This is a genomic window from Paenibacillus jilunlii (assembly GCF_900102965.1).
Classification (GTDB): domain Bacteria; phylum Bacillota; class Bacilli; order Paenibacillales; family Paenibacillaceae; genus Paenibacillus_AQ; species Paenibacillus_AQ jilunlii.
The window spans coordinates 217,686-275,356 of record NZ_FNGM01000004.1 but is presented as its reverse complement, the minus strand read 5'-3'; the positions used below and the strand labels follow the sequence as shown (position 1 = coordinate 275,356).

The following is a 57,671-nucleotide window of genomic DNA, read 5'->3' as shown; positions in this document are numbered from 1 at the left end:
AATTTACTCTGATACGTGAAGGGGACCTGAATCCGGCGGCTAAAGGCGTGATTCCCGCTGCTCCATTCCGCGGCGTCGCCGATCCGCTCATCGTCAAATTCAAACTCCCAGGTTCCATTCAGATGCTGCCATTCTGTTCTTACAAATTGAGGCCGTGGATACTCCGTCCGCAGGGCGGTTTGTGTCATGGTTGACATCCCTTTCAATTAGATAATGTACAGATTAACTTCATCACATTTCAGTTAATATAATAAGCACAGTTTTCCATTATGTCAACATTCAAGTTGATTTGTTAACTTTTAAGTTATATAATCAAAACAGTCAGGAGAGTGGAAATAATGAAGGTGGATGTAACAACAGCCAATATGCGGATTTTGGAGTGTTTTTCATCGGATACCCGGGTGCGCATGATCGAGCTAATGAATGAGAAACCCTATAATATCGGGGAATTGGCGGAAGCCCTTGGGCTCTCCTCAGCCATTATCACCAAGCATATTCTGAAGCTGGAGGAAGCCGGCATTGTGGCCACAGAGAATTTGGCGGGCAAACGGGGCACCCAAAAGCGCTGCACACTGAAGCTTGACCAGCTGACATTGGTGCTGCGGTCAAGCACTGCGGAGGAGCAGCCGGACCAAAACCAATTAACCGTGGATTTGCCCGTCGGGCAGTATTCTGCATACGAAGTCCGCCCAACGTGCGGATTAGCTTCGCCGGAGAAGCTGATCGGCATGTTGGACGATCCTCGTTACTTCGATGACCCCGGGCATACGAAGGCTGAGCTTCTGTGGTTCGCCAGCGGCTTTGTGGAATACCGGATTCCCAACTATCTGGTGGGGAACCAGAGCGCTTCGGCCCTGTCAATATCCCTGGAAATATGCTCAGAAGCCCCTAAGTATAACGACAATTGGCCGTCGGACATCACATTCTCCGTCAACGGCATGGACCTGGCCACCTGGACCTGCCCGGGAGACTTTGGGAGCAGGCGGGGTCAGTATACCCCGTCCTGGTGGGTGGATACCCAATACGGATTGCACAAAACCTTGTCCATCACCGACAACGGCACCTTTATCGATGGCGTCCAGTTCTCCGGCACCCGCATCGGCCAATTGAATATCCGGGCGGGGCAGGAGCTGCGCTTCCGCATTTCCTGTCCGGAAACCGCGGCCCACTGTGGAGGTGTCAGCCTTTTCGGCAAAGGGTTCGGCAACTATCCGCAGGATATCCGGGTAACCATTACGTTGTAGTGGTCTGCCGGCTGCTCCGTTTATATTAACTTTTTCTGAATTTGGTGGGCGTAATTCCGCAATGCTTCTTGAACACTTTATTGAAGTAATAATAATCCACATAGCCGGCCTTAATGGCAATTTGCTCAATAGACAGATCAGTATGTTTCAGCAGCTCACGGGCTTTCTTGATTCTGAGCTCCGACACATATTCAGAGAAGGTTTTGCCCAGATTTTTTTTGAATAATTGACAGCAATACACCTGATTGATGAAGAATTGGGCGGATAAATCCTTCAAGTACAATTTCTGCTCAAAGTGCTGGTTGATATAGGCTATCATCCTGTTGAAGCAGGACAGGATGTCCCCTTCCTGCAAAGAGCGGCTGTTCTCCTGCCTGATAGAGGCCAGGACCTCATGCAGAAAGCTGCACAGAGACTCAAAGTGTTCAAAACGCTCCTTGATCTCGGAATAATTCAGGAATTCCAGTTCCATATCCTTCAATTCCCCGGGATAAGCGTTTATAAGGATTCCGGCTGCCTGATTCCACAAGTAGACAACTTCAGACATACCCAGATGATGATCCCTGAAGTATTCCTGCAGCCCTATAATGAACACATCCATGTCATCAGATTGATTTCCCTGGATGATACGGTAGATCTCATCGATGCATGGCTTCACCAGATGAAGCTTCGGCTCGTAGTGAACGACGCCCCCGGCTTCCTCCAGAAATACCTGGGAAGCGGACATGTCCGCTTCTTTAATCAGCTTGCTCATATGCTTAAGCTGGCTGGAGATGCTGCTGATGCCCACAGCATTTATGCCAGTATTCTCCAAATCCCATTCATCCCAATATCCCTCTAAGCAAGCCCTATGCTCCGACATCAGAACAACCAGCATTTTTCTGGTTCCGGCTTCAACCTCCACAGCATGAATGGGCTTTCCCTTGAAAGACAGCAGGGTATTGAAATCCTTGTTCTCGCCCTCGAAATCGACCGCAAGCACCCGGTAATAACATACAGCCGCGCAATCGGAATACGGCAATAAGCGTTTTATCTCGTCCTGATCTGCCGAGGTCAGCGCATCCAGAAGGATTTGATTGCGTGCTTCGCTTCTCCGGGAGAAGTGCATGGCCAACTTCATAATGAACTGATCAGCCATATCAATATCCAAAGGCTTCAGGAAATAATCCAGCGCGCCGTAGCGCAGCGCTTCCTGAGCATATTCAAATTCCGCATATCCGCTTACGATGACAAACTCAGTGTCCAGCCCATGTGTCTTGGCCCTCTTCATCAGATCCAGCCCGGAAATGTCCGGCATACGGATATCTGTAAATACCAGATCTGGTTTATCCGCTCTTATGGCATCCCAGGCATTGTAAGCGCTTTTAAATTGACCGACGATTTCAAACCCATACTTATCCCAATCAAAGGCGTTGCAGATTCCTTTAATTGCCCACGCTTCATCATCTACAATCATGACCTTATACACGGGTATCCTCCTGAATATATGGAATCTCCGAATAATAGCAAAACTATCATGGAATAGCAATGAAATACGGATAAACCACGGTGAAGAATAATCAATGGTTTATCCGTATATTACGATGGGTTACTTATTCTTGGCTTGGACTTCTCTGTAGTTCTTCACATTCTCATCTTGAACAGCCTGGCCGCCGGCGTCCATATATTCTTTCACCAGCTTGTCGTATAAGGCGTCGAACTCTGCCGGCTTGGCAACGATCAATCTGTCAATCATTTGCTTGTTCATGTCGCCCAGGGTTTTGCCGTACTTGATATTGGCTTCGTTCGGTACGCCATAGTTGAAGCTGGAATAGCCGTCCGTTGTATTGATTTTATAGGAATCGGTAGCCAGCTTCTCGTAACTCTTGTCCCCGGCTGCCAGCGCTGCGGCATATGTTCTGACATTCTTTTCGGTATCGCCCAGCTCAGCGCCATTTACAATCGGCGTATAATCCATATTCAAATTGCTCGTTTGCATTTTTTCGCCGGTCTGTGCAATCCCGTGCGGGATGCCGTCTACCAGCTTGTGGTTAACGCCTTCTTCACCGAACTGCAGGAAGAACATCACTTCCGGGTCAGCCATCCAGTTCAGATATTTCATCGCCAGCTCCGCGTTCTTGCTGCTTTTGGGAATGAAGGAGAATATTCCATTCTCATTATATACCTCTTTGAGGTATTTGCCTTCGTCATTTTTGAAGGTATCAACCGGAACATAGTTGGCATCCGGCACATTTTGCTTCAGCGGCTCACGGATTTTTTGCGACAGCGGATAATCCCAGTTGGCAGCGTAGAAGCCTACCTTGCCGTTGGTCACATCGGCATCCGCTTGCTTGGTTGTTTTGTCCAGCGCAAAGTCGGGGCTGATCAGCTTTTCATTATACAGTTTGTTCAGCCATTTGAATGCATCCTTGTGGCCGGGCTTCAGCCAGTTGGTGGTGGTAACGAATTCCTCCTCCGTCATCGGACCCCAGAAGGATTGAACAAGATTACCAAAGGTGTAGTTCATGCCGGCAGCAGCTGTTGCCCACGGAATGACATTATCCACATTGCCGGGGTTCTTGTCACGGAAGGCAACAAGCGTATCGTACAATTCGTCCTTATTAGTTGGAACAGGCATTCCCAGCTTATCCAGCCAATCCTTGCGGATAAACATACCATTCCAGGCAAGCAGAGTCCGCTTGCCCGGGATTGAGACTTGTTTGCCCTCATATTTCCCGTAGGAAAGCACTTTTTCGCCCAGATAAGACTTCAATTGCTGCCCATGCTCCTCCAGCAGTTCATCAAGAGTATAAATGCCCTTGCTTTTGGCATAGCGGGTTACTGTAGTACCGTCATAGGTGAAGGAAATATCCGGTGCTTCGCCGGCAGCCATCAACACATTCAGCTTGTCGATTTCCTGCGAACGGGGTACAGAAACATATTCTACAATGGCGTTATTGGGCTTTCCGAATTTTTCATTGACATATTTGGTCCACATGTTGTTGTTCAAATCCGGCTGTCCCTGGACACCTCTGTCAAACACTTCCACAGTCAAGGTAACAGGCGGACCGGAAGCAGCTGCTGATTCAGTTGCCGCAGTCTGAGATGCCCCCTCGCCGCTATTCTTGCCAGAATTCCCACAACCTGCTGCTGCAATAGCCAGAAGCGCTGTACTGCACAGAATTGCTATTCTCTTCTTTTTACCTGTATTCATTGTATGCCTCCCTTTCAAGTCGAATATCTTGCCAATCATCCGCGCTGCAAATCCCTTGTAGCTATACATCCATCATCCACCGGAACGGGTATGCTCCACCCCCTTTAGCTTGATCTGTTTGCCCATCAGCCCTTGATCGCTCCGGTCATTACACCATCTACGAAATACTTCTGCAGCTTAGGATAGATCAACAAAATCGGGAGGGTCGTAAACATAACGCTGGCCGCTTTCAGAGACTCAGGCACAATGTAGGAGCCGATACTTCCTTCTCCCCCTTGCTGGCTATCCAGCTGCTGATTGGCCGATATGATCTGGTACAGCTTCATCTGCATAGGATACAGCTCTTTTTTCGTAATGTAGAACAGCGCATCCTGGAATCCGTTCCATCTGTCCACCGCATAGAAGAGGCTTAATGTGGCGATCGAAGGCAACGAGAGTGGCAGCACAATCTTAAGGAGAATGCCCAGATCCGAACATCCGTCAATGGCAGCCGATTCCTCCAGGCTCTCCGGAAGATTGGTGAAAAAGGTCTTCAGGATGATCATATTAAACACGCTCATGGCACCCGGCAAAACCAGGCTCCACACCGTATTCATCATTCCCAGGTTTTTAACCAGAATATAGGAGGGAATCAAACCGCCGCTGAAATACATGGTGAAGACCAACGCTGTCAAAATAAAGCTTCTTCCCATCAGCCGCTTCTTCGTTAACGGATACGCTGCACAAATGGTCAGGAACATACATACCCCAGTGTAAAAAATCGTAAGTACAATACTGTATCCAAGCGTATAAAGCATATCCATGTCGCTCAAGATGGTTTTGTACGTTTCTGCTGTGAATTCTACTGGCCATAGCCCTACTTTTTGGGCAATAATCGCTTCGTTGGAGCTAAAAGAAAGCGCAATCATATATAGGAACGGAACAATACATGTAAAGGACAATGCTACAATAAATACGATAATCACAACATCCGCCACATTCATTTTTTTCTTTTTGCCCTTCTGGTTCACCATCCTCACCATATCCCATCCTCACCTAATTTTTTGGCGATAAAGTTGGCAGAGAGCAGCAGGACCAGGCCAACCACGGATTGGAATAATCCGACTGCTGTTGCCTGGGAGAAATCTCCCGAACTAATACCAACTCTGTACACAAAGGTACTGATAACATCGGAGTATTCGTTAACCAGTGAATTCCCCATCACGAACGGGCGGTCGAACCCGATGGATACCATTCGGCCAATTTGGAGAATCAGCAAAATATTAATCGTCGACTTGATACCGGGCAGTGTAATATGCCACATTTGGCGAAGCCTGCTGCAGCCGTCAATATCGGAGGCCTCATACAATTCCTTATTGATTCCGGTAATGGCCGCCAGATAGATGATAGTGCCCCATCCGATATTTTGCCATACGCCAACGGAGATATAGGTAATCAACCAAGGTGTTTTCTGTGACAGAAACTCAATCTTATCAAGTCCGAAACCCGCCAGGAAATTGTTGATCATGCCGCTGTTAGAAAACATCAAATAGACCATACCGCCGATGATCACCCAGGACAAAAAGTGGGGCAGATACAACACGGTCTGGGTCACTTTCTTGAATGCTGCCTGCCTCACTTCGTTGAGCAGAATTGCCAGCAGAATGGGCGCCGGGAATCCCGCGATCAAATCCAGAACATTCAGGACCAGCGTATTCTTCAATGCCCGGTAGAAGCTGTCCTGCTCGAAAATAAACCGGAACACATCCAGTCCAACCCATTCGCTTCCCTTAATGCCTTCAAAAATGTTGTAATCCTGGAATGCCATAACCAGACCATAGATGGGGGCATACTTGAATATCAGGATATACCCGATTGGCAGCAGCAAAAGAAAATATAACAGACTGTCTCTTTTGATATTGTGCAGAAAATGATTTTTCTTTTTTGTTGCGGCGTACTCTCGGGAGCTGTCTAAAACCGCTTTCATAATTCTCATCCCTCCGACTGTATTAAGGAGCTCTCATATTTTTCATTTTACCTTCAGGAGAAAATAAAAAAATGTACTCCCTTAAATTAATTTTGTAATAACTTAAAAAAGTAGAAACTAAGGTACAAAAAAGCCCAGTGTCCAGACCGAAACGGCAGACTACGCCCCCTTCTCCCGAGTGGAGGATTGCATCAACCAGATTAAGGAATTATTATTTATATCAGGTCTGTTTGCTTCTGGGAGGTAGTCAAATGTCAAAAACGATATTAGTTGTAGACGATGATGAAGAAATCGTAAAACTTATCACCAAGAGTTTAAGGTACGAGCAATTTACAGTAATCCCGGCATGTTCCGGGAAAGAAGCCTTATCTGCTGTGGATGATAACCACATTGATTTCGTCGTTCTGGATATAGTGATGCCTGATATGAATGGGCTTGATGTCTGCAGAAGTATCCGGACATCTTATAATGTTCCCATCCTGTTTTTAAGTGCGCGTGATCAGGACATTGATAAAATCGTCGGTCTCGAAATAGGAGCAGACGATTATATGACCAAACCTTTCAGTATTCAGGAGCTGGCCTCCAGGATCAAGGCCCATTTCCGAAAATTGGACAGGCTGCATAAAGAGTGGGATGAACTTAGTCCCAGTAACGAAAAGGCGGATGCTCCGCTCATTTTGAATGATAAAACGTTTGAGGCCTTCCTGCACAGCCGGAAGCTCGACTTATCCACAAAAGAATTTCAAATTTTGTCTATTCTTATGCGTCACCCCAATCAGGTATTGAGCCGTGAGCAGATCTATGAGAAGGTCTGGGGAGACGAATACGGAGAGATCAATACCGTAACGGTCCATATCAAAAATATCCGCAAGAAGCTGGGTACTGAACATAACTTTATTAAAACCATTTGGGGCATAGGCTATAAATATACGGAAAGAGAGCAATAGGATGAAACTGAAAATAAAACTCCCTCTTTTATTCCTGCTGATGCTTCTAATTCTTATGTTTTCCATTGGAATGTACTTGAAGTTTGTCTTTGCAGTATATTCCCCTATAAGCAGTACCTTGCTGGACTCACGATATATAGCATTGCTGCTGCCCATATTTGCCATCGCTTGTTGTATATTTTTTATTCTGATCATCTATATTTATTTTTTCATAGAGAAGCCCATTCGGCGTCTGAATACCCGGCTGGGAGAAGTAAATGTTGTCCATCCCCTGCCTCCGCTGGCTTTGAGGAGTAATGACGAGATCGGAGAGCTTTATAAGCACTTCAATAAGATGGAGCATAGGCTTCAACTCGCCCACAGAGAACAAACCGATATGATTGCAGCCATCGCCCACGATTTGAAAACACCCCTTACCTCTATTAACGGTTTCACTGAACTGCTGGCTACACACAAGGACTTACCCGAAACTGAAAAGCAGGAATATTATGAATTGATTCAACGGAAATCAGCATATATGGTTGAACTCATCAATGATTTCTCCAGCTTTACCAAAGAAAAACTGGAGCTCGAATCCATGGTGGCCACACCTGTAAAGGCAACAGAATTATTCGAAGAAATTGCTTTTGAATATGAGTACGAGCTGGCTGGACTTGACATCGAACTGACCTGCCGCCATTCATTCACGGACAGTATACGGCTAATGGTCAATGAACCGATGATCCGCCGGGTGTTCGGTAACCTCTTTAGCAATGCTGTAAGATATGGAGGGAAGAATAAGCTGAAGGTGTATATGACCGGATACCTGCGGGAGCATTATGCCTATTTCCAAATTGAGGATAACGGAATTGGCGTGCCGGATAAGGAACTTTCTTCTCTCTTCCTTAAATTTTTCACGGTGGATCAATCGCGGCAGATCCAAAAGGGCGGACTGGGACTGGGGCTGGCAAGCTGTAAATCTATTATTGAACATCACGGGGGAGAAATTGTTGCCTACCCTTCCGAATATGGCGGTTTGGGAATTAGATTCAGCCTTCCCCTGGCGGTACACCGCTGATTAAATATTTGCACTTCTTCTTCAACAACAAAGCTCCAGGCTGCAGCCGGGTGTGAACCCAGGTTACAGCCTTTTTTTGTTTTTTAGCAGTTTATAGTTTTTTATTTTCTCTTTATACATATTTATTTTTCTTTTAAAGAAGCTTCATCTTTGGATGTGAAAATAAGTTGTAGCAAAAAACTACAATCACTGGAACTTGAAAAGGAGGAAGTCGAAATGTCAATTGAGTTCAGCCGCTGGCCTAATAACTACATGATGTCATACCAGGTTACCAAAGCTTTGGGTATGGCAAGCCTTGGTGCTACGGACGTCACTGAAATCTATGAGGCCTGCAAAAAAATCGACCCCGATGACAAGGCTACGTGGCACAGAGAATGGCTCATCACCGCTCAGGCACTGGAAAGACACGGCAAGGAGGCAGAAACGGCCGGAAACTGGTATACCGCACGGAACTGCTACATTCGTGCCTGCAATTACTACAGAATCGCAGAGTATGCAGTGATGGATGATGACAATGAGAAAATCCGTATCTTTAAAAAGGTGAATGAACTTTTCGAGGCTGCCGGAACATACTTCGAGGTCCGTCCGGAGAAGATTGAGGTCGATTACGAGGATGTCAAGCTGGATGGATACTTCTTCTCCCCTTCCTGGATAGAAGGTCCAAAGCCGACCGTATTTGCACTTAACGGTGGTGACGAGTGGTCCATTGAAAACTATTTCTGGCTGGGTCCTGCCTTCATTTCGTGTGGATATAACTTTTTGGTCTATGACCAGCCCGGCACCGGCCTCTCGATGTACGAAAAGGGGAAGGGGAGACGGGCGGACAGCGAGGCCTTTCATTCCCGGGCCATCGACTTCCTTCTAACCCGGCCGGAAGTCGATCCGGATAAGATTATCGTGCACGGGGAGAGCTTTGCGGCTTACGACTCCCTGCGGTTCGCTTCGTTCGATCACCGGATTGCTGCCGTCATCTCCGACGGCGGTACGCATGCCTTTGACTGGAAAGCCATGCTTTCATGGATGCCGCCAAGTCTGGCCGCACACGGCATGAGAATTCTCGGGGCAGAAAGCCTGGAGGATTTTGCGGGGAATCCGCGTTTTGCCTATGATCTTGAGGGTGTACTTCACCAGATCGAATGTCCGCTGCTTGTCATGCATGGAGCGGAAGAGATATTGGTTCAGCCCAATCCGCTGACACAAGCCTTGAAGAATTACGAGCAGGCCGGTTCGCCTAACAAGACATTCTATGCGATAGAGGATAGACGGCTTGGCGGATTAGAACACTGTCAGGTAGATAACATCAACGTGCTGCATGAGGTAGCACTGAATTGGCTCTGCTCCATTGGGCTTGGGCCAGCCGCGCCCCGCCAATCTTAGATTGTCATAACATCATCAAGCAGTAGATTTATTGAAACATTTTCGATGGAGCTTGTTCAGGAATGTTGTCCTTAGATTCCTGTATAAGCTCTCTCTTTATGGAGGAGTTAAAGGTTATGCGAATTTTATCAAAGAAAAAAATCGGCAGCACGCCTGCTATACAAATTGACGGAGTGCATAAAAGGTTTGGCGACTATACCGTATTAAATAATCTTTCGCTGGAGGTGAACCGAGGAGAGATCTTTGGATTCCTGGGACTGAATGGCGCCGGGAAGACAACGACCATCAAGATGCTTCTGGCGATGCTGAGGCCAACCTCCGGTAAGCTCTATATGTTAGGTGAAAAGGTTGATGCCGGAAATTATAAATTATGGAGCAAGGTCGGATATTTGGAGGAGGCTACTTTTTATCCAGATCTGAGTGTAACGGAGAATCTTGACATCGCAAGACGCATGCAAGGGATGCCGGACAAAGATGCCGTACATCAGGTGATCTATAAGCTGGGACTGGAGCCGCACAAAAAGAAAAAAGCAAAGCATCTCTCATTAGGAAACAAACAGCGCCTGGGACTTGCAAAAGCGATGATTCACAATCCGGAAATTCTAATATTGGATGAGCCGATCAATGGCCTTGATCCCGCAGGCGTGGCAGAGATACGGAATATGTTATATAATCTGGCGAAAAATTTCGGCGTAACTGTTTTTATATCCAGCCATCTGTTAGAGGAGCTCTCGAAGGTGTCCACACGCATTGGGATTATTCACGGCGGCCAGCTTGTTCAAGAAGTCGCAATGGACAAGCTGGAGCAATCCTTACAGAAAAGCTTAGTGGTGAATGGCCGGAACAAGCCTGCCTTGAAGAAGGTGCTTGAAGAGCATGGCTATGCCTTTGAGGATACCCTGGACGGCTATATTAAACTAACCGATGAGCACGGGGCAGATCATCCTGAACGGCTGGCCGAACTGCTCGTTCAAAGCAATCAGCCGCCAACATCGCTTCGAGTGGTTACGGAGGATTTGGAAGGATATTTTCTCCGCACCATTGGGATCACCAGGGGGATTAAATAATGAATATTTTATCTGTTTTACATTGTGAGATTCGCAAGATTATCCGCTCCAATGTGTTTTGGATAATGTTTCTTGTTTTAGGCTTCGGGCCCATCATGATGGGCGTCGGAAATGTTTTATCCAGTGACGCCGGCGGTATCCACTGGGAACAGTATTTAACCGGATTGCTTGATACGCTTGCCCCGCTGGGACTTATCGGGTACACCTTTATCGCGGCATGGGTATTCGGACGGGAGTTTTCGGATAGAACCATTAAAGATTTGCTGGCAAAGCCCATTTCCAGAGCAAAAATTGTATTGTCCAAATTCATTGTCATTTTAGCATGGTGCCTGTTACTTTCCATCTATATGTTTGCCGTAGGTTTTGCCGTGGGGGCGATCCTGGGCGCCCAAGGCGGGTCCGCTGCATTCATTTGGAGTTTGTTCTTTAAGTTCCTTATCACCTCGCTATTGTACATTTTCGTTACCGCACCAAGCATTCTTTTGGCTAATGTGACCAAGGGCTACCTGGCACCCCTGGGGCTCATCCTGATCATCGTCATTCTTTCCAATGTGTTGGCCTCTTTTGGATTTGCCCCCTATTTCCCATGGACCATCCCGTCGGTATTTCAAAGCACCGGTTCTCTACAGTTGAGCAGTATAGTCATTCTTGCGTATACGGGGATAATCGGAATAGCCGGAACCTTTGCCTGGTGGAGATATGCGGAGCAGCCATAAACAGGGGAAGTAACACCTGAACTGTGACCCGTAAGATGGAAACTTTGAAAAAAGTGACCCTCTTACGGGTCACAGTTCATGATGGGAGAATGGCTGCTCTTTTGACCTTTTGCGGTTTTGAAAATGAGAAGGGTCTGTCTCTACTTGTAGAAAGGTTGCAGGCTAATGAGACGCAAGCAACCTTTGAAAAAGTGATCATGGAGTATGGGGATACAGATTTCCACCTATCAAATCTTTAGCCTCCCGCCTTCTAATATCTGACTTTCTAAATTTTATTAAAATACTTTTCTGAATACCATTCCACTACCTGCGCCCTTTCCTTCTCATGTATCTTTACGAGTTGATTTAGCACGAATTACTCTCTGATATGGACCTTGATGCTTTTCGTGTTTTTCATACGTATGTAACAATTGAACATGGGATCATATATTTCTTTGTAGCTCATTGTATAAAATTCTCCTTCGTATTGTATTCTTCATGATTTAATCAAACTCATAACCTGCGTATTTAGAATAAAAGCAACTTATCCGCAGACAAGTTGCTTTCAGAAGTTATCGCTTCGCCTTATAAAACTCATGATACAGCTTCATGAGCGCCCTCTTCTCGATCCGCGACACGTAACTCCGCGAGATGCCCAGCTCCTTCGCAATCTCCCGCTGCGTCCGCTCCTCCCCGCCGGTGTCCAGCCCAAAGCGCCCAACCACCACTTCCTTTTCCCGGTCATCCAGAATGTCGAGATTGCGGTAGATTTTGCTCTTCTCGATCTTCAGATCGACTTCTTTAACAATATCATCTGCGTCCGAGCCAAGAATATCGATCAGTGTGATCTCGTTGCCTTCCTTGTCCGTCCCGATTGGATCATGCAGGGATACGTCCTTTTTGGTCTTTTTAAGCGATCTCAAATGCATGAGGATTTCATTCTCGATACAACGGGCAGCAAAAGTGGCGAGCTTCGTCCCTTTGTTCGGGCGGTAGCTCTCGATGGCTTTGATCAGGCCGATGGTGCCGATGGAGATCAGGTCCTCCATGTCTTCGCCGGTGTTATCGAATTTTTTTACTATGTGGGCGACCAAGCGCAAGTTGTGTTCAATTAACAAGTTACGAGCCTTAGCGTCTCCCTCCGCCATCCTCCCTAAGTATTTGCTTTCATCCTGTTCGGAGAGCGGTTGGGGAAAAGCATTGTTCCTTACGTAAGATACCAGCAGTGTCAGTTCTTTGATCAGCAGCGCTATCGTGCTTATTATTCCCGGCAACTTGGCGACACCTCCCGCACATGTACAATGAAACCGATCTGTAGTATGAACTACGGGTTCATGGTCCTTTTATTGTATGTGGGTCATCGCCTAGAAGTGCCTGTACAGGGGAACTTATTTCTTCATCATCTATCCGCTTGTGCATTTTCCTGCTTCCCTCAATCTATCGAGGTAGGCGGTCATTTTATAGGACATATATAATTTAAGAACGTTATCAATATTGTCTAAATCAACATGGATCAATTCACTGATCTGCTGCAGACGGTACCGCAGGGTGTTGCGGTGGATGAACAGCTCGACTGCGGTTTTTTGCAGCTGCCGGTTGTTCTTCAGATAGATAAAAAGGGTATGGTACAGGTCAGCATGGTGCTTCCCGTCATATTCCCGCAAAGTAAGCAGCGCCGGATGGCATACGTCCCTGTAATCACTTTGTGTATAGGCAGACAACATGTCATACAGCTGCACATCGGAGTATACAATCACCGGATCGGCAGGCAGGGCAATCAGGCCGATTTCCAGCGCTTTGACCGCCTGCAGATAATATTTGCGGCAATCCGCAATGTCGCTGAATTCACTGCTGATTCCCAGGCGAATCTGATTCGAGATCAGGAATTCATGCATGTCGGGGCCACATTCTATTCTCGCTCCCCTAGGCTCCCGGTCCCTGATACTGACAATGTGCCCATTATAAAAGATCTGTCGTTCCGCGGTAAAAAGCGTACGGATCCGGTCCCGTAAATACCCGTTGTATTTGCCGGAAGCATCATACCGCGCAATATCCAGCACCAGCACGGACAGCCTGCCGTTCAGCTTGATATTACCGCTCCGGAGCCTCTCTTGGACAAGTTCTTTGCCGCTCAGTTGATTCTCCAGCAGATCGTAGATCAGCTCATCATACACGGCATGCGTAGAATTCCGGTAAAAGCTGTTCTTCTGCAGTTCCGCCGCCACCATCTCACCGGCAAAAGCGGCCAGATCACGGTCCCTTGGACGGATAGGCCGTTCTGTACCCAGCAAAATAAGATTGCCGACAGGCTTGTCCCCGATTTTAATCTTTGCCACCACTTTCGCAGCAGCACTGCCGCTGCAGAACACTTCATACGGTTCCTCGGACTTTGCACCGTTTTGTACGCTTTTCATCTTTTGGACGGTGGCTATAAAATCATAAGAGCAGTAGCCCTTCTGCAGATTATCTCTCCAGACCGGATCGGTTACTTCGCTGTCCGAACAGGCCAGCACTTTATAGCTTATATCAATGACGATTACCGGATTACCCAGTATATCCGCCGCCACCGATACGATATGCTCCATCCCTTTTCCGGCCGCAAAAGCTTTGAGCAGCTTGGCCTTCGCCTGCTCGGTTTCCGCTTGTTCCAGAAACAGCTCCCTGGTCTGATTGTAGATCTCAAAGATATCTGCTCCCGCTGTAAACTCAATCATATTCGGGCTGCTCTCCACATCCTCAACTACAGGAAGCTCTGCGTCATTAATCAGCATCAGGCTGGCATTCTCCATATTAGCGGCATTACCCGGGAGCATGGAGCTCTTGCCCACATAGATAAATCCGGGCGCAAAGGAGGTTAGACTCTTCGTAATCAGTTTGGCATCACAGTAAACTTCATCCTCTGATCTCTTGTTCCGATGAACATGCACCGCTTGCTTCCCAAAATGCCTGCTCAGTTGCTCAAAGCTAATACTCATCGCCCTCACCCTCTGTTTATTATAGTGCGGGCTGCACAATGATTCCAATTATTTTTATATTTTCCATATATATAATCATTAATAGGTCTATGTTACATTGAAGCTGACGATGAATAAGGAGGGTTACCATGAATAATCTGTTTGATTTAAGCGGCAAAGTGGCTGTTGTAACCGGCGCAGCTGGCGGGATTGGCGCAGAATTGGCTAAGGCGTTCGCCGCACAGGGCGCGGATGTGGCCCTTCTGGATCTAAGGCCGGACAAGCTGGCACAAACGGCCAGGGAGATAGAAACCGCAGGCCGCCAGACCCTGTCACTGAGATGCGATGTCATCCGGGAGGATGAGATTGAGGCTGCGGTCCAGGATATTTTACAGCATTGGGGCAAAATCGATATTCTGGTGAACAATGCCGGGGTCGCCTCCGCCGGTTCGGTGGAGGAGCTGGAAGAGCGTGAATGGGACCGGGTGATCGACACCAACCTAAAAAGCATATTTCTTATGTCCAAGCATGTCATTAAGCCCATGAAGGATAGAAGCTATGGCCGGATTATCAACATGGCCTCCATCTGCGGCATGATCGGCAGCAAGTCATTTCCGCTTCATGCCTATAATGCCTCCAAAGGCGCGGTTTTGAGCATGACCCGGGGCATGGGGGCTTCCTTGGCTCCGTATGGCATAACTGTGAATGCCATTGGTCCCAGCCTATTCCGCACGGAAATGACTGAACGCGCCCTGTATCAGGACAGTTTTCTCCAGTTGTACAATGCGCAGTGTCCCCTCGGCCGGCCCGGCAATCCGGAGGAATTGAACGGTGCAGCCATCTATTTTGCCTCGGACGCTTCCAGCTACACGACTGGCCAGACATTGTATGTGGACGGGGGCTGGACTTCGGTTTGATACAGATGAGTAACACGATCAAAAACCCTACAACTCTTGTGGTTGCAGGGTTTGATTGTGTTCTTTCTGCCGAAGTATGGCTTTACATTAAAAGGTCAAAATTCCCGAGGTATGCAGCAGCACCAGGAACACCAGAACCGGGGCGACATACCGGAGCATGAACAGCCAGACGCGGAACCAGCCCGCCTGCAGCCCGGCAGCTTCCGCTGCCCCCTTCCAGAAATACCCGGCAAAAATGGTAATCAGCAGGCCGCCCAGCGGCAGCATAATATTAGAGGTGATGAAATCCATCCAGTCAAACAAGGCTTTGCCGCCGAATGTAAGCTCCGGGAACATCCCCAGCGACATCGCTGAAGGAATGCCGAGCAGGAAACAAATCAGAGACAAGACCCAGACCGCACGCTGGCGGCTCCAGTTCCAGCGCTCCATAGCAAAGGATACAGGCACTTCAAGCAGGGATACGGCCGAGGTCAAAGCGGCAATCGCCAGCAGAATGAAGAACAGGCCGCCGAAGAACGAACCGAAAGGCATGGCCGAGAAAGCTGCCGGCAGCGCGATAAAAATCAGTGAAGGCCCTTGATCCGGGGCAATGCCAAACGAGAATGTCGTCGGAAAAATAATCAATCCGGCGATAAACGCATACACCAAATCTCCGGCGCCAATGGCTAATGCAGCGCTGCCCAGCGACTGTCTTTTATCCACATAAGAACCGTAAGTCAGCAGAATCCCCATCCCGAGCGACAGCGAGAAGAAGGCATGTCCCAAGGCGACCAGCGCGGATTCGGCCGTCAGCACCGAGAAGTCCGGTTTGAGGAAAAAGGATACCCCTTCGCCCGCACCCGGCAATGTTACCGCGCGGATCATCAACACAATGAGGAGAACGACCAGGCCGGGAATCAATACTTTATTAAATTTCTCAATCCCGCCAGAAACCCCAAGGATGACCACGCCCGCTGTAATCAGCATGGCTACACCCTGCCAGACAATGGGCATATACCCTGAGATGAAGGAGCCAAATTGACCCGCGTAATCAGTTGTGCTGAACAACTGTCCATTGAAGGCGATCACCGCGTAGTTCAGCGTCCAGCCTGCAACAATTATATAAAAGGAAAGGATCAGGAACGGCGCCACCACTTGCAGAATTCCAGCTGCCTTCCAGCCTTTCCCGCCTCCGGCCCGTATGAACGAAGTCGCCGCGCTTCCGCGTCCGCTGCGTCCGATGGCCAGTTCAGCCAGCAATACCGGCAAGCCGATCAGCACCAGACAGACGATGAAGAGCAGGAAAAAAGCCGCTCCCCCGTTTTCTCCTGTAATATAAGGGAACTTCCACATATTCCCCAGACCCACTGAGCTGCCAATGGCCGCAAAAATAAAGCCGCTGGAAGAAAAACGCTCCTTTTTCTCCGAAAGCAGGCTTTTTTCACCTTTAAACTGATTCATTCTAACGCCCCGTTTTCTTTTTTAGACCTCATTATAGCCTAAGTAACCCTGAGAGTCATATGAAAAATTTATTAACTCTTACGAGGATGCTAAAAGATAGCCGTCGGCGCTGTCACATTTTCGTTCGGATCTTTAGGAATATCCAACCCGGATATCACCGGAAAATGCTCCTATTCCCAGTAGAACGGGCCGGCTTCCTTAAGCCGGGCCAGCGCCTCGACATAAAAGAAATCGCCATAGATAAGGGAAACGCCAATGTTGCGGTTCTCCGGATAGTTGCTTGTTCCGTGAAGCAGCAGCCCTTCCTCGTCCGGCTGGTCCCAGGTTCCGTAATTCCGGTAAAGGGACTCCATGATCTTCAGCGCACCGCTACGGTATATATGTGACTCCGAATCGTCTACCTGGCGGGCCAACAGCAGCAGGCCGCTCGCTGCGCAGGAGCCGGCAGAGGTATCGCGGATTTTACCGGTTTCCCCTGGCGCCCGGAAGTCCCAATGGGGAACATGATCCTCCGGAAGCCGGGTCAAAAAGAAATGCGCAACCCGCTGGGCAGCATGCAGATACTCCGGTTTGGCCGAATGGTGGTACGCCAGCGTCAGGCCGTAAACAGCCCAGGCTGTGCCGCGCGACCAGGCAGATTCAGGTCCGTAGCCCTGTCCCCCGGGCTTCTCCTTCACCTCACCCGTGTCCGGATTGAAGTTGACGATATGGTATACCGAACCGTCTGCCCGGATGAAATGCTCCAGCACGGTATCCATGTGCGCCTCGGCGATATGACGGTAGCGCGGATCACCTGTCTCTGCGGAAGCCCAGAACAGCAGGCTGGTATTCATGCAGCAGTCAATAATTGCAACACCACTGTTGTCCTCCCCTTCCCGCCAAGGATTCCAGGCCCGGATATAGCGGCCTTTCAGGTTGAAGCGGGCGGACAAGTAATTAGCCGCTTTTAATGCCCGGATACGAGACATTTCGTTTCCGGTCAGCTTGAAGTTCGCCACACTGGTAAGAATCCACATAAAGCCAAGATCATGATCCAGCTTAACGTAGCCGTCCAGCACCTCGTCAAGCCTTTTCTCACAGCGCTCGGCAATCGCTTTCAGGCTTTCGTCACCGCATTCACCGTAGAACTGCCACAGCATACCGGGCCAAAATCCGGCGGTCCACCAATTCGGGGCTTCCAGCACGTATTTGCCGCTCTGACCCGCATGAGGGAATTCAGCGCCGATGCTTTGGCTGTTTATCCCCGTTTTCTCCAGTGCCTTACTCCAGGCTTCTTCTACCCAAGCCGTATTTTCCGTTTGGTTATTCATTCAAACACCGCCATTTATCTATGATAAGAACTGAAATGTGAATACAAATCTGCCTTCAGAGCCGGGCCGGAGCACATGAAAATCCAGCGTATGCCAGACCGTCTCCCGGCCGTAATGATCACGGTACTCACGTGGCGTAATTTCGGGTTCCACCAGCTTATTATCATAATGTACTGCTACTCCGCCGCCATCACTTCCCGGCAGCAGGACGATGCCGGTCCGGAGGAGCTCCGGCTGCCGCCAGGTTACGAACCGCTCGGTCCAGCTCTCCGTTGCCCCTTCATACAGATACTCGTCACACAGCTCCAAGCGGGGAAGTTCCTCCTTGTGCCATACCAGAGAACGGATCAGTGACTTCAGGCCTTCCGTTTCATAAGCCTTAGATAACTCCAGCTTTAGCTCATCCTTGTCCGCCCCAGTGGCGGCATGCAGCACTGCAGCTGTATACTCCGGTCCTGCACTCTGGTACCGGCCGCTGATAATCGGCACCGAATGACCCTGGGAACCATTGCAGTCATACCGGTAACGGCCTTTGCCAAAATAATCCGCCGTGTACTCTCCGCTTCCAAGGTCTGCGGCGTAGACTTCCCCGCCGCCGGCCAGAATGAAATGGCCCAGATCATTATGATTATGCGGTTCATCGTTATGTCCGCCCTTGGCGGCGAAGCCAAAGACCTTCTCCGGAGAACCGTGCCGTACAACGATCCAAGCTGCATCAGGAAGATAAAAGCTGGCAGCACCCCACTCCTGGGCAACCCTGGCCTGCCTTGTCCAGATTAGATTGCGCAGTGCCGGAGCCCAGCGGCTGCAATGATCCTCTGTATAAGGAGCACGAAGCTGCGCCGGAGGAGCCTCGACACAAGAATATTTTGCCGCCAGATAATGGGACAGGCCCATATGTACGCGGACCCGGAGCGTCGAATCAGAGAAATTCGCTACAAGGCTGCCGCCTATGAAGCATTTCTGCTGGAACGCGGCGATGCTGCGGACCTTGTCACATTGGAACCAGTCCAGCTTCCCTCCGCTTCTGGCCCGCAGAAGATCGCTGTAATACGTGAAATATCCGAATCCGTAATTCCAGTAGCCAAGCCCCTCCGCACACGCTCCATCCTCCCCGAAGCCCTCCAGATAGAAGTGCATACTGCGTTCCGTCTTGTGCAGAATCCGGCTCAGCTGAGCCGGGTCATCCAGTGCCAGCATAGCCGCCGCCCCGATCGATCCTGCACAGACAGCAGACCAGTTATGTGTGACGGTCTCCCAGTGATAAGGGCCGTCTTCCAGAAAAGGCCGGAATATCCTGCGTTCCACTTCAGCCGAGATCCGGGCACGCAGCAGCGGCGACAGCCGCCCGCCCAGAAGTAACGATATTTCGCTTAAGGTAAAACCGGTCTCAGACGAAAACAGATCAATAAACCGTCCGATCTCCGTGACCGCAAAATCCGGAGGCAAATGGGCGGGAACACACCAGGTGTACTCCCCGCAGATAGACCACAGGATATCTTCCAGCCCCCTCAGATATCCCGGATTCTCCGGCTCCAGCAAAACAAGCAAAGCATACGTATTCAGCCTTCTTCTCCGTTCGAAATAGACCCGTTCATACTCCAGCCTGGAGCCTGTACGCCCAAAGGCCGTGAACAGGGAATACGTCAGCTCCGGAATGTCCAGAGCTTCCAGCCGCAGACCCTCCGCCCGGATTTCAGAGATACTCTCCTTCCATTCGCCGGACTCCGCTGCCCGCTTCCAGAAAATATCCTGATCCCCCTGCGGATAATAATGGCTCACCTGCAGCGGACCAGCCTCCCGGATGATATCAAGCAATTCCTGTTGATTCATATCTGTTCTCCCCTTCCCAGTAGCGTAAAATTACAAAGCATGATCGCGCATAACATTCCCACCTGCAGCAATTTGCTGTGAAGTCCAATTCTGATTCTCCCCGCTCCAGAATGGATCTTCAGGCAGCAGTCCCAGCGGAAGGAATACGGCTGCACACAAGTACAAGCTGCCTGTATTGATATAGCTCTCTGCCAGCTCTGGCTGATAACCGTATACGCCCGGGCGCAGCCAGCCGTTCTCATCCAGATTGCCCGGGAACTCCATAATCCGCTTGATCACAGCCGTCAGGGCACAGCGTACCTGTGCAGGCTGCAGGGATTCTTCAAGGAAATGCTGAAGCGCCGCCTGCGCGAGCAGCTGAAACGCCCCGAAGCGGTACACGATGGAACGTCCAAGGAACGGATAAGTGCCGTCCGGTGCGATCATCCGCTCCAGCACGGTGGCATACCGCCGGGCCCGCTGCATAATCAGAGGCTTCAATTGGGGGTAATGCGCCGAATCCTGCTCAAAAAGGGTAATCACATCCACGAGCATCGGCTGAATTACAAAGCTGTTGTAATAATCCCAGCGAAAATCTTTGCCGTCCCCGTATACTCCGTCGCCTTTATACCAGTCCATGAACATATGGACTGCATAACCTACCCGCATCCGGTCATATTCCGGGTCGCCGAGAATGTACAGGGCGGCCTCCACCATTGCGCTGAACAGCAGCCAGTTGCTGCCGCAGGGGGCCGTCCGGCGGGTCTTTTTTAATGCCGCAATCACGTTGCGCCTGACGCGTTCATTCAACTGCGAGGCCAGGCGCTTTGGTGCGCGCACCAGCGCATGCGCCAGAAAAGCCGCATCGACCAGCGGCTGCCCCTCCGCCTCAAAATCCATATAATCCGCAGATTCCGGGTCCGTAGCCGCATCAAGCGCTTCCAACATCAGCCTGGCGTAATATCCTCTAAGCTTTTCTTCTTCACCTTCAAGGCCTTCCAGCTCCAGCCAGGGCGCCATCCCGCAGGCCAGCCGGGCAAAAGCTTCCAGCGGCGCGAAGCCGCTCCGGCCGCTGTGGAATTCCACCGGCAGCGTAATCGTAAGTGTCCTCCGCTTCAATGCTTCCAGCACCGGAGCACCGATCAGCAGCATCGTATCCAGCCAATATCTGCGCTGTTCCTTACCGTTCATCTTCAATTCCTCCATGGCTTCGCTCTTCTGGATTGTCTAAACTTCATTTATAGTTTAGTTTTATGTTATCGCAATGTCTTTGCGATAATTAATGATTTGTTGCGTTTATTGCGATAAATTCCGAAGGGGGTCTACGAAATGAAGCATGCCGAATATTATCAGCAGTTCCATGGTGATATCCTGGCGGGAATCGGCAATTCCCCGACCTCTCCCACCAAGGATTTTCACATTCATGACCATTATGAAATCTTTCTGTTCCTGGGCGGGCAGGTGAACTGTTTTGTGGAACAGTACAGCTATCCTCTGAGTCCCGGAAATGTTCTAATCTTCAACAATCATGAAATCCATAAAATCATCAACCTGTCCCCAGAGCCCTATGAACGGATTACAATCCACTTCAAAGCACCTCTGGTTTACCCCTTTTGCACCGCTGACACGAATCTGCTCGCCTGCTTTCAGAACCGTCAGACCGGAGAACATAACCTTTCGCAGATGGATCAGGCACAGCTTGAAGCTTTTACCGGACTGGCATTCCGTCTCATCGGCATCCTGAAGCATCCGCAGTACGGCAGCGACGTTCTGGCGCTCACTTATCTGATTCAGCTGCTGGTGCAGGTCAACGATCTGTACAGCCGCAGCTTTTCAGCAGTTCCCAGTCTGATCTCCACACTGATTCAGTCGGCCATGTCCTATATTGATAACCATCTGCATCTGGCCCTTTCGCTGGAGGGGATTGCTGAGGAACTATCCGTAGATAAGTATTATCTCAGCCATCTGTTCAAGCAGCAGACCGGAGGAACCCTCTACCGTTATGTCCTGTTGAAAAAAATCACCTTAGCCAAGCAGCTCCTCACCGCCGGCAACTCGGTATCTGACACCTGCTATCTGTCCGGCTTCAATGATTACGCCAATTTCATCCGTACCTTCAAGAATTTCACGGGCCACACCCCCGGCCAATACGGAAAAAAAAGCTAGGACCTTCCTACTGATTATTTACATAGTTAATTCTTTAAATTAATACTATCAGCACAGATCAGCTTTATAATAAATTTCACACAAGCAAACCTTACATACGATGTTGTAATGCAGTAGACTATGAATCTTGTAAACGCAGAGGGAGAGAAAACCATGTTCAAGAAACGTATTCGCCGAAGGTATGAATTTATATCCTCCAGAGCAACAATGCTCCTCCTACTCATCACCGTTATCGTAAGCACTCTTCAACCGGCAGGCCTCATTGCCGCTGACCCGCCCCTCCTGAATACCGTTGTCATCGAGGATTTCGAGAATAATCTGAGCGACAACGTGCTGGTTCAAAAAAGGAATTTCTCAGGCGCGATGAGCCTGGAATCCGATCCCCGGCATGTCCGTTCTGGAAATAATTCCGTACGTTTGGATTATGACTACATTGGCGTTAAGGAAAACCCCTCCTATGTGTATGTAGGCCCTGCAGCTCCGTATCCGGTCACCGGCCTTCCCCAAAAAATCGGGATGTGGGTGTATGGCAATAACGATGGACATCTTATCTTCAGCAAGTTCAGGGACGGCAACGGAAAGTCCTTTGAGGTGGAATATTTGGACGAGAATGTTGGCGTGGACTGGACGGGCTGGAAATACATTGAGGGCGAAATCCCCCAAAATAAAGTAGGTCCTATCCAGTTGGAAATCTACATGCGGATTGAACAATCCATTTTGGAGAAGAAAAATAAAGGCACCGTATGGGTCGATGACGTACGCCTGGTCTATGGGCAGGACCCTAATGAAGATATGGGCGTCCCAACGCTGGATGTACTTTCTCCGGCTAATGAAGCAGTCATCCATACGAACTCGCCCCACATTCAGCTTGCGGCCACCGATGCCCAATCAGGCATTGATCCCGGCTCAGTTATGCTGAATCTGGATGGACATCCTGTACAGCCCGAGTATGAAGCGGCCAGCGGCCTTATTTCCTATCAGCCTTCCACTCCGCTGGCAGGGGGATATCATACCGTCCAGTCGGCCGTATATGACAGATCCGGCAATCCCGCCGAGAGCAGCAGCACCTTCTTTATTCAAGACGGGATTCAATATCACCTGGACGCCCCCGCAGAAGTCATCAGCAACACAACGTTCCAATTGAAGCTTCAGGTCAAAAATGCTGTTGATTTACAAGATTCCTATGCCCAGCTTCAATACGACCCCCAAACGTTGGAGATTACCACTGCTGAACCTAAGGTAGCGGGACCGTTCGTTACGCAGAATGAGATTGACCCTGCAAAAGGACAGTATCGGCTGCAGCTTGCCGGGCTGAGTAATGATTCCCTGCCGGCTGACGGGACGATTGCGCTATTGAATGTGGCTGTAAAACCCAGTGCCAAAATGGAGCGCGGCGAGGCCTTCAAATCCATCGTAATGAACGACGGCAGTTTTCGAATGACCGTAGGTGAAGCTGTATATGCACTGGCTGCCCCCCACCAGTATACGATTGGTTTTCCTTACAAGCTTACTGTAAAAGGGAGCTCCCTCCATACGAAAAGCACCATCCGTGTCACGGATGATGCAGGAGTGCCGGTCGAAGGGGTGTCGATCATCCCGTCCGATCCTCTTTTTCCGCAGTATTTCGCTGAGGTGAAGCGGGTAACGGCAGATGTCTACGCGGATGCTGACCCGGCTTCGGCCAAGCTTGCTTCCTTCACCCAAGGTGAACAATTTTTTTCGGATGGAGTGACCCGCGGGGAATATACCGCAATCCGTCTTCCGGACGGCAAAACGACAGGCTGGATATCCACCGCAGCTATCGGTGTGAAGCTTCTGAAGGATGGATGGGGTCTGACCGATGCTCAGGGTGAAATCCAGACCTCCCTGACAACACTGGCCTTAACGAACCTCAATCTTCAGGCAGTAAATGGGGATAAAGTCAGCAAGGTATTCTCTTTGTCCGTAGTGCCGCAGCTTGGCTCGGATAGGCCCGAATATGTAAGAACCTATGTTACAGAGGATATGAAAACCACCCAAAGCATCGTCTGGAAAACGGCCCCCCGTGTGGAGAGCGGTGTGATTCAATATGTGGAGGCCAGTAAGTTCACCGGTTTTGAGCAGCCTAATGTCAAAGAGCAGACGGCGGAACCGCAGCTTCTGCTGGCTCCCGACCGTGTCGGAGAAACGTTGTTCCACAAAGGGATGCTCCAGAGCCTGTCACCGGGCACAGAATACATTTACCGTGTGGGTTCTCCGGGATTGTGGAGTGAGCAGCATAGGTTTACTACAGAGTCAGCAAGCCCGGAAGCCTTTTCCTTCTTGTTTGTCACGGACTCTCACACCAATACCGAAGAAGCCTACCATATTCATCAAAATTTGCTGAGCAGTGCTTTTACCAACTACCCGGATGCCCGGTTTGTGATGCATGGCGGGGATATTGTCGATGATGGCGGCATTATGGATGAATGGGAGCAGGATATGAAGGCCTCACAGCTATACAGCGGCAGCGTGCCTTCTGCCTACACGATGGGAAATCATGATGTGAAGAATGGCGGAAAAGAAGTCTTTAGAACCGCTTTGGGGCTCCCGGGCAATGGAATGGCCGGACAAGAGCAGCTGACCTATTCGTATGATTATGAGGATACTCATTTTATAGTGCTCAATTCAGAAGCCGATGAAGTGGACATGCAGAAACAGGCAGAATGGCTGCGGGGAAACTTGCAGACCAGCTCCAAAAAATGGAATATCGCCATGTTCCACCGGCCTGCTTATCATACAGAGGATGGGCGTGGTCCGGAGCTCGTCACCAAATATCTGGCCCCTGTCCTTGAGGAGCTTGGCGCAGACCTGGTGCTGGTGGGCCACGATCATGCACTCGCTTGGACCTATCCTATGAAGAATGGCCAGCCTATAAAAGATGGCAGCCCAGGCACCGTGTATCTGTCCGGCGGGTCCTCCGGCTGGAAATTCTACGATGCGGTCAAGTTCGATTACCTGGAGTATCTGTATGATGACAATTTCCCGGTATATTCGGCCATCACGGTCGGCAAGGATCAGATTGTGATTGAAGCCAGAAAGGCCGATGGCGAACAGCTGCAAACATTGACCATTGAAAAGGCTAAAACCTCAGAGCCTGAACCTGAGCCTGGCACAAGTCCAACCCAGACACCAAGTCCGTTACCAAGCTCAGATCCAAGTCCGTCACCAAGCCACACGCCAAGTCCGAACCCTAGCCCGACCCCTGGCTCCGGGACAGGCTCAAATCCGGGCACGGTGCCTAGTACAGTGCCAAGCACGGTGCCTACGGCAGCACCCACACCTGTTCCGACAGCCAAACCTGCACCTGTTGAAACGCCGCAATCTTCTATATTTGCTACGGGAGTAAATTCTCAAGCCTTAAAAGAGACACTTAGAAGCGTGATTACCGGGAAAGATGGAAACGTTCCGGCACCTGCTCTTAAGGACATTGCTGACCTGTGGAGCACCCGGACGATATCGGCTTTCCTTAAGCTGAAGGTCATCAACGGTTATGCCGATGGCACCTTCAGACCGGACAAAGCCATCACCAGAGGGGAATTCGCTGCTGTCGTTGCCAAAGCATTTGGGCTGGCGAAACCGGACGCTTCTTCCCTTCAATTAAGTGACGTTAATACCCATTGGGCCCAACCAGCGATTGCCGCCTTAGCCTCTAATGGTATAGTTTCCGGTTATCCGGACGGAACCTTTAGGCCGGACCGGGAAATCAGCCGCGCTGAGATCATTAAGATCTTATCCAAGATCGTGGACTTCAACAGCGCAGCACCGGTAAAAGCCGGCATCTCCTTCAGTGACACAGCTAATTCGTGGAACAAGGACCAAATTGCCAGAGCTGCCCAAATCGGGCTAATTCACGGAAGAGGCAATGGGAATTTCGCTCCCGGCCAGTCATCGACCCGGGCAGAGGCATTAACCATCATCATGAATGCCCTTTGTCTGGACCCGGAGATCAAAGCTTTGATGGATCAACTGTCTAATTAATCGCCTGTAGCTACAATAAAAGACCTTGAACTCCACGGAATGATGGAGTTGAAGGTCTTTTATATTCTGTCTAGGGTTAAGATCTATCGAATCCGGGAAAACTTCCAGGGATCTCCGGTCTATTCATCCGACTCAACTTCCCGGGACCCAAGCTCTTGTACAGGACGGTTATCATGCGGGAAAATAGCACCAAATTGATTAATTTGCTCCCCGGACCATTGAACCGGATTGTCCAGGACGATCCACTGCACACCTTCGGTGCATGGCGGCGTGGTGAGCGATCCCTGGTAGCGGAAGGAATGAAGATCTGCCGGAAGCAGCTTATTCATGTCGAAGTCACCGTCCACCGTAACCTCCTCTTCACTTTCTTCGTTCGGAAGCACGGACCAAAGCTTGTTCAGTTCGGCATTTTCTGTACCTTTAGTAATCAGTACACTCAGCACCGCAAGCCGGCCTTCTTCATTTTTATGTACCAAATGAAGCTCCATGTCCGCATGTTTGCCATCCACCTCATGCTCGCTGGGCAAATGGAAATGGAACTGCTGCAGGGTATATGTTTTGCCTTCAATAATGATCCGGTTGTCCTGGTTCTTCAAGTTCACCTGAATAGTGTGGCCGTTATTAATCATAGCTACCGGAGACGGCGAATACTTCACTACAATAGGCGACAGACTCTTGTCATCCTTCACGTTCTCCTGGAGAATATTAATGGGGGACTGGGTCTTGCCGGTACTGCATGCCAAGAACAGTTCGTCGAGTTCCGCCCAATGCTCCGGTGACGTTTCCCCTTCGTAGGACCAATGGGCCTGATGAGCGCTTGCCGTGGCCGCTGGTTCCTGTGTGCCTTCGGCCTCGCCGTTCTGCTTGTCACCTCCGCAGCCCGCCATCACAGACATGATCATGATGGGGAAGAGTATTTGGGATAGCCTTTTGCTCAGACTCATGTACAATCCTTCTTCCTATATTTTATGGAAAACTATTATTAATAGTAAATAATGGAACCGGATACAACAAGTGAAAAAAGGCTCAAAGTCCCCAAAATGATTCCACCTATTCATTTCCGTTATATACCTGTGAAGCCAGCCGGCGATAGCGATGGATAGCGGATTCCAGGTTCATCATTTAATACAATTGAGCCGACTGAATACGGCGGCAACCTAAGAATACATTGTCTTTTTTCTGGTAAAATAGAACTCAAACTATAAGACAGGTGGGAGTATAGGAATGATTTATTTGAGAAGCTTTAAGCTTTCTAATTATACAGATCGAAATCCCAACATTTACCCAGATTATGTATTTAAGCATGTGGCTGGTGAGGTGCTATTGTTCGATCGGATTACGGTGTTGTATGGCAATAATGGTAGCGGAAAATCCACTTTACTCAATGTAATTTCCAACAAGCTTGAAATCCCGGGAGCTGAAAGGATGACAAGCTACGGGCATAGTGTGTATGCTCAGCGATTCCTTGATTTGAGCAGCTATCAGCTTGGGCATGATGAGCAAGAGCGTGAAATCAGGCAACTTCCAAAAGGATGCCGATATATGAAATCAGAGGATATTTTATATGAGATTAAGAAGATACAGCAATCTTCCGTGCTGCGTGAGGGAATACTAAATGAACAGATTAGCAAAGGGATGAGCGAGGCTCAGGCGGCACAGTATGAGGCTACATATGCGTTCAAAAAGAAAATGGAAGATATTCAATTTTCACAAGAAAAATACTCTAATGGAGAAACGTCCATGCAATTTTTTGAGGAATATCTGCTGCCCGGGCAATTGTATTTATTGGACGAGCCGGAAACGTCACTTTCTCCTGCCAATCAAATACGGATGGCAGAACAAATCAATGAGCTGGCACGATATTTTGATAGCCAATTTATTATTGCCACTCATTCTCCCTTTGTCTTAGGCACGTTACATGCAAAAATTTATAATCTCGATGCCAGGCCACTTCAAACAGCAGAATGGTTTGAGCTAGATAATGTGCAATTTTTTTTCCGATTTTTCAATAAGCATAAGCACTTGTTCGAATGAGAGCAGGACAGACACAGTCTATAGCTTTTTATCTGATTCAAGAGTGGGATAACACCAAGCGGGCAACAGCGTCACTCAACAAAAAATGATGAGGTAGCGCAATAAGTATGTTTTCGAATGAAACGCCCACTCATTTAAGTGAGTAGACGTTTTTGTAATTGTTCCACCTTAAAATTATCAGCTTAAGAATCCCCTTTACGTTCCCGGCCATGTATAGCTTCAGCATACAACTCATATACCGGTCGCATATACAGCTTGCCGATCACAAAATAAAGAATAGCCAGCACGATCAGGAATCCATAGACAACTCCTTGTTCCTGCCCGTACACAAAATACAAGATATCGAAGTTATCCGTCATGTTGAGATTGAACACAACCTTCAGCGAGTCCATCAGCATCATGCCGAACAGCCAATAAAAACCTGTACAGATTAGAACATGTCCTACCGTTCCCATGGCGCGAAAAGAAAAGGGGAGCTTCAGCAGCCCCGTGCCGAGCAGGTAGGTAACAACGCTTAATGCAAAGACCAGCAGCTGCAGGATCAGGCTCTTTTGCGGGTGGAGCGAATAGACAAGGACACTCGTAAGAATTAAAAAGATGAGGACATCGGCTGTAATTTTTTTCACAATTATTCTCAAGCTGTTTCTCTTGAGCCTGTTTGCTGGAGGACTCCACAAAAAATCAAAAATATAGATCACAAGCATCAAAGCGCCGAACCAGGCCAATACACTGGAAACCGGCAATACATCCAAATAAGCCACGACAGCACCACGTCCCAAATTTTTCCTACATTATAACATGTGTGGAGGGTCCTATGCAGTATGATCCAGCGCATAAAAAAAGAAGCGTACCCGGCCATTCCTACAGCGCCAGCGCCTCTTCCGTAATTTGTCTGATATCAATGGAGGATATCGTTTCTTCATTCACCATATCCGGCAGAATTTCCGTCAGGAAATACTCAACACATTTGAGCTCAATGTTCTTGATCTTGATCAGCGCATTGCGGTACATCACCACAAATTCCTTCTCCGTGTTCCCTCTCTGCAGCTCGGCAAAAGCCTCATACACCTGGTCCATCTTGTCGGCGACCTCCAGAATCAGCCCTTCCACCGACTCATCCTTACCTTCGCGAAGCTGCTGGTAGAAGATGTTTTTGAACTCCTCGGGAATGTGCTCCTTAATGAAATTATCGATCATCCCCTCTTCAACCTGCTGGATCAAGGACCGCAGCTGCAGCGATGAATGCTTGACCGGGGTTTTGATATCGCCGATAAAAATCTCACCATAATCGTGGCTGCTCGTAATTTCGTACAGCTTCTTCCAGTCAATGACGGCACCGTTTTGCTCCTCAATGTCGGCCAGTGTTTTGGCATACTGCACGACCTTCCAGGAATGGGCCGCCACGCTGTGCTCCTCGAATTTGAATTTGCCGGGGCAGCGGATAATACGCTCCAGCTCGTTCAGCGAACGGAAATATTTATGAATACCCATGCCAGTCCTCCTTTTGTCCAGATATGGATATGATCCGGTACTGTCCAGTATAGGCAGCAAGTGTTAAATCCAAATAAACAAGCTTACAGGTTATGTAAAAAACGGGGACAACTATGCGTTATCCTGTGTTTGTCCAAGCTTTCCCCGCCCTACTGCCGAGGCCATCCCCGACTAAGGTCGAGATCAAAGAACAGTCTTCAGGCCGTTTTGCAGCAAAGCCAATAGCTTTACAATAAACACATAGACAACGGCTAAGACGAACCGCCACCACGGTTCAACCCATATGAGAGGAAGAGATAAATTATGAAAAAATTGTACCGTTCCGAAAGTGACAAGAGAATCAGCGGCGTCTGCGGAGGATTGGCCCGTTATTTGAACATCGATACCACCCTCATCCGGCTGCTGGCTGTTGCCACTGCCCTGTTCAGCTTAGGCACTGTAGTATTCCTGTACATTCTGGCAAGCATCCTGATGCCTAAAGAGAAGTACAACAGTTACCCTGAAGGTTATGAGTACTACTAATCCCAAGCCGACAATACCAGAATTCACAATACCAAAACCATAATATTAGAGAAAAAGGAGAAATGAACATGAGTATTTTCCAAAGAATCACAACCCTAACCAAGGCAGCAATCCACGAAGGACTGAATAAATTGGAGGACCCGGTACTGCTGACCGGACAATATTTGCGGGACCTGGAGGAAAAAATCTCCACCGCCGAAACCAAACAGCGTGAGTTCCAGGCGGCAGCGAGTGTGCTTGAGCGCCGTATCTACGAAAACCAGGTGCTGGCTGAACGAAGTGAAGAGGAAGCCGTGCAGGCGATGAACGAAGGGAACGAACCTGCGGCCAGAGCAGCGGTCATGGCTAAGCTGCGCTACACCGAAAGTGTTCAGGAGTGCACCGCAGGGCTGGAAGAAACCCGTGAAACGCTCGCAGTCCTGGACAGCAGTCTTCAGAATGCCAGGGAAGAGCATAAACGGCTTAAGGCAAAAAGAGCCGAGCTTGCAGCCCGCGCCCGCAAAGCGGCTGAGATGAAACGCGCCTCCGAAAGCAGCAGCTGTTCTGCCCATCCCGGACACCCTGGACAGATCCTGAATGCCGGTGCGGCCTCACGCGGCTTCGAGCGCATGGAAGACAAAATCAACGAATGGGAAGCCGCCGTCGAAAGCTCTGCACATTATTCGGCAGGCATCCCTGAATCCCCGCTGAACAGCGCCGTTGAAGCCGAGCTGGAACGCCTCCGCAACCGGAAGGCCGGAGACAGCAAGTAAGCGGATAGCGGACAGCTCTAAGATTTGTATACAACCTAAAAGGATACTCTTCCTGATGACAGGAAAAGTATCCTTTGTTTTGTTGCTGCAGAGCAGTTGGCATCAACCGACCTGCTCCTCATGCAGAACCAGCCTTCCGATCCCAGCACTGCTGCTATTCCGGTTAAATCCGGTTTCCGGGTGATACTATCTCCACGCCACCGTCACACCTGCTGCCAAGGCTCCGGGGCCTTCGCATACCGGTTCTCCGGAACCGGAAGGCCGAGATTGCCCCGCAGGGTATCACTTTCGTATTCGGTGCGGAACAATCCCCGTTCCTGCAGGATCGGAACCACACGGTCCACAAATTCCTCCAGGCCGTTCGGCACCGCTGCTGCCAGCATAAATCCATCTGCCGCTCCGGCTTCAAACCAGGCCTGAATCTGATCCGCAACCTGCTCCGGCGTACCGATGAAGCTGCTGCGCGGAGTAGCCGCCTGCAGGGCAACCTCACGCAGGGTCAGGCCTTTTTCCTGGGCATTTTTCTTAATTTTATCCGTGCCGCTCTGAAAGCTGTTCCGGCCCAAGTCTCCCAGCTCCGGAAAAGGCTCATCCAGCGGATATTGCGAGAAATCATGATGCTCAAAGAACCGGCCCAGGTAATTCAGCGCGTTCTCAATCGTTACGAGTCCGGCCACCTCCTGATATTTGCGTTCCGCTTCCTCCGGCGTATCGCCAAGGATGGGACCGATGCCGGGGAAGATCAGCACCTCATCGGGATTTCGCCCAAAAGAAGCTACGCGCGTCTTCACGTCCCGGTAGAATTCCTGCGCTTCCTCCAGCGTGTCATGCCCTGTGAAGACGGCATCCGCCTCCCGGGAAGCAAAATTCTTCCCAACCTCTGAAGAACCCGCCTGGAAAATAACCGGCCCGCCCTGCTTCGAGCGGGCGATGTTCAGCGGGCCTTTCACGGAGAAGAATTCACCTTCATGGTCCAGTGTATGCATTTTTTCCGGATCAAAAAAGACACCTGTCTCCTTATTGCGGACAAACGCATCATCCTCCCAGGAGTCCCACAAGCCACGCGCCACTTGCAAATATTCCGCAGCAATCCGGTAACGTTTGCCATGGTCGGGATGCTCCTTCCGGCCATAATTCAGTGCAGAGCCTTCCAGCGGCGAAGTTACCACATTCCAGCCCGCCCGGCCGCCGCTGATCACATCCAGTGATCCGAATTGCCGCGCCACGGTAAAAGGCTCGCTATAGGAGGTGGACAACGTTCCGACCAGACCAATTTTGCTGCTGACTCCTGCCAGTGCGCTAAGAATGGTCAGCGGCTCAAAACGGTTCAGGAAATGCGGAATGGATTTCTCATTGATATATAAACCGTCTGCTATGAAGATCAGATCCAGCTTGCCTTCCTCAGCCTTCTGCACCCACTGCTTGTATAGCTCAAAGTTCACACTGGCATCCGGCTTGGCATCGGGATGGCGCCACATTGATGCGCTGCCTCCGACCCCGTGCAGCAGCGCACCCAGCTTCAGTTGTTTGGGTTTGGTCATGTCAGTCCTCCTAAAAGTTTTGTGAGCGTATGCTTCTTGAATTGCTTCGTACAAAACTCACTTCGGAAGCATACGCTTAGTTTTATTGAGCTTTACTTCCAGGTATACTTCGCAATAAAACTAGCATCGGAAGCATACGCTTAGTTTTGTGAGCGTATGCTTCTTGAATTGCTTCGTACAAAACTCACTTCGGAAGCATACGCTTAGTTTTTACGTTAATGGAACCGCGGCAGCGCCCTGCTCACAGCGTCCTGCTTAATCCGCTCTATCTGGGCCAGATGCGTCTGCACATGCCCTGTGAAGCTGCGGACGATGTCCGCAATACTGACGGCTTCGCCCTTGTAATTAATCCCGCTTGTCTCCCATTCCCCGTCACCCAGCCGGTTGAACAGGAGACTGTTGTAGTGAAGGAGGCTGCGGAACAGCTCCAGGCTGTCTGCGGCATGGCCTCCATTGGAATGCTGGCCGCTAACCCAGGCGTCCTGGTTAAATACTGGCAGCTGCACCTCAGTCCCGGCCAGAATGTCGCGGATGCGGAAGGAAACCACGATGCTGTGATCGGCCAGATGCGCGAGCACCTCGGTAACACTCCAGCTGGACGGTGCAGCTTTCCATCTTAGCTGTTCCTCACTCAGCCCTTCCAGTGACTGTACCAATTGGTCATACGTATTGAGATAATCCCGGATTTGCACGCTGCTCATTCAATCCCCTCCAAAGTAAGTCCGGACTGTGGCTGGTCCGGTGATAAGCCAAAGCGGGACAAGGAAAATGGCCCGATATTCTGTTTCGAAGCTTCGCCTGCCGCCAGATTCGCCAATATTTCGCCGACCACGCTGGAAAATTTAAAGCCATGCCCCGAGAACCCTCCGGCGAGCAGAACGTGGCGATAAGCCGGATGGCGGTCGATAATGAAGTCCTCATCCGGGGTATGCTCATATTTGCAGACCGACCCTTTGAGCAGCCTTCCGGCAGCGCCGGGAAGATAAGCCTCCAGCACACGGCGGAGATCTCCTTCATCGCTCTCCTCGCTGCCAAAGGGCGCGAGGGGTTCGCCCGGCTTCCACTCCCGGCCAGTATCATGGCGGCCGATCTTCAGTCCTGCCCCGCCAATGCTGGGAAAGCCATAATAGCCGCCTTCCCCGGTACCCAGCGTAAAGCCCGGAAAGCTCCCGGCATCAAAAGCCGGGATGCTCTGAAACCAGCCGACCACCTTCCGGATGGCCCGGATCGGCAAGGCAGCAAACGGCGGCAAGGACCCGAACCACGCTCCGGCGCTGAGAATAGCCGATGCTCCGTGATAATCACCGCGGTGCGTGTGCACGGTGACACTGCCCTCGCGTGCGGTCACATTCAGCACGGGTGTGTTCGCCAGTAACTGCGCTCCGTGGGCCAGGGCCAGCTTCCGGTACGCGGCGATACATTTCTCGCTGTACAGATATCCGGCATCCGGTTCGTACATCGCCCCGAAATGTTCAGGCAGATTCAGGACCGGCCAGCGGCGGCGGAGTTCATCTGCATCAAGCCGCTCTACCCGCACCTGCCGCTTCTCCGCCTCTGCAAGCCGGCCCGCGAAGGAATACACGCTCTGGTCGGCCAGGTTCAGCACGCCTGAAGGGACCAGCAGCTCCGTCCCACTCTCCTGTTCAAGTTCCTTCCACAGCACATGCGCCCGCAATGCCATGTCAATATAGGCTGAATCACCGCTGTAGGCATGCCGGATCAGCCGGGTCTCCCCGTGATGGCTTCCCTCGGTATGCGGGGGATCGAAGGCATCGACCAGCAGCGTTTTCACACCCTGCCTGGCGAGGTAGTATCCGGCACTCATGCCCATAGAGCCGGCACCGACAATAATAACGTCATAACCCGAAGGCTTAGCTATAATGCTGCACCCTCTTCCGCAGAGAAATGCTCCAGCACCCGTACAGCCAGGTCAGCGAAGAATGCCGCTCCCACCGGCAGTGCCGCCTCATCCAGATTGAATGCGGGATGATGCCACTCCCGGCTTCCCGCAGTGCCCACAAAGACGAACAATCCGGGAACCACGTGCTGATAAAAAGCAAAATCCTCTCCCGCCGGCGAAGGCTGCGGCTTCACGTAATCGAAACCAAGCGCCGCGGCGGTTTCTTCGCCCAGCCGGGCCAGTCCGGCGTCATTATTCACCGGCGGCGGTCCGCCGAGCCAGCGCACTGCCGCTTCGGCTCCAAAGGCAGCGGCTACACCGGCCGCTACCTGCCCGAAGCGCTCCAGCACTTTGCTCCGCACCGCTTCTTCGAAAGTGCGGATCGTCCCCTCCAGCACCGCTGTCTCAGGGATAATGTTCCAGGAATTGCCGCCATGCAGCTTCGTAACGCTGACTACCGCACTTTGCAGCGCGCTGACGTTGCGGCTGACGATGCTCTGCAGCGCCGTAACGATATACGAAGCGGCTACAATGGGATCTACTCCCGCCTCCGGCACGGCCGCATGAGATCCCGATCCCTGCACCTCTACCACAAAGCCGTCTGCCGCCGCCATCAAAGGCCCGCCGGTAATGCCAATGGTGCCTACCGGCAGGTCCGGCTTGTTATGCATGCCGATCACTGCACGGACACCTTCTAGCGCTCCGCTGGCTATAATCTGCTGAGCGCCTTTCGCCTTCTCCTCAGCGGGCTGGAACAGAAGCCGGACCTTCCCTTTCAGATCAGGCTCCTGCTGTTTCAATTGATAGGCGGCACCGATCAGCGCCGCCGTATGGAAGTCATGTCCGCAGGCGTGACTTTTGCCGGGATGAAGCGAAGCATAGGGCAGCCCGGTTTCCTCCTGAATCGGCAGCGCATCAATATCGGCGCGCAGGGCCACCACCGGCCCCTCCTGCAATCCGCCGACCTCCGCAATGACGCCTGTCTTCAGGCCATAGTCGATAATCGTCACTCCGGCTTGCTCCAGCAGAGAGATGATATATCTAGTGGTTTCGAACTCCTCATTCGAAAGCTCCGGGTGCCGGTGAAGATGGCGGCGGATGCCGATCATCGTTTCATTTAACGCCTGAATACCATGCTCCGCATTGCGAATGCTCATCATGCTCCCTCCCTTCGGGCAAATACTGTCCTTTCATTGCCTCACATGCAGGTTCCTGTATGCCCCTTCAGATCCGTACCTGCTATGCCTCCGCAGGCACTTCAGCGAATGCCTCATACAGCAGCTCAAAGGAACGGAGCCGTTTGTCAAAGGACTGGACATTCGTCGTCACGATGAACTCCGTGACCCCGGAGGCCTCCGCCAGCGCCAACAGCTGCTGGCGGACCGCTTCCTTGGTTCCCTTCGTGATCTCCGGCTCCCGCTCTTCGAGCGTGTACGCCTCCTTGCTCTGCCGGGTGAACGCCTCGGCCTGCTCGCGGGTGGCCACCGTCAGCGTCCTGCCGCCGGCCAGATGAATCCGGATCAGCTTATGCGCTCCGGCCAGCTCTTTGGCCTCGGCCTCCGTGTCGGCAGCTACCACGGCAAGGGCGATTATGACCTGCGGCTCTCTCCCTTGCGAGGTGTCAAAGCCGCTCCGGTAGGCCCGGATCGCTTCCAGCGCCACCGCCTGATCACCGCTGATGAACAGCGAGAAGACGTAAGGCAGTCCAAGGCTGGCGGCAATTTCTGCACTGGCTACGCTCGCGCCCAGCACATAGAGCTCGGGCGGAATCCCCGGAATCGGCCCCGCTTTTAGTCCGGCCAGCGGATGATCTGCCGCCAGCCGGTTATGGACATATTGCTCAAGCTCCATAATTTTGTCCGTCAGGGAAGGCGCTTCGGCTCCGCCCTGCTGCAGTGCCTGCGTGCTCCGGGGCAGTCCTCCCGGTGCCCGACCGACTCCAAGGTCCACCCGCCCGGGTGCGAGCGAGGCCAGGACATTGAAATTTTCCGCAACCTTATAAGGGCTGTAATGCTGGAGCATGATGCCGCCGGAGCCTACCCGGATGCGCTCTGTTTTGGCAAGCAGATGCGAGACCAGCACCTCCGGAGAAGAGCCCGCCACCTGTTCCGAATCATGGTGCTCTGAAACCCAGAAACGGCGGAAGCCCAGCCGTTCGGACAGCTGAGCCAGCTTGACCGTATGCTGAAAGGCTTCTTCCGGAGTTTCACCGGGATAGATTGGACTTTGATCCAATACGCTGATTGTAATAGCCATGGGCTTGCCTCCTTAAATGGAATAGTTCAGCTCCGGCGTAATCCGCTTAAGGAACTGCTTGGTTCTTTCTTCACGAGGATGATTGAACACCTCCGTTGGTGTCCCCTCTTCAACAATGACCCCGCCGTCCATAAACACCACGTGGTTTGCCACATCGCGGGCAAAGCCCATCTCATGCGTCACCACGATCATCGTGATGCCTTCCTTGGCAATTTTGCGGATGACAGCGAGCACCTCACCCACCAGCTCCGGGTCGAGCGCCGACGTAGGCTCATCGAACAGAATCACTTCCGGCTCCAGCGCAAGCGCCCGGGCAATCCCGACCCGCTGCTGCTGGCCCCCGGACAGCTGGCTCGGATAGGCGTCCAGCTTCGCGCCGAGGCCCACCTTCTCCAGCAGCGCGATGCTTTTCTTCCTCGCTTCCTCCTTCGGAAGCTTCTTCACGATCAGCAGACCCTCCATCACATTTTCCAGCGCTGTTTTGTGCCGGAACAGATTGTACTGCTGGAAGACCATCGCCGTCTTTTGCCGCAGCTGGTGAATATCCTTCTTGCGGGCATGCCTGCAGTCCAGCTTAAAATCACCGATGGCGATTTCTCCGCCGCCGGGCTTCTCCAGATAGTTCACGCAGCGGAGAAGCGTGGTTTTACCTGAACCGCTGGGGCCGAGAATGACCACAACCTCGCCTTTTGCAACCGCCAGATCAATATTCTTCAGCACCTGATGGCGTCCGAAGGACTTCGATATCTGCTTCAGCTTAATCATATGACTCCACCTCGATTGTACAGATTGATCCGCTTTTCGATCAGGGCGGTGGCCCGTTCAATCAGGAACGTAAGCCCCCAGAAGATCAGCGCCGCCGCCAGGTAGGCCTCAAAAAACTTCCAGTTCGTCGAGGCGACGATCTGCGCCTGGGCATTGATATCCACCACGGATACGGTAAAAGCAAGCGTTGATCCATGCAGCATGCCAATCACGGAATTGGAGAGATTCGGCAGGCCCGCCGCCAAGGCCTGAGGGAAGACAATCCGCCGCAGCGCCTGGGATGTAGTCATGCCTACAGCATGGGCAGCCTCCATTTGCCCGCGGTCCACCGCCAGCAGACCCGAGCGGACTACCTCAGACATATAGGCGCCTGCCGTAATCGAGAAGGCAATGTAGGCAAAGCCGATCATCGGAATGGATACCGACCGGAAGCCCCAGCCAAAATGCGCCGCCAGCCCGTCAATGATCATCGGCAGTCCGAAATAGATCAGCAGCAGATGGGTAAGCATCGGCGTCCCGCGGATAAAGGTGACATACCCGGTCGCGAGCGGATGCAGGAACGGCACCTTGTAAATTCGGATAAGCGCAACGGCGATTCCAATGATCAAACCGGCACTTACCGAAACAAGCGTAATATACAGCGTCGTTGGGATTGCACTGAGAATTTGCACAAATGCTGTCCATATAAATGAAGGGTCCAGCTTCATCATCCGCCTCCTCCTTTACCCGGTCCCAACTGGGCAATCATTCTCCGGTAAGACCCGTTCTTTTGCAGACCAAATGTTTTTCTCGCTGGACTGCCCGGTACTTCATGCCGCAAGAGACGGCGTTCCGCCACCAGCAGCAGCTTCTCAAGTGTAAAACTAATCACCAGATAGATCAGAGCGAGAGCAATATAAGTCTCAATAAAATGCTGGCTGATGCTCCCCAGCGTCTGCGCTTTTCCCGTCATCTCCATCACCCCGAGGGTAAACGCGAGCGAGGTATCCTTCAGCAGCGCAATCACCAGGTTGGAGAATACAGGAACCGCGATCCCCAGCGCCTGAGGCAGCACAATCCGCGAAAAAGCCTGAAAAGACGTCATTCCCGCCGCATAAGCCGCCTCCACCTGTCCCCGGTCCACGGCCGTTACAGAAGCCCGGATCATTTCAGACATGAAGGCTCCTGTGTGCAGCCCATAAGTCAAAATCACAAAGAACAGCACAGGCGCCCGCGTCACATCCACGTGAACCAGCTTCAATATTTCCGGCAGTCCATAATAGAACAAGAAGAGCTGAATCAGGATCGGGGTACCCCGGAAAAAGGAGATATAAATCTCGGCAAAGGTTTTTAGAACCGGTACCTTATACAGACGGGGGAGGGCCACCAGGAAGCCTACCAGAATACCTGCCAGCAGAGAGAAGCCGACAATCAGAAGCGTTGTACCCAGCGTAGTCAGCAGTTTAGGCAAAAAGGAAAAGATATAGCTGATATCAAATGGTGCCCCCATACAGCACCCCCTTCCCCTTAGTTATAGCCCCTGTCATTTAACCGCCGTTCCGGTAACATCTGCCCCCAGCCACTCGGTGCTTAGCTTGCCAAGGGTTCCATCCGTTTTCAATTCCTTGATGGTCCCGTCGATGGCATCCGAAAGCTTTTTCGAGCCGGCATCATCCTTCCGGAAGACGTACAGAATGTCGGCGGAGGACAGCTCGTCGCCCACAGCCTTCAGCTTGCCCTGCGGATCAATGACCGGCAGTACAAAATCTGCTGCGAGCGTCGCATCTACCCGTCCCGTAGTGATCTGGTTCACGGTATCGTTGGCCGCCCCGTTCTGGTAGACGATTGTGATCGCATTGTCATGCTCCTTGTTGTAGTTCTCCAGAATTTGCGCTTGCGCGCTGGTTGCGCCGGTCAGCACCTTTTTTCCTTTCAGATCATCAAGCGAATGAATGGACTCATTGTCCTTGGCGACGATAATGCGGTTTCTCCAGTGGGCATAGGCTTCTTGGTTAAAAGAGTACTTCTGCTCTCTCTCGGGGTTCTTCTCCATTACATGGGCGACCAGATCAATTTTTTTGGTTTCCAGACTCAGCAGCAGATTGCTGAAATCCATCGTCTGCAGCTCGAACTCATATTGCGGCAGGCGGTTGTCGATTTCCTTGATCAGCTCCACATCGAAGCCTGTAAGCTTGCCGTTCTCATCAATGAAGCATACCTGTGGAAAACCGGTGCCTGTGCCGACGACAATTTTGGTTACTTGGGCTGCGTCTGTTGCGGCAGGAGCCTCTGTAGATGTTTTCGCTGCTGCTTCAGCTGTATTGCTGCCCTGGCTGTTGCTTGTATTATTATTCGTGCCGCAGCCCGCAATCACCAGTGTCAGCAATAGTCCATATACCAGCGGGATCGTCTTCTTCATCGTTTTAGCCCCTTTGAATGATAGTTGGTTGACCGATAAGCTGTTTTCGCATCAAATACATAATGCCGTCGCCATTCTGCGGGTCCAGCTCCAGAATCCGCTCATATCCCCGCCGTTCATACATGGGAACCAGCCAGGGGTGTTTCTCCGCCGTAGCCAAAGTAACCGCAGCAGCACCCAGCTTGCCGAGAATCACATGCTCCTCAACCCAGTCCAGCAGCTTGCTGCCGTATCTTTTTCCCCGGGCATCCGGATTCACCGCAAACCATTTGACAAAAGGCAGCTCAGTGAGCGCCTTGATCTCTTCACCCCTGGACAACGTGATTGTGGCTTCCACGCTGCCGTCGATCTCCAGCAGATAACACTCATTCGTGGCTACATTGTCCTTAATCAGTTCCAGGTCGGCTGTGGCCGCAGGCCAGTGCAGTCCCAGTTCACGAATCGTCTCATAGGCACGATAGGTTATATCCAGCAGCCGCTCCGCATCCTTCAGCTCTGCCAGCCGGTACACCTCTCCCATTCTGCCACCTCCGTCCATTTTTAATTTTATAATCCCTATAGAATTAGTGGTGATTATCTGCAATCAACTTTATCACTGCATGCAGCCATGCGCTAATAGAGTTTTTTAATTGATCTATACAATAAGTCGATTCAGCTGACTGCCCGCTCCCAGCTCCAGCAGCGTTTGGATAAAGCCGGCATACTCTCCATTCAGGGAAATCAGGCTGGTCCGCAGCGAGATCCCTTCCGTCTCGGCAATCTCTACCCGGGTCAATGTTCCGGCCGCAACCTCCTCCTGCACACTCAAGGCTGGGAGAAAAGCAATGCCCGCCTTTCGCAGCACCAGCTTTTTGGCCGTCTCCAGATTATCCACCTGGTATACAATATCCGGCGGCTGCTCCATGCTCTCGAATACCCGGTGCAGCCGCAGCCAGTCCAAAGAGCCGCATTCAAAAAACACGAGCGTCTCCTTGCGGATATCCCGGATTGAAGCACGCCTAGCCTGGGCCAGTGGGTGCCCTTCATACACATATAGAGAAATCGGGTCCTCACAGAATGGATAAGCCTGGATCGCCGGATTGACCACCTTGCGGATGAAGGCCAGATCGATATCCTTCGCTTTCAGCTTATCAATCAACACCTCCGTAGGGGCCGTTGTCAGTTTAATATTCAGATTCGGATACGCACCCTTCAGATGAACCAGAAGCTGCGGCATCAGATAATTAGAGACAGATATGGTGCTGCCGATTCGCAGCTCATCCGGGACCAGCCCTTTGGATTGAATCTGATGTTTGCCGGATTGGTATACCTGAAGAATTTGCTGGGCATAGGGCAGGAACTGCCTGCCTTTATCCGTGAGATTAATCTGCTTCCCCACCCGGTCGAAGACTCTGCAATCCAGCTCGCGTTCAAGCGACTGTATGCGGGCAGTAACTGTAGGCTGGGAAATATACAGAACATCCGCTGCCTTATTGAAGCTCCCGTAGTGGTTGATATAGACGAACGCTTCGATATTTTCAATGTTCAATAGTAGCCCCCCTCATCCCTATTTAATAAACTATATAATTCCGATCAATTAACAATGAATTACAAGCAAACTACCCTATAGATTTTGTTTATATCTTAGTCACAGCCCCTTTTTTTGTCAACTGAATTTCCCTGTTATTATTCAGAGAAACCATATAAAAAGTCACAAATGTAGATAGAACTTTTCTATCCATTTATCGGAATTATTAAATTCCACTTATATTCATCGGATTTGTCGTTTATAATTAGCCTCATTCATTTTGATTCACAGGAGGCGCAAGATGTCCAACTCCAAAGAAATCCTTATCCGCAACGCAGCGGATTCAGACCGGGATGCTGTTGCCGCAGTACTGCTGGAGGCGTATGGCCAGTATGCTGCTGAGCTGCCTGAACCGTTCTGGGCGGAGTACCGCCGTTCCATTCTTGATTCCGTGCACGGAACTGCCCCCTATGCGCGGATCGTCGCTGAAATCGACAACCGGATTGTCGGCAGCGTGCTGCTCTTCCTGTCCTCCGAAGAAGCGTACGGGAGACCGGAGCTGGGCATTCATTCTCCAATTATCCGCCTGCTGGGGGTCTCTCCAAGTGTCCGGGGCCGCGGCATCGCAGTACTGCTGATCCGTGAAGCCGCCAGAAGAGCCATCGCGCTGGGAGCCGCCACCCTGAACCTCCACACCTCCGATATGATGGCTTCCGCAATTAAGCTATATGAGAGACTAGGCTTCAAGCGGGCTTATGAGACAGATATTATGAACGGGAATACCCTGGTTAAGGGCTACTGCCTTGATCTGGGAGCATTCGCCGTTCCGCATGCCCTTCAGACTCTTTCAATACGTTTTAAACCTCTTGATGAGAAAGCACCATAGATAATAAAACAGGCTGCAATAAAAAAGATAATTCTTAAGCTCATAAACTTAGACAAGATGCTAGCAATAGCAATAGAAAGAGTACGTAATGTATTAATAATAAATCTTGTTGTAGTAAAGACCCGTCCTAATATTTCTACTGGAAGTTCTGTCTGTAACGTCGTACGAATTCCATTCGGCGCAGATGCCGCTCCAAGGCCAACTAATAAATATGCGCCTGACACAACAAAAAGGTTATCAGCGAACGATGTTATCATTAATGATACTCCTAATAAAATCATTCCAACCACTATAAGATCATAATGGTGATACGGTTTTTTCTTACGTATTATTAAAACAGACCCAATTACTAAGCCAATACCTTCCGCAGTCATAATCCAACCATAACTTTCTGTAGGTAAGTGCATATAATCACTTAACATAATAACAATAAGTGATCCCGTCGCCCCGATACCAATTAATAAAAATCCCCAAATTAAAATTATTTTTTTAACAAGCTTGCTTTTTGTTACAATTTCCAAACCTTCTTTAATCTCCGTAATAAAATGTTTTGATTTTTCATTTACTGCTTTCCCATACTTGTACTCAATAAATAAAATCATTAACCCAGCGAGAATAAAGGTAAAGATAACAGCTGAAATACTCCCATAAATGCCAGCTAATGTTATCAATAGACCCGCTATTGCTGGTCCAAATATCATATTCACCGAATCCGTAGTTGACAGAACTGAATTAATTTTTGAAATATCCTCTGAAGGTGTAGTCTGAGGTATTATTGAGCTAATGGTAGATGAGCTGATTTCATCACAAATACCAAGTATAACTGCAGTAATATATATTGTTTCGATGGAGAAATACACTAGTAGAAGAGCAACTGCAGCACCTCTTAAAATATTCACAAATAATAAAATATATTTCTGATTTAGACGATCTATTAGCGCACCTGCTATAGGTGTTAAAATAAGGGAAGGAATAAACTGCACAATAAAAAAACCACCGACTGCTATGGTGGAACCTGAGATTTTATATAATTCTACTATTATTCCTATATCAAAAATATAAGCCCCTAAAGATGAAAAAAAATAAGTCAAAAACATACATACGGTGTTTTTTGATATTGGTTTAGATGTTGGTTTATTTGAAATCATAAGATCCTCCTGATTAATATGCCAAATTCATTGCCTTCTCCATGACTCACAGTATGGATACGGCGCTTGAAGCCCGACCTCTAATACATAGTATATTTAGATATTTTTAACAATAATATAAATCATACTATATTCACTAGTAGATCATCCCAGAAGTTCCTACCTTGACGGAGTGATCAGAATGATCTGGGCGCTAAGATGAAACCAATTTGCGAACAAAGCAAGTCAACCATTTCGCTCATGGTACCACGATACGGTGTCGCCCCCCACTTTCCGTATTGGTCCGCCATGCCGAGTGTGTAGGTTTGCACGGTAACTTTGGTGTGCCAGGCTAGGTTGACGGATCGCTAAGCTGGCATTTCCCGGAGCATAAAAGTGGATTTGCGTGAAATAGGGTCATCTGGGTCCGTAAGCACCCGACAAAGATCGATTTCAAGCAGATAACGGCATCAGTGTCCATTAGGGGAAGCCCCCTCTTTTCAGGGGAGGCTGGAAGAACTCGATCCTCTGCGGTATCAGCCGTTTGGCTTTGTTTTCTCCTCTTGGAGAAACGGGGAGGAACTTTTGAGATATTGTACTAGTCATTGTAAATTCAGCAGTTTGTATTTGCCGCTCCGCTCCTTTAATATAAATCTTATATGATGAATAAGGGGCTTTACCTATGAATTTTACTGCGATAGACTTTGAAACGGCCAACTCCAGCCGCTCAAGCGCCTGCGCTTTGGGGCTTGTTCAAGTGAGGGAGGGCGTAGTGAGCGCCGAGCATGTGTGGCTGATTGATCCGCAGCAGCGGTTCGACGGCATGAATATAGCAATTCACGGCATCACTCCTTCAATGGTAGAGGGAAAACCGACGTTTGATGAGCTATGGCCCACGCTGGAACCGCTGCTGCATGGCGAGGTGGTCATCGCGCATAATGCTGCCTTTGATATGAGTGTCCTGCGCTATTGCCTGGACCGGACCACTTATAGCTATCCTGAGTTCCAGTACATGTGTACCTATCTGCTCGGCAAAAAAATGCTGCAGGAGCTGCCCTCCCACAAACTGAATGTGGTGTCACAGCATTTCGGGATCAGCCTGAAGCATCACGATGCGCTGGATGACGCCAGAGCAGCGGCAGCGATACTGCTGAAGCTGATGGAACGGGAGCAGCATACCGATCCCCTTCTGCTGGCCGGCAGCCAGGGCTATAAGGCCGGAACGATGTATGCGGGCGGCTACACGCCATTTAAGTCCCCGCCTAAGAAAAAAGCCAGGAAGCCAGCGGCTCCAAAAACCTCCGGCCAAAAAAGTCTGCCGCCATCTTCCGTATCTCCACGCCAAGGAGCCTCCAGCGGCGGCTCTACCTGGAGCAATTTTTTCTGAACACCAGAGCCCCTGATCCATTCCAGCGGATCAGGGGCTCTGTATGCTGCACAATCAGACTTGAAAACTGTCATCCCGCACAAAAAGCCGCCTGCTTCGGACAGCAGGGGCTTTTTGTCTTGTCCAATGATTGTGCACGGCTTAGAGGCGTTCCTGCTGCAGTCAGGTGCTTTCCCGTTCGACCAGCTCCACCGGCAGAACGGTCTCCCGCTCTACCGGCTTGTCATCCATCTGCTCCAGCAGCAGTTCAACGGCCCGCCGGGCCATATCCTTGATCGGCTGTCTGATCGTGCTTAAGCCGGGCATGTACCATGAGGCGGCGCCGATATCATCATAGCCGATGATCCGCACGTCGCGGGGGACCTCCTTCCCGAACGTGCGGCACCACTTCATCACGAACAGCGCCATCAGATCGCTTGTCGCGAACACGCCGTCGATGTCGGGGTGCTCAGTGAACATTTTCCGGATAATTTCATTGTAAATCTGCTCGTCGAAGACATCCAACTCGGTCTGGTAGGTGACAAATTCGACGCCTTCCTGTCTCGCCTCACGCTCAAAGCCGGTCGTACGGAGATTGGACAGCATATCCAGCTTCATGTTGCCGGACAGATGGCCGATCTTGCGGCAGCCCTTAGCGATCAGCAGACGGGCCGCCAGAGCCCCGCCGTTTTCATTGTCCGAAGCGACAAACGGAATATCACCTATCCTGCGGTCGATGGTGACCAGCGGATAATTCAAATTAGTATAATCGCCGATCTCCAGCGTATGGCTGCCGAGAATCATCCCATCCACCCGGTTGCGCCGCATCATATCAACGTATTCCCGCTCCTTGGCGGAGTCGAGCTGCGAATTGCACAGCAGGAGCTTGAAGCCGTGCTGATAAGCAACAGATTCGATTGCATTCGCCAGCTCGCCGAAAAACGGATGCTCTACGCTCGGGATAATCAGCCCGAGTACATTGGAGTGCTTGCGCAGCAGCGAACGGGCCAGCTCATTCGGCTGGTAATTCAGCTCGTCCATGACTTGATATACCTTCTGCCGGGTCTTCTCGCTGATATACCCCCGGTTGTTTAACACTCTTGAAACGGTGGTCACGGACACACCGGCTTTTTCCGCCACATCGTTGATCGTAGCCATTGCATTGCTCCTTCCCAAAGCTCGTCTCTCTATTATAATTTATCTGGCGCTTATAGGGAAAAGATTGGCTGACCAACGAATCGCTAACACCATCCTGTGCCTCCTGGAAGCAACAGCTCTACACCTCAAGCTGCGCCAGCACGCCCTCCCCGTCCGTATATTCAATCTCAGAGCGCATCGTATCAAGGTTAATGTACAGCGTGCAGCGGAATTCGCCCTTCGTCCAGGACAGTCTGATTTCATCCGCTGCAGCTTCCTCTACTGTAAAATCGCCGTTAAACGCCTCATATTCATTTCTGAACCGGATCAGCTTGAGCAGACGCTGTACAACTTCCTTCTCCAGCGATTGCCCGATTTCCGGGAGCGTATAGTTGCGGCGGTTGATTTCGCGTCCCTCGCCGGTTTCCCGCACCCGCTCCAGATCATTTTCACCAGCCAGCAGCCCGACATAATACACCTGCGGAATGCCCGGAGCAAAAAACTGAATCGCCCGCGCCGCCAAATACGCATCGTCATCACAGCCCAGCACCGAGTAATAGGAGCAGCGGATTTGATGGACGTCGAACCCGTCGGGCGCCTTGTGGTCTTCGGATACGATAAGGCTCAGGTTGGCTCCTCTTTCAACACAGGTATCAACGATCTTACGGGCATCCTTCGTGTCGATCAGATCGTCCAGGTCAGGCTTGACCGGGACGCCGTCATGACAGTCGAGCATGGTGAACTGCTTGGCCGGACGGGTGCGCAAGTACTCCTTAAGCTCATGGCTGTCCTTGTTCAGCAGCGTATCGAGAATCCGGTACGGCAGGATGAAATCGTAAATCCAGCAGCCGTGCTCCGCCAGCTTGTATTGAATCGAATAGTGCGAATGCACTTCGGGCAGCAGTTCGATATCGAGGGAATCGGCCAGCTCCTTGATCCAGTCCAGAAAGCCATAAATCTCCGGCTCGACGAAAAAGCAGCTGGTGCCCAGCTTTTTGATCACATAACCTACCGCATCCAGCCGGACGATCTTGATATTGTTCTCCTTGAAGCAGGTGAAGAATTGTATGAACAGCTGTTTGACCTTCTCCGAGCGGATATCCAGATCAATCTGCTCGGACGGATCGCTTTTGCCGAAGGTCGTCCACACCTGAAGCTCTTCCTGTGTGTCCTCAATGGTGAACGTGGAGTAGGGCTTACTGCGGCGCAGGAACATTTTATCGATGTCCGCCTGTACCGGTTGCCCGTCCGCCCAGATTTTATCCAGCGTAAGGAACAGATCGGCGTAGCGGGACTGCCGCCCGTGCTGCAGAAAGTCCTGAAAGTAAGGGGACTGGCGGGAGATATGATTGACCATCAGGTCCACCAGCACATCGTGCCGCTCCCCGATTGCCCGGATGTCCGCCCAATCCCCAAAGGAAGGCTCGATCTCCAGATAGGTCAGCGGTGCAAAACCGCGGTCCCCCGATGAAGGGAATGGAGGCAGAATATGCACCCCGCCCTTGAACACATCCGGGAAATACGTCTCCAACACATGACGGAGCGACTTCAAATCTCCGCCAAGCGAGTCTGGGTACGTAATTAATTGCACTTGATTTTTAACCATCGTCTTCTCTCCCCTAACATCCGTATTCGGCTTGTATTATATTTAAATCCGGCAGCGGAACCACGGCACCGGTATATTTCAGCTTAAATGCGCTTACGGCAAAACCTGAGCGGAGCGCCTTACGGATCGTTGCGCCTCTGACAAGCGCCGTGTAGAACCCCGACCAGAAAGCGTCGCCCGCTCCCGTCGTATCGACCACCTCATGCGCCAGCGTCTCAAACCGGGCCGTCTCCTGTCCATTCGAGACAATAGCGCCGTCCTTGCCGAGTGTCATAATGACGAGACCTGCGCCGAGCGCGATGTATTTTTGCACCTGGTTCTCGGGGGTATCGCGGCCGAACAGCCGCTCCGCGTCGTCTTCCGAAGGCTTCACGATATCCGCCTGGCCGATGATCTTCTTGACATAGTCCGTGCCATCCTCGCCCTTCCGCCAGATCTGGGGATGGTAGTTCGGGTCAAAGCATACCGGAATGCCGTGCCGCTTCGCCGCCTCAATCACCCGGTGAATGGTCTGCCGCGACGGCTCCATTGAGATCGGCCAGCAGGAGAAATGCACGAACCCGGCCTTCTGCACTGCCTGCTCCAGTTCCGGCGTATAGGCCAATTGGTAATCCGCAGCCCGGTAAAAGATCGGGACAGGGGTGGACGTGCTTTTCGCGATAAGCACCAGACTGGTGGAATCCTGTACAATTTGCACACACCCGGTATCAATTCCAGCCTTTTTCAATGATTCAACCAAAAAAAAACCCAGCCGGTCATTACCGACTGCCGAAGCCACTATAGGACGGATGCCCAGGCGGCTGATATTCATTGCGATATTGGAAGGCGCCCCTCCGAAAAAAGGATGATAAGTCCCTGGCCCTGCAGTAGTATGATCCTCCTCCGATATAAAATCTACCAGCATCTCTCCCGCTGTCAGCACATCATACTCTCTATCGGCCGGCAGCTTGATTCTCTCATCTAACTTGAACATTATGTTCTCCCTCCTACTGCTATCCAATATATCAATTGTTCATCTCCCGTATAGCTCTGCTTTCTCTCAGACGGGCCGATGCTTTTATTCACAAAAGCTACTTCACCGAACCCTGCATAACCCCCTGGATAATGTATTTTTGAGCGAACAAATACACAATGACTACCGGCAGAATGGTCAACATCAGGCTCGCCATCAGAGGACCGTAATCGACCGTGTAAGTGCCGTAAAAGGAATAAGTGGACAGAGGCAGAGTGCGTTGTCCAGCCTCAACCAGGACCAGCGATGGCAGCAGGAAGTCGTTCCAGATCCATAATACATTTAGAATCCCGATGGTCACCGTCGTCGGTACCAGTACCGGAAATACAATTTGAAAGAACATTCTTATTCTGGAGCAACCGTCAATCATCGCAGCCTCTTCCAATTCCTTAGGAATGCTTTTAATAAAACCGTGATAGATAAAGACGGCCAGTGAGCTGCCGAACCCCAGGTACATGAAGATCAGGGAGGTCTTGCTGTTCAGCATGTCGAGAGAGCCGTAAATTTTCACCAAAGGAATCATTATCGCCTGGAACGGAATAATCATGGACGCTACCATAAACAGAAATGTATTCTGGTTCAGCCTGCTGGGATTGCGCACAAAATAGTGGGCGGTCATGGCGCCGCAAATCCCGATCAGAATGACGCTGAAGGCCGTGATGATAATGGTATTGGTGAACGCGTCTACATAGTTCATCTGCTCAAAGGCATAGCTGTAATTGGCGAATTTAAAGCTGGTAGGCAGGGCCAGCGGATTAGAAGTAATCATCGCGTTTTCTTTCAGGGAGTTTAGCATCAGCAATAAAAAGGGAACGAGAAATAAAACCAGCAGTATAGCCAATACAACGAATTTTGCTGCTGAGCCAAGCTGTCTTTGGACGCGCATCAGGCTTCCACCTCCATCTTTTTGCTGAAATATACCTGCAGCAGTGTGATTACGGCCACGAGCAGGAACAGGACGAACGCTTCAGCCTGGCCGACACCGTAGTCACGCGACAAGAAGGCTTTTTGGTACACATGCATGGACACAAGCTGCGTGGAGCCGAATGGGCCGCCCTTAGTCAGAGTCAAGTTCAAATCATAGACCATAAAGCCACGCTGTAGTGACAGAAAAAGGCATACGATAAACGAGGGCACCATCATGGGAATAGTCATGCGGATCAGCTTCTGCCAGCTGTTGGCCCCGTCGATGCTGGCGGCTTCCTGAATATCGGCAGGCACACCGGTTAAACCCGCCACATAGATCACCATCATATATCCGGCATACTGCCATACGGTAACAATGACCAGCGTCCAGAAGGCCTTGTCCGGTTCAGCCAGCCAGGATGCGCTGAAGATGCCGATGGAGGCTTTCTGCCCCAGGTAGACCAGTACATTATTAAAAATAAATTGCCAGATGAAACCCAGCACGATACCGCCCACCAGGTTTGGCATGAAAAATCCCGCCCGGAAAACATTCTGTCCCTTGACACTTTTGGTAAGCGCGTAAGCAAGCATAAAGGCCAATACATTGGTGAGCACCACGGTAAACAGCACGTATTTGAGGGTAAGCCCAAAGGAGCTCCAAAATTCCGCGTCCGCAAAAACCGATCCGTAATTCCGGAAGCCGACCAAAGTATGTGCAACAGAAATGCCGTCCCAGCTCGTAAAGGTTAAGTAAATGCCGTATATAAAAGGAACAATCATTACGGCCAAAAAGGCAAACAAGGTAGGCCCAGTAAACAGAAGCCGCAGCCGCAGCCGGTTCCAAAAGCCTTTTTCTCCAATCATCGCATGTTCACTCTCCTTCGTGTTGAAAACCGGCAGGACCGGAAACAGCCCCGCCGGCAGAATCACATTACTTTACTGTTTTCCAATAGTCCTCAATCTCTTTGGCCAAAGTAGCCCGGTCACCGGCCTTGGACAAATATTTCTGCATGGATGCCCCCACCTTGGTCCAGTGGTCGGCCGGCAGATCGCTCAGAGACGGCTCCACCTTGCCTGCGGCCAAATAGGCTTGAATCGACTTGCCTAACGGATCTGGTGTCTCCATAGTAATATTCTTGAAGGCAGGGACGATATTGGCTTTATTCACCAGGAAATCTTGTCCGGCTTGTTCATACACGATCCAGTCAAAGAATTTTTTGGCTGCCGCCTGCTGCTCCGGTGTCGTCTTCTCCTTGTCTACAACAATACGTTTGCTTACAGCAGCAGAAATCTGGGCGTTGCCGTAATCATCGGGATTATTGCTGACGGGCACAGGGAGGAAGCCATATTGCTTGTTGGCTGTATCAAAGCCGCTGATCTGCGGCCATGCCCAGTTGCCCATAAACCAGATGCCTACTTCACCCTTACCCAGCATTTCAGGTCCCTTCTCATAAGTTGGAGAAAGCGGAGAGGCCTGATCCATGTTGTACTTCATCATCACATCGAAGGTGTCCATCAGCCCGTTAAATACCTTGTTGGAGGACAAATCCACAGTTCCTGCTCTAAGGGAGCTGATAAAGCCGGCAACCTCCGTGCTGTCCTTACTCTGCCCTCCGTAAGCAAGAGGAAGATAATGTGCGCCAAGCGACCAGTCCATCGGAGAAATAGTGAGGGCTTTCTTTCCGCTGGCTTCTATTTTTTTGAACAGCTCCTCTAGTGAAGAAGTCGTATTGATCGAAGCAGGATCAAAGTTCCCTCCTACAGCTTTATCCAGGACTGCTTTGTTGTAGATCAGGCCATACCCTTCAACCGCCAGCGGGAAAGCATAGTTTTTGCCTTCAAACGTAGTCAGATCAAGCGCGCTGTCAATAGCATCGCTATTCCACTTCGCATCGCCCAGATCAAGAATATGGTCCTTGAATTTGGCTACATCCCCTGTATCCAGCATAATCATGGTAGGCTGATTACCGGAGGCATACAGCGTGGAAGCTCTTTCAAAGGGCGATGTGCCGCTAGGCACTTGCTGAATTTCCAGTGTAATGTCAGGATATGCCTCATGGAAGCTCTTGGCCGCATCCTCTAATTGGGTTTGAATTTCACCTTTGGAATTAAGCAAAGTGATCTTGACACCATTATCCGTGCCGGATTTATCTGAAGAGGCGGTGGATTTGCTGTCGCTGCTTCCACAGGCAGACAAAGAGGCGGATACTATCAAAGTAAGCGCTGTTAAAGATACCTTTTTAAATCCTTTCATGTGTACATTCCCCCATCGGTAGTTTGTATAAAAATGATTTGGAAGCACTTTCAAATCATCTTTAATCCGATTATATGTCAAAGGTTTAACATATGTCAATCCTTTGACATGTTAAACCTTTGGCATATAAATCCACAGCGTTGTTTCTCTCAGAATAGCGTTGAGAGCAGAGGATAAACAGGTTGTCCCTTCTACTTGGGCCTGGGCCGGAGCTGATGCGGTACATCAGCAAAATTGTGCTTGGGGCGGGCATAATCGGGGCAAGGCCAAGTTTCTTGGCAAGTATTAAAACGGCCACCTGCTCAAAGCAGGTGGCCGTTATCATGAATATCGGCAACTAAAGCCGTTGCCAAAGACTTAAGTTATTCTACTGGAAAATTAAATCTTCATCCGGTACACAGCCTTATTCTCCAGCCCCCGGATGAACGGGGTCCATTCCTCCGTCTCAGGTGTCGTATCCAGCGCATCCTCTACCATTTGCAGCTTCGCATCCAGCGCATCGATATGATGCAGGGCCACGGCCTCCGCCGTCTGCGGCTGCACCGGGCTGCCCCATTCACCCAGGTTGTGATGGGATAATACCAGATGCTGCAGGCCGAGCACTTTTTCCGATTCCAAATCAATGCCGGAGCGGATCGCGGCCTCGGTAATCCAGTTCGAAGCCATGGAGATATGCCCGATCAGCTTACCCTGCACACTGTAATCAGACACAATCCCGAACTGCGAAATCATCTCTTCCGGCTTGGCGATATCATGCAGAATAATCCCCGCCTTCATCAGGTCGGGATTCAGGAACGGACGCTGCTTGCAGAGAAACTCGCCGATTTCCAGCATCCGCACCATATGATAGGCAAGTCCGGCAAAATAAGCGTGATGATGGGTTTTGGCCGCCGGATAATGCATTAATTTCTCTTCCACCTTCCCCACACAAAAAGATACGATCGTTGCGATCTCACGGTCAGTGATGCTCGCCATCACGCCTTTAATCGTATGAATCAGATCAACCGGCCGGATCGGGGCCGACCTGATAAAATCAGTGAGAGAGACGTTGTCACTATCATTGGCGAGTCTGATCTTGGTTATTTTCACCTGGAGCTTCTCACGGTACGTATGCGCAATCCCGCGGATCTTCACCAGTGCCATCGGGAAAAAGGTCTCTTTATCCGCCGTGCTTGCATCCCAGTACTTGGCCGAGATCTGGCCGCTGGAATCACCCAGAACAATATCAAAATAATCCTTTGGAGGAGTACCGTTTGTTTGTTTGATTGCCAGCTCTCGCAGCAGATAAAAGCCGACAAATTCATCCTGTGGAGATAGCTGTTTAATTAGTGTCATTTTTGGAGCCTCCTATTACTAACAGGACCTAAGCCTGTTTGTGTATATTAAACTTTAGACATTCATCTCCGAAATCCCTTTAATTACTATACGATTCCTATTTCTAATTATGCCCTCGTCCCAACACAAGCCGTTTTTACCCAATTCCGCCAGCTTCGAAAATCTTGTTTATATACGTCATCAAATAACCTCCAAAGCGGGGCCCTTGCATGGAAGCTGATTCAGGTATTTTGCCGGGACCCCAATATTTACTTTCTGACATACCAAAAAAAGGGGTTGTTCCAGGCCATGTGGATGACCCGAAACAACCCTTTAGTGATGTTCCTGGAAAATAATTATTTCCCTGCTGTTTCCAGTGCAGCTTTGATGGCCTCTACCGCTTTGGCGGAGACTTCCTTCTCCGCATCATTGCTGCCGAATGCCGCTGCACGGTATCCATACTTGTGCAGGCCATTGCCGGCCGAAGTATTTTCGATCTCTGCCTTCACAGCCTTTTCTGCTTCAGTCAGCTGATCGTAAGCTTTTACTTTGCCTGCTGCATCCAGATAATTCACGATCATGGTCACTGGGACGTTATATTTTACAGTAACCATTATATTTACAGTTTTGTCGGTGCTTACACCAATGAAAGTTCCGTTAAAGTAAGCGGCTTTGCCGGCTTCAACCACTTCAGCTTTGCCGTATGCTCTGTCCACCGCAGCTTTCAAAGCATTGCTGCTGCTGGTTGCCCCGGATACCGCATCCACTTCCTGCACACCTTCTCTTGTGCCTGCAGCAAGGAAGCCCGCTGTCAGCTGCGGAAGGGCTTTTTGCACTTCAGCATAAGCGTTTTTGCCCAGGTCAGCCATATTCATGCCTACACGGCTCAGAGCAACATTTACGATTTTGCCGTTGCGCAGAGTAACGTCAGCCTTGTTCGTTCCTTTGTCATAAGCGTCGCCATAGGCAGTGAAGGTACCGTCTTTGTAAGCGCCCTGTTCTTTGGAAGCATTCGTCAAAGCGTCTGTCAGTGCGGCTCTTGCCGCTGCAGTCAGCGCTTCTTGACCAGTAATGTCAGCGATTTGCACACCTTTGTCAAGAAGTCCTGCAGTCAATTGTTCAACCAGAGTCTTTTGTTCAGCAGTCAGCTTGTCGTCTGCAACCAGTTTGCCGTCTGTTCCGAACAAGCTTAATTTGATGGCCGTTACCTGGTCTGCTGCTACATCAACAAGCATAAAGATCTTGGACGCATTGTCCACACCGGCAATTTTGCCGTCAAAGTACTGGCCGGCGGCCGGAACCCTCAGAGCCTTCTCAAAAGCTCTTTCTACAGCCTGGTTCCAGCCATGGCTGCTTTCGGTGGCGCCGGAAATTCCGTCTACCTTCTCATTATAATTAGCGATATAAGAACCGTTTGCAAGCAGTTTGGCCGTCATTGGAGCGTTGGCCTTTACTACTTCAGCATAAGCGGTTGCGCCTCTGTCGATCAGGTTGGTGCCCAGTCTGTACAGCTTCACATCAACCAGCCTGCCATTGCGGATCACCACATCTGCTCTTTCTACGCCCACACTTCTAGCAGTACCGTAGGAAGAATAGAATCCGTCAATATACGCTGAGGTGTTGTTGATGCTTGCATTTTGTTCTGCATCCCAGAAGGCTTTGACGGCAGCCTTGGACTCCGCTTCGAAGCCGGCAACCGGCTGGGCGGAAGAACCGTTTGCGAGCAGTACAGGTGTTATTGCGGCAATCGCTGCAGTTTGTTCTGGAGTGTAGGTTTTTTCGTCCGCGAAATCTCCGGCTGCAGTCAGCGGATACAGCTTCACCGCAGTAAGCTTATTAGCATCATAGCTGGCGAATACAGCATATTTGCCTTCCGGATCTACTCCCATATGGTCGCCTTCAAAATAAGCGGCATCCGCTGGTTTGACCTTAAGCGCTCTTTCAAACGCTCTGTCGACCGACAGCTTCCAGCCGTTGCTGGAGCGTGTTGCGCCTGAAACCGCATCCACTGCTGCTGCGCTGTCTCTGGTCTGGCCAAGCAGTCTGTCCTTCATCAGCTTGTAGGCTACCCACACGCCGCTGTAATTCTCGCGGGCATTTCTGTCGATAAGCTTCGGGCTGGTTCTCAGCAGCTCAATGTCAGTAATTTTACCGTCTTTAATGGTTACCTTAGCGCCTTCGGTACCTTTGGAGTAAGCATTGCCGTAAGCTACGTACACTCCGTCCTGATACACATTTTGCTTAACCGTTACGGGTTTTGCGGTCGCTGCCGGTGTAATGGCTGCCGTTGGTGCAGCAGTTGCTGCTGGCTCAACGGTAGCAGTTGGTTTCACTGTTGCAGCAGGCTTGGCTGTTGTGGCAGGCTTAGCTGTTCCGGCAGGCTTGGCTGTTCCGGCAGGCTTGGCTGTTCCGGCAGGCTTAGCTGTTGCCGTTGGTTTTGCGGTCGCGGCAGGTTTCGCTGTTGCTGCTGGTTTAGCCGTTGCTTTTGGCGTTGGTTTCGCTGTTGGCTTTGGTGTTGGTTTCACGGTTGGTTTGGGTTTCGCTGTTGGTTTTGCCGTAGGCTTTGGTTTTGCCGTTGGTTTCGCTGTCGGTTTTGGTGCAGCTGGCTTGGCAGTAGCCGCAGGTGCTTCCTCCGAAGCCGCTGAAACCGCATCCACCTTTAGATGCAAGGCAGGTGCATTAATCGTATACGCGAGTGGCGCGAGCAGCAATGCTGCGCTGACAGTCAAAGAAATTAACTTTTTCAATGAGTATTCTCCTTTATCATATCCCCAGTAGTATGTAGCCTTTCAAATCCAAGCTTCTTCATAGTCTCTCTCTTCTGTTCTTATGAAAGCCCCTTCATAAGACATTAGAGGCCATCCCCCCTCTCCCGATCTTGCGCGACCCATCCCGTGTACGAAAAGATGCATCCATTTTCTATGTATCGCTAAAGGTGAATTAATTCACATATAAGGATTTAAGTCTGCCTGCGGTAAATTTCTGGCTTGATACTATCAAAATTATCCTTTGCTTCTCTGTATACAAAATCACACACCCTATAAGAAACATCACTTTTTCACAATTAACACAAAAGACAAGCTTATTTTTCCTCTCATTTTCTCCCATTTACTCCGTCTTATGATAATCATGTGATTCCTTATATTGTATTCTCAATAATGGATGTGATATTTTGGAGTGATGTCAAGTTGATAGAAAGGAGTCTTTTGTTATGCTGACCCCCGCTCCTATCGGTGTGATTCTCGCTCAGATTGGAACACCGGAAGCTCCCACTGCCAAGGCTGTCCGGCCCTATCTGCGCCGGTTTTTGTCAGACCGCAGGATTATCGATTACCCGCCACTCTTCTGGCAGCCCCTGCTGAGGGGTATTATTCTGCGCGTCAGGCCGCGCCGCTCCGCACTGCTGTACAGCCAGATCTGGCAAAAGGATGGATCGCCGCTGCTGCTTCATTCCCTGGACCAGCGTGCCGGGCTTCAGCGGCTGCTTGGCAGCCGTTATCTAGTTGAACTGGGACTCGCCTATAGTGCGCCAAGCATGGAACAGGCAATGGGCAAGCTGGAAGCGGCCGGCGTCACACGAATGATCGTCGTTCCGCTTTTTCCGCAATACTCTTCTACCACAACCGCTTCGGTTTATGATGCCGCGAGCTTTGCCGCTCTCGGACGGCGCAGTGCCGGCGGACCGGTCACCAAACGGTTTGTGCCCGCACTGCGTTTCATGGAAGCCTACTATAATGAGCCGGGATATATCTGGGCGATGAAAGAGCATCTTATGCAGCAGATAAGCCGCTTAAGCCTTCCGCCTGATTATTATGTGCTGAGCTTCCATGGCATTCCCCGCAGATATGCAGATACCGGAGATCCGTACCCGCTGCAGTGTCTGGAAACGGCGCGACTGCTTGCGGAGGCTATGGGCTGGGAGACGGGATGCTGGCAGGCCGCGTTCCAATCCCGCTTCGGACGGGAGGAATGGATCGGTCCCTCTACTTCTGAAGTCCTGAAGGAGCTCGCCGGACGCGGTATCCGCAGACCTATGATATTTTCCCCGGGCCTTACGACCGACTGTCTGGAAACGCTGCATGAGCTGGAAGTCGAAGGACGGGAGCTTTTTGCCGCTGGCGGCGGGCAGCCGGAAGACTTGGTTGCTGCACCGTGCCTGAACGACAATGAGGAGTGGCTCAGCTTTCTGGCAGAGCTGGTAGAACGGAATGCCCAAGGCTGGATCTAGAGGCATTCCGTGTATGTGGTTAATCAGAGCAAAACGGCTGCGGCCGCACAGCCATTGGAGCTACCGGGGGACCTTGCACTTCACGCTGACTGGTAAGCCTATGCTTCCCCCTGTAATTTCATGCTTGCTGAACCAGGCAACAGGCTCAAATGGAAAATGTGAACTTCAATTCTCCCATACCCTCTCTCCGCAAGCGTTAGTTGGAAAAAGGATCACTAATCCGGCCGATTCCCTTTTCAGATGGCGTAAAGAAAGTTGTGCACCAAGTTTTGGTGCCTTGTCAGGCACCAACAAAGTAGGGTATTCCCGGGATTACGACACCACCAAGAAGGGACCCTACTCGATGCCCACTTCTGGCCAACTCAAAGGTATTTATACCTCTCATTTCACTCAGTCGCCTACTTCCGGCTAAACCAAAGGTATTTATACCTCTTATTTCTCTCCGTTGCCTACTTCTGGCTAAATCAAAGGTATTTTTACCTCGCATTTCTCTCAGTCGCCCACTTCTGGCCAACTCAAAGGTAT

Annotated in this window: 50 protein-coding genes (1 of these 50 only partly in view); 16 read left to right on the top strand and 34 right to left on the bottom strand. The window is 50.6% G+C overall.

What is annotated here, in order from left to right; genetic code table 11:
- A protein-coding gene (locus BLQ82_RS10615; protein ID WP_143013398.1) for a glycoside hydrolase family 2 protein crosses the window boundary here: on the bottom strand, positions 1 to 188 show its beginning. It extends 1,576 nt beyond the left edge of the window; the window shows 188 of its 1,764 coding nt (coding positions 1-188); the start codon lies at positions 186 to 188; the stop codon falls past the left edge of the window.
- Between the two features lie 150 nt (positions 189 to 338).
- On the opposite strand from BLQ82_RS10615, the gene BLQ82_RS10610 reads away from it, so the two are divergent.
- On the top strand, positions 339 to 1,244 hold the full coding sequence (locus tag BLQ82_RS10610) for an ArsR/SmtB family transcription factor (protein WP_062525513.1): 906 nt from the start codon (positions 339 to 341) through the stop codon (positions 1,242 to 1,244).
- 25 nt (positions 1,245 to 1,269) lie between these two features.
- On the opposite strand, the gene BLQ82_RS10605 is transcribed toward BLQ82_RS10610, so the two are convergent.
- The 4 genes from BLQ82_RS10605 to BLQ82_RS10590 form a co-directional block, all read right to left on the bottom strand.
- Positions 1,270 to 2,712 carry a response regulator transcription factor gene (locus BLQ82_RS10605; protein WP_062525515.1) on the bottom strand — a complete coding sequence of 481 codons (1,443 nt, stop codon included), beginning with the start codon at positions 2,710 to 2,712 and terminating at the stop codon, positions 1,270 to 1,272.
- Between the two features lie 120 nt (positions 2,713 to 2,832).
- Positions 2,833 to 4,437, bottom strand: coding sequence for an extracellular solute-binding protein (locus BLQ82_RS10600; RefSeq protein WP_062525634.1), 1,605 nt, complete (start codon positions 4,435 to 4,437; stop codon positions 2,833 to 2,835).
- Positions 4,438 to 4,562: 125 nt separating this feature from the next.
- Entirely contained in the window at positions 4,563 to 5,459 is an 897-nt protein-coding gene (locus BLQ82_RS10595; protein ID WP_062525517.1) for a carbohydrate ABC transporter permease, read from the bottom strand.
- Positions 5,453 to 6,403, bottom strand: coding sequence for an ABC transporter permease (locus BLQ82_RS10590; RefSeq protein ID WP_062525518.1), 951 nt, complete (start codon positions 6,401 to 6,403; stop codon positions 5,453 to 5,455). Before BLQ82_RS10590 ends, BLQ82_RS10595 begins: the two co-directional genes overlap by 7 nt.
- A gap of 251 nt (positions 6,404 to 6,654) precedes the next feature.
- Here BLQ82_RS10590 and BLQ82_RS10585 point away from each other — a divergent pair, with 251 nt between their 5' ends.
- From BLQ82_RS10585 to BLQ82_RS10565, 5 genes are all read left to right on the top strand, one after another.
- Positions 6,655 to 7,350 carry a response regulator transcription factor gene (locus BLQ82_RS10585; protein ID WP_062525520.1) on the top strand — a complete coding sequence of 232 codons (696 nt, stop codon included), beginning with the start codon at positions 6,655 to 6,657 and terminating at the stop codon, positions 7,348 to 7,350.
- A 1-nt stretch (position 7,351) separates the two neighbouring features.
- Positions 7,352 to 8,407 carry a HAMP domain-containing sensor histidine kinase gene (locus BLQ82_RS10580; RefSeq protein WP_062525522.1) on the top strand — a complete coding sequence of 352 codons (1,056 nt, stop codon included), beginning with the start codon at positions 7,352 to 7,354 and terminating at the stop codon, positions 8,405 to 8,407.
- Positions 8,408 to 8,623: 216 nt separating this feature from the next.
- Positions 8,624 to 9,784 carry an alpha/beta hydrolase gene (locus BLQ82_RS10575; protein ID WP_062525523.1) on the top strand — a complete coding sequence of 387 codons (1,161 nt, stop codon included), beginning with the start codon at positions 8,624 to 8,626 and terminating at the stop codon, positions 9,782 to 9,784.
- Between the two features lie 116 nt (positions 9,785 to 9,900).
- Entirely contained in the window at positions 9,901 to 10,851 is a 951-nt protein-coding gene (locus tag BLQ82_RS10570; protein ID WP_062525525.1) for an ABC transporter ATP-binding protein, read from the top strand.
- Positions 10,851 to 11,567: an ABC transporter permease gene (locus BLQ82_RS10565; RefSeq protein ID WP_062525527.1), complete on the top strand. Its 717-nt coding sequence runs from the start codon at positions 10,851 to 10,853 to the stop codon at positions 11,565 to 11,567. The genes BLQ82_RS10570 and BLQ82_RS10565 overlap by 1 nt, the downstream gene beginning before the upstream one ends.
- Positions 11,568 to 12,118: 551 nt before the next feature.
- On the opposite strand, the gene sigK is transcribed toward BLQ82_RS10565, so the two are convergent.
- Together sigK and BLQ82_RS10550 are read right to left on the bottom strand one after the other, a co-directional pair.
- Positions 12,119 to 12,820 (bottom strand): RNA polymerase sporulation sigma factor SigK, encoded by a 702-nt coding sequence (sigK, locus tag BLQ82_RS10555; RefSeq protein ID WP_062525531.1) that lies wholly within the window; start codon positions 12,818 to 12,820, stop codon positions 12,119 to 12,121.
- A 129-nt stretch (positions 12,821 to 12,949) separates the two neighbouring features.
- The gene (locus BLQ82_RS10550) at positions 12,950 to 14,521 is read right to left on the bottom strand and encodes a PucR family transcriptional regulator (protein ID WP_062525533.1); all 1,572 of its coding nucleotides are present in this window, start codon (positions 14,519 to 14,521) and stop codon (positions 12,950 to 12,952) included.
- A gap of 128 nt (positions 14,522 to 14,649) precedes the next feature.
- Here BLQ82_RS10550 and BLQ82_RS10545 point away from each other — a divergent pair, with 128 nt between their 5' ends.
- Positions 14,650 to 15,417, top strand: a complete 768-nt coding sequence (locus tag BLQ82_RS10545; RefSeq protein ID WP_062525535.1) for an SDR family NAD(P)-dependent oxidoreductase — start codon at positions 14,650 to 14,652, stop codon at positions 15,415 to 15,417.
- Between the two features lie 87 nt (positions 15,418 to 15,504).
- On the opposite strand, the gene BLQ82_RS10540 is transcribed toward BLQ82_RS10545, so the two are convergent.
- The 4 genes from BLQ82_RS10540 to BLQ82_RS10525 form a co-directional block, all read right to left on the bottom strand.
- A complete protein-coding gene (locus BLQ82_RS10540) occupies positions 15,505 to 16,857 on the bottom strand; it encodes a sodium-dependent transporter (RefSeq protein ID WP_062525537.1) in 1,353 nt (450 codons plus the stop codon).
- 170 nt (positions 16,858 to 17,027) lie between these two features.
- A complete protein-coding gene (locus BLQ82_RS10535) occupies positions 17,028 to 18,167 on the bottom strand; it encodes a glycoside hydrolase family protein (RefSeq protein ID WP_062525539.1) in 1,140 nt (379 codons plus the stop codon).
- Between the two features lie 18 nt (positions 18,168 to 18,185).
- Positions 18,186 to 20,000: a heparinase II/III family protein gene (locus BLQ82_RS10530; protein WP_062525541.1), complete on the bottom strand. Its 1,815-nt coding sequence runs from the start codon at positions 19,998 to 20,000 to the stop codon at positions 18,186 to 18,188.
- Between the two features lie 30 nt (positions 20,001 to 20,030).
- On the bottom strand, positions 20,031 to 21,170 hold the full coding sequence (locus BLQ82_RS10525; protein ID WP_244280754.1) for a DUF2264 domain-containing protein: 1,140 nt from the start codon (positions 21,168 to 21,170) through the stop codon (positions 20,031 to 20,033).
- Positions 21,171 to 21,308: 138 nt separating this feature from the next.
- Here BLQ82_RS10525 and BLQ82_RS10520 point away from each other — a divergent pair, with 138 nt between their 5' ends.
- Positions 21,309 to 22,145: an AraC family transcriptional regulator gene (locus tag BLQ82_RS10520; protein ID WP_062525545.1), complete on the top strand. Its 837-nt coding sequence runs from the start codon at positions 21,309 to 21,311 to the stop codon at positions 22,143 to 22,145.
- 153 nt (positions 22,146 to 22,298) lie between these two features.
- Positions 22,299 to 26,144 (top strand): S-layer homology domain-containing protein, encoded by a 3,846-nt coding sequence (locus BLQ82_RS10515; protein WP_062525547.1) that lies wholly within the window; start codon positions 22,299 to 22,301, stop codon positions 26,142 to 26,144.
- Between the two features lie 119 nt (positions 26,145 to 26,263).
- On the opposite strand, the gene BLQ82_RS10510 is transcribed toward BLQ82_RS10515, so the two are convergent.
- Positions 26,264 to 27,088, bottom strand: a complete 825-nt coding sequence (locus BLQ82_RS10510; RefSeq protein WP_062525549.1) for a carbonic anhydrase — start codon at positions 27,086 to 27,088, stop codon at positions 26,264 to 26,266.
- A 280-nt stretch (positions 27,089 to 27,368) separates the two neighbouring features.
- Between BLQ82_RS10510 and BLQ82_RS10505 the strand changes: the two genes are divergently transcribed.
- Positions 27,369 to 28,178 (top strand): AAA family ATPase, encoded by an 810-nt coding sequence (locus BLQ82_RS10505; protein WP_062525550.1) that lies wholly within the window; start codon positions 27,369 to 27,371, stop codon positions 28,176 to 28,178.
- Between the two features lie 182 nt (positions 28,179 to 28,360).
- On the opposite strand, the gene BLQ82_RS10500 is transcribed toward BLQ82_RS10505, so the two are convergent.
- Together BLQ82_RS10500 and BLQ82_RS10495 are read right to left on the bottom strand one after the other, a co-directional pair.
- Positions 28,361 to 28,816: a hypothetical protein gene (locus BLQ82_RS10500; RefSeq protein ID WP_157243836.1), complete on the bottom strand. Its 456-nt coding sequence runs from the start codon at positions 28,814 to 28,816 to the stop codon at positions 28,361 to 28,363.
- A gap of 223 nt (positions 28,817 to 29,039) precedes the next feature.
- Positions 29,040 to 29,669: a YfbR-like 5'-deoxynucleotidase gene (locus tag BLQ82_RS10495; protein ID WP_062525554.1), complete on the bottom strand. Its 630-nt coding sequence runs from the start codon at positions 29,667 to 29,669 to the stop codon at positions 29,040 to 29,042.
- 303 nt (positions 29,670 to 29,972) lie between these two features.
- Between BLQ82_RS10495 and BLQ82_RS10490 the strand changes: the two genes are divergently transcribed.
- Together BLQ82_RS10490 and BLQ82_RS10485 are read left to right on the top strand one after the other, a co-directional pair.
- Positions 29,973 to 30,191, top strand: a complete 219-nt coding sequence (locus BLQ82_RS10490; protein ID WP_062525555.1) for a PspC domain-containing protein — start codon at positions 29,973 to 29,975, stop codon at positions 30,189 to 30,191.
- A gap of 68 nt (positions 30,192 to 30,259) precedes the next feature.
- Positions 30,260 to 30,943, top strand: a complete 684-nt coding sequence (locus BLQ82_RS10485; RefSeq protein WP_062525558.1) for a PspA/IM30 family protein — start codon at positions 30,260 to 30,262, stop codon at positions 30,941 to 30,943.
- Positions 30,944 to 31,146: 203 nt separating this feature from the next.
- Here BLQ82_RS10485 and BLQ82_RS10480 read toward each other — a convergent pair whose 3' ends face one another.
- The 11 genes from BLQ82_RS10480 to BLQ82_RS10430 all read right to left on the bottom strand — a co-directional run bounded on the left by BLQ82_RS10480 (position 31,147) and on the right by BLQ82_RS10430 (position 41,331).
- On the bottom strand, positions 31,147 to 32,484 hold the full coding sequence (locus BLQ82_RS10480) for an LLM class flavin-dependent oxidoreductase (RefSeq protein ID WP_074648128.1): 1,338 nt from the start codon (positions 32,482 to 32,484) through the stop codon (positions 31,147 to 31,149).
- 215 nt (positions 32,485 to 32,699) lie between these two features.
- Positions 32,700 to 33,185, bottom strand: coding sequence for a DinB family protein (locus tag BLQ82_RS10475; RefSeq protein ID WP_062525562.1), 486 nt, complete (start codon positions 33,183 to 33,185; stop codon positions 32,700 to 32,702).
- A complete protein-coding gene (gene solA / locus BLQ82_RS10470) occupies positions 33,182 to 34,363 on the bottom strand; it encodes an N-methyl-L-tryptophan oxidase (protein ID WP_074648126.1) in 1,182 nt (393 codons plus the stop codon). Before solA ends, BLQ82_RS10475 begins: the two co-directional genes overlap by 4 nt.
- Complete coding sequence (locus BLQ82_RS10465; protein WP_143013396.1) at positions 34,360 to 35,541, bottom strand: amidohydrolase; 1,182 nt, start codon at positions 35,539 to 35,541, stop codon at positions 34,360 to 34,362. Before BLQ82_RS10465 ends, solA begins: the two co-directional genes overlap by 4 nt.
- An 82-nt stretch (positions 35,542 to 35,623) precedes the next feature.
- Positions 35,624 to 36,640 carry an LLM class flavin-dependent oxidoreductase gene (locus tag BLQ82_RS10460; protein ID WP_062525568.1) on the bottom strand — a complete coding sequence of 339 codons (1,017 nt, stop codon included), beginning with the start codon at positions 36,638 to 36,640 and terminating at the stop codon, positions 35,624 to 35,626.
- A gap of 12 nt (positions 36,641 to 36,652) precedes the next feature.
- Positions 36,653 to 37,405, bottom strand: coding sequence for an amino acid ABC transporter ATP-binding protein (locus BLQ82_RS10455; protein WP_062525570.1), 753 nt, complete (start codon positions 37,403 to 37,405; stop codon positions 36,653 to 36,655).
- Positions 37,402 to 38,112, bottom strand: coding sequence for an amino acid ABC transporter permease (locus BLQ82_RS10450; RefSeq protein WP_062525636.1), 711 nt, complete (start codon positions 38,110 to 38,112; stop codon positions 37,402 to 37,404). The genes BLQ82_RS10455 and BLQ82_RS10450 overlap by 4 nt, the downstream gene beginning before the upstream one ends.
- Complete coding sequence (locus BLQ82_RS10445) at positions 38,112 to 38,894, bottom strand: amino acid ABC transporter permease (protein ID WP_062525572.1); 783 nt, start codon at positions 38,892 to 38,894, stop codon at positions 38,112 to 38,114. The genes BLQ82_RS10450 and BLQ82_RS10445 overlap by 1 nt, the downstream gene beginning before the upstream one ends.
- Positions 38,895 to 38,927: 33 nt before the next feature.
- Positions 38,928 to 39,803 (bottom strand): transporter substrate-binding domain-containing protein, encoded by an 876-nt coding sequence (locus BLQ82_RS10440; protein WP_062525574.1) that lies wholly within the window; start codon positions 39,801 to 39,803, stop codon positions 38,928 to 38,930.
- Between the two features lie 4 nt (positions 39,804 to 39,807).
- Positions 39,808 to 40,323 (bottom strand): GNAT family N-acetyltransferase, encoded by a 516-nt coding sequence (locus BLQ82_RS10435; protein ID WP_062525575.1) that lies wholly within the window; start codon positions 40,321 to 40,323, stop codon positions 39,808 to 39,810.
- 114 nt (positions 40,324 to 40,437) lie between these two features.
- The gene (locus tag BLQ82_RS10430; RefSeq protein WP_062525577.1) at positions 40,438 to 41,331 is read right to left on the bottom strand and encodes a LysR family transcriptional regulator; all 894 of its coding nucleotides are present in this window, start codon (positions 41,329 to 41,331) and stop codon (positions 40,438 to 40,440) included.
- A 280-nt stretch (positions 41,332 to 41,611) separates the two neighbouring features.
- Here BLQ82_RS10430 and BLQ82_RS10425 point away from each other — a divergent pair, with 280 nt between their 5' ends.
- Positions 41,612 to 42,196, top strand: a complete 585-nt coding sequence (locus tag BLQ82_RS10425; RefSeq protein ID WP_062525578.1) for a GNAT family N-acetyltransferase — start codon at positions 41,612 to 41,614, stop codon at positions 42,194 to 42,196.
- Here the strand turns inward: BLQ82_RS10425 and BLQ82_RS10420 are convergent.
- Positions 42,148 to 43,344, bottom strand: coding sequence for an MFS transporter (locus BLQ82_RS10420; RefSeq protein ID WP_062525580.1), 1,197 nt, complete (start codon positions 43,342 to 43,344; stop codon positions 42,148 to 42,150). The genes BLQ82_RS10425 and BLQ82_RS10420 overlap by 49 nt on opposite strands.
- A 661-nt stretch (positions 43,345 to 44,005) precedes the next feature.
- Between BLQ82_RS10420 and BLQ82_RS10415 the strand changes: the two genes are divergently transcribed.
- Positions 44,006 to 44,710, top strand: a complete 705-nt coding sequence (locus tag BLQ82_RS10415) for a 3'-5' exonuclease (RefSeq protein WP_062525582.1) — start codon at positions 44,006 to 44,008, stop codon at positions 44,708 to 44,710.
- Between the two features lie 162 nt (positions 44,711 to 44,872).
- Here BLQ82_RS10415 and BLQ82_RS10410 read toward each other — a convergent pair whose 3' ends face one another.
- The 7 genes from BLQ82_RS10410 to BLQ82_RS10380 all read right to left on the bottom strand — a co-directional run bounded on the left by BLQ82_RS10410 (position 44,873) and on the right by BLQ82_RS10380 (position 52,939).
- Positions 44,873 to 45,847 carry a LacI family DNA-binding transcriptional regulator gene (locus BLQ82_RS10410; RefSeq protein WP_062525584.1) on the bottom strand — a complete coding sequence of 325 codons (975 nt, stop codon included), beginning with the start codon at positions 45,845 to 45,847 and terminating at the stop codon, positions 44,873 to 44,875.
- Positions 45,848 to 45,965: 118 nt separating this feature from the next.
- The gene (gtfA, locus tag BLQ82_RS10405; protein ID WP_062525586.1) at positions 45,966 to 47,432 is read right to left on the bottom strand and encodes a sucrose phosphorylase; all 1,467 of its coding nucleotides are present in this window, start codon (positions 47,430 to 47,432) and stop codon (positions 45,966 to 45,968) included.
- Positions 47,433 to 47,445: 13 nt separating this feature from the next.
- Entirely contained in the window at positions 47,446 to 48,405 is a 960-nt protein-coding gene (locus BLQ82_RS10400) for a carbohydrate kinase family protein (protein WP_062525588.1), read from the bottom strand.
- A gap of 97 nt (positions 48,406 to 48,502) precedes the next feature.
- A complete protein-coding gene (locus tag BLQ82_RS10395) occupies positions 48,503 to 49,330 on the bottom strand; it encodes a carbohydrate ABC transporter permease (RefSeq protein ID WP_062525590.1) in 828 nt (275 codons plus the stop codon).
- Positions 49,330 to 50,214, bottom strand: a complete 885-nt coding sequence (locus BLQ82_RS10390) for a carbohydrate ABC transporter permease (RefSeq protein ID WP_062525637.1) — start codon at positions 50,212 to 50,214, stop codon at positions 49,330 to 49,332. The genes BLQ82_RS10395 and BLQ82_RS10390 overlap by 1 nt, the downstream gene beginning before the upstream one ends.
- A 67-nt stretch (positions 50,215 to 50,281) precedes the next feature.
- Positions 50,282 to 51,604, bottom strand: a complete 1,323-nt coding sequence (locus tag BLQ82_RS10385; RefSeq protein WP_062525592.1) for an ABC transporter substrate-binding protein — start codon at positions 51,602 to 51,604, stop codon at positions 50,282 to 50,284.
- 378 nt (positions 51,605 to 51,982) lie between these two features.
- A complete protein-coding gene (locus BLQ82_RS10380; protein WP_062525594.1) occupies positions 51,983 to 52,939 on the bottom strand; it encodes a 3'-5' exoribonuclease YhaM family protein in 957 nt (318 codons plus the stop codon).
- A gap of 209 nt (positions 52,940 to 53,148) precedes the next feature.
- On the opposite strand from BLQ82_RS10380, the gene BLQ82_RS32960 reads away from it, so the two are divergent.
- On the top strand, positions 53,149 to 53,274 hold the full coding sequence (locus BLQ82_RS32960) for a hypothetical protein (RefSeq protein ID WP_280117262.1): 126 nt from the start codon (positions 53,149 to 53,151) through the stop codon (positions 53,272 to 53,274).
- Here BLQ82_RS32960 and BLQ82_RS10375 read toward each other — a convergent pair whose 3' ends face one another.
- On the bottom strand, positions 53,275 to 55,665 hold the full coding sequence (locus BLQ82_RS10375) for an FMN-binding protein (protein WP_062525596.1): 2,391 nt from the start codon (positions 55,663 to 55,665) through the stop codon (positions 53,275 to 53,277). It abuts the gene before it with no gap.
- Between the two features lie 464 nt (positions 55,666 to 56,129).
- Between BLQ82_RS10375 and hemH the strand changes: the two genes are divergently transcribed.
- Complete coding sequence (gene hemH, locus BLQ82_RS10370; protein WP_062525598.1) at positions 56,130 to 57,146, top strand: ferrochelatase; 1,017 nt, start codon at positions 56,130 to 56,132, stop codon at positions 57,144 to 57,146.
- Positions 57,147 to 57,671 lie beyond the last annotated feature (525 nt).

Coding starts and splice junctions, on each gene's coding strand:
- hemH (WP_062525598.1), top strand. CDS start 56,130: ATGCTGACCCCCGCTCCTATCGGTGTGATTCTCGCTCAGATTGGAACA.
- BLQ82_RS10390 (WP_062525637.1), bottom strand. CDS start 50,214: ATGATTGGAGAAAAAGGCTTTTGGAACCGGCTGCGGCTGCGGCTTCTG.
- BLQ82_RS10485 (WP_062525558.1), top strand. CDS start 30,260: ATGAGTATTTTCCAAAGAATCACAACCCTAACCAAGGCAGCAATCCAC.
- BLQ82_RS10400 (WP_062525588.1), bottom strand. CDS start 48,405: ATGTTCAAGTTAGATGAGAGAATCAAGCTGCCGGCCGATAGAGAGTAT.
- BLQ82_RS10530 (WP_062525541.1), bottom strand. CDS start 20,000: ATGAATCAACAGGAATTGCTTGATATCATCCGGGAGGCTGGTCCGCTG.
- BLQ82_RS10535 (WP_062525539.1), bottom strand. CDS start 18,167: ATGAATAACCAAACGGAAAATACGGCTTGGGTAGAAGAAGCCTGGAGT.
- BLQ82_RS10380 (WP_062525594.1), bottom strand. CDS start 52,939: ATGACACTAATTAAACAGCTATCTCCACAGGATGAATTTGTCGGCTTT.
- BLQ82_RS10410 (WP_062525584.1), bottom strand. CDS start 45,847: ATGGCTACGATCAACGATGTGGCGGAAAAAGCCGGTGTGTCCGTGACC.
- BLQ82_RS10445 (WP_062525572.1), bottom strand. CDS start 38,894: ATGGGGGCACCATTTGATATCAGCTATATCTTTTCCTTTTTGCCTAAA.
- BLQ82_RS10610 (WP_062525513.1), top strand. CDS start 339: ATGAAGGTGGATGTAACAACAGCCAATATGCGGATTTTGGAGTGTTTT.
- BLQ82_RS10425 (WP_062525578.1), top strand. CDS start 41,612: ATGTCCAACTCCAAAGAAATCCTTATCCGCAACGCAGCGGATTCAGAC.
- BLQ82_RS10455 (WP_062525570.1), bottom strand. CDS start 37,405: ATGATTAAGCTGAAGCAGATATCGAAGTCCTTCGGACGCCATCAGGTG.
- BLQ82_RS10495 (WP_062525554.1), bottom strand. CDS start 29,669: ATGGGTATTCATAAATATTTCCGTTCGCTGAACGAGCTGGAGCGTATT.
- BLQ82_RS10540 (WP_062525537.1), bottom strand. CDS start 16,857: ATGAATCAGTTTAAAGGTGAAAAAAGCCTGCTTTCGGAGAAAAAGGAG.
- BLQ82_RS10590 (WP_062525518.1), bottom strand. CDS start 6,403: ATGAAAGCGGTTTTAGACAGCTCCCGAGAGTACGCCGCAACAAAAAAG.
- BLQ82_RS10395 (WP_062525590.1), bottom strand. CDS start 49,330: ATGCGCGTCCAAAGACAGCTTGGCTCAGCAGCAAAATTCGTTGTATTG.
- BLQ82_RS10595 (WP_062525517.1), bottom strand. CDS start 5,459: ATGGTGAGGATGGTGAACCAGAAGGGCAAAAAGAAAAAAATGAATGTG.
- BLQ82_RS10600 (WP_062525634.1), bottom strand. CDS start 4,437: ATGAATACAGGTAAAAAGAAGAGAATAGCAATTCTGTGCAGTACAGCG.
- BLQ82_RS10460 (WP_062525568.1), bottom strand. CDS start 36,640: ATGGCTATTACAATCAGCGTATTGGATCAAAGTCCAATCTATCCCGGT.
- BLQ82_RS10505 (WP_062525550.1), top strand. CDS start 27,369: ATGATTTATTTGAGAAGCTTTAAGCTTTCTAATTATACAGATCGAAAT.
- BLQ82_RS10570 (WP_062525525.1), top strand. CDS start 9,901: ATGCGAATTTTATCAAAGAAAAAAATCGGCAGCACGCCTGCTATACAA.
- gtfA (WP_062525586.1), bottom strand. CDS start 47,432: ATGGTTAAAAATCAAGTGCAATTAATTACGTACCCAGACTCGCTTGGC.
- BLQ82_RS10385 (WP_062525592.1), bottom strand. CDS start 51,604: ATGAAAGGATTTAAAAAGGTATCTTTAACAGCGCTTACTTTGATAGTA.
- BLQ82_RS10420 (WP_062525580.1), bottom strand. CDS start 43,344: ATGATTTCAAATAAACCAACATCTAAACCAATATCAAAAAACACCGTA.
- BLQ82_RS10575 (WP_062525523.1), top strand. CDS start 8,624: ATGTCAATTGAGTTCAGCCGCTGGCCTAATAACTACATGATGTCATAC.
- BLQ82_RS10580 (WP_062525522.1), top strand. CDS start 7,352: ATGAAACTGAAAATAAAACTCCCTCTTTTATTCCTGCTGATGCTTCTA.
- BLQ82_RS10510 (WP_062525549.1), bottom strand. CDS start 27,088: ATGAGTCTGAGCAAAAGGCTATCCCAAATACTCTTCCCCATCATGATC.
- BLQ82_RS10450 (WP_062525636.1), bottom strand. CDS start 38,112: ATGAAGCTGGACCCTTCATTTATATGGACAGCATTTGTGCAAATTCTC.
- BLQ82_RS10545 (WP_062525535.1), top strand. CDS start 14,650: ATGAATAATCTGTTTGATTTAAGCGGCAAAGTGGCTGTTGTAACCGGC.
- BLQ82_RS10465 (WP_143013396.1), bottom strand. CDS start 35,541: ATGAGCATTCGCAATGCGGAGCATGGTATTCAGGCGTTAAATGAAACG.
- BLQ82_RS10490 (WP_062525555.1), top strand. CDS start 29,973: ATGAAAAAATTGTACCGTTCCGAAAGTGACAAGAGAATCAGCGGCGTC.
- BLQ82_RS10475 (WP_062525562.1), bottom strand. CDS start 33,185: ATGAGCAGCGTGCAAATCCGGGATTATCTCAATACGTATGACCAATTG.
- BLQ82_RS10480 (WP_074648128.1), bottom strand. CDS start 32,484: ATGACCAAACCCAAACAACTGAAGCTGGGTGCGCTGCTGCACGGGGTC.
- BLQ82_RS10525 (WP_244280754.1), bottom strand. CDS start 21,170: ATGAACGGTAAGGAACAGCGCAGATATTGGCTGGATACGATGCTGCTG.
- BLQ82_RS10520 (WP_062525545.1), top strand. CDS start 21,309: ATGAAGCATGCCGAATATTATCAGCAGTTCCATGGTGATATCCTGGCG.
- BLQ82_RS10550 (WP_062525533.1), bottom strand. CDS start 14,521: ATGAGTATTAGCTTTGAGCAACTGAGCAGGCATTTTGGGAAGCAAGCG.
- BLQ82_RS10415 (WP_062525582.1), top strand. CDS start 44,006: ATGAATTTTACTGCGATAGACTTTGAAACGGCCAACTCCAGCCGCTCA.
- BLQ82_RS10440 (WP_062525574.1), bottom strand. CDS start 39,803: ATGAAGAAGACGATCCCGCTGGTATATGGACTATTGCTGACACTGGTG.
- BLQ82_RS10565 (WP_062525527.1), top strand. CDS start 10,851: ATGAATATTTTATCTGTTTTACATTGTGAGATTCGCAAGATTATCCGC.
- BLQ82_RS10435 (WP_062525575.1), bottom strand. CDS start 40,323: ATGGGAGAGGTGTACCGGCTGGCAGAGCTGAAGGATGCGGAGCGGCTG.
- BLQ82_RS10515 (WP_062525547.1), top strand. CDS start 22,299: ATGTTCAAGAAACGTATTCGCCGAAGGTATGAATTTATATCCTCCAGA.
- BLQ82_RS32960 (WP_280117262.1), top strand. CDS start 53,149: ATGGAAGCTGATTCAGGTATTTTGCCGGGACCCCAATATTTACTTTCT.
- BLQ82_RS10585 (WP_062525520.1), top strand. CDS start 6,655: ATGTCAAAAACGATATTAGTTGTAGACGATGATGAAGAAATCGTAAAA.